The organism is Rhodococcus sp. OK611, assembly GCF_003050885.1.
GTDB lineage: Bacteria > Actinomycetota > Actinomycetes > Mycobacteriales > Mycobacteriaceae > Rhodococcus_G > Rhodococcus_G oryzae.
On record NZ_QAOZ01000022.1, the window covers coordinates 1 to 56,132 of the forward strand.

Annotated in this window: 56 protein-coding genes, 1 tRNA gene and 1 pseudogene (1 of these 58 running past the window's edge); 38 read left to right on the forward strand and 20 right to left on the reverse strand. The window is 69.6% G+C overall.

The genetic code is table 11. From position 1 onward, the window contains the following. Positions 1–209 precede the first annotated feature (209 nt). Genes C8K38_RS23990 through C8K38_RS24000 form a run of 3 tightly spaced genes read left to right on the forward strand, consistent with a single transcriptional unit; the run spans position 210 to position 4,393 of the window. The gene (locus tag C8K38_RS23990) at positions 210–1,541 is read left to right on the forward strand and encodes a cryptochrome/photolyase family protein (RefSeq protein ID WP_097213890.1); all 1,332 of its coding nucleotides are present in this window, start codon (positions 210–212) and stop codon (positions 1,539–1,541) included. 9 nt (positions 1,542–1,550) lie between these two features. Continuing rightward, positions 1,551–2,915, forward strand: a complete 1,365-nt coding sequence (locus C8K38_RS23995; protein WP_097213891.1) for a TIGR01777 family oxidoreductase — start codon at positions 1,551–1,553, stop codon at positions 2,913–2,915. Next, a complete protein-coding gene (locus C8K38_RS24000; protein WP_097213892.1) occupies positions 2,912–4,393 on the forward strand; it encodes an SDR family oxidoreductase in 1,482 nt (493 codons plus the stop codon). The genes C8K38_RS23995 and C8K38_RS24000 overlap by 4 nt, the downstream gene beginning before the upstream one ends. 16 nt (positions 4,394–4,409) lie before the next feature. On the opposite strand, the gene C8K38_RS24005 is transcribed toward C8K38_RS24000, so the two are convergent. Both C8K38_RS24005 and C8K38_RS24010 read right to left on the reverse strand, forming a co-directional pair. Then, entirely contained in the window at positions 4,410–5,000 is a 591-nt protein-coding gene (locus C8K38_RS24005; RefSeq protein ID WP_097213893.1) for a lipocalin family protein, read from the reverse strand. 16 nt (positions 5,001–5,016) lie between these two features. Beyond that, a complete protein-coding gene (locus C8K38_RS24010) occupies positions 5,017–5,676 on the reverse strand; it encodes a fasciclin domain-containing protein (RefSeq protein WP_097213894.1) in 660 nt (219 codons plus the stop codon). 128 nt (positions 5,677–5,804) lie between these two features. Here C8K38_RS24010 and C8K38_RS24015 point away from each other — a divergent pair, with 128 nt between their 5' ends. Genes C8K38_RS24015 through C8K38_RS24030 form a run of 4 tightly spaced genes read left to right on the forward strand, consistent with a single transcriptional unit; the run spans position 5,805 to position 9,935 of the window. Next, positions 5,805–7,133 (forward strand): NAD(P)/FAD-dependent oxidoreductase, encoded by a 1,329-nt coding sequence (locus C8K38_RS24015; RefSeq protein ID WP_097213895.1) that lies wholly within the window; start codon positions 5,805–5,807, stop codon positions 7,131–7,133. Further along, complete coding sequence (locus tag C8K38_RS24020) at positions 7,130–7,867, forward strand: DUF1365 domain-containing protein (protein WP_097213991.1); 738 nt, start codon at positions 7,130–7,132, stop codon at positions 7,865–7,867. Before C8K38_RS24015 ends, C8K38_RS24020 begins: the two co-directional genes overlap by 4 nt. After that, positions 7,864–9,135 (forward strand): class I SAM-dependent methyltransferase, encoded by a 1,272-nt coding sequence (locus tag C8K38_RS24025; RefSeq protein ID WP_097213896.1) that lies wholly within the window; start codon positions 7,864–7,866, stop codon positions 9,133–9,135. The genes C8K38_RS24020 and C8K38_RS24025 overlap by 4 nt, the downstream gene beginning before the upstream one ends. Beyond that, positions 9,132–9,935: a DUF1295 domain-containing protein gene (locus C8K38_RS24030; protein ID WP_097213897.1), complete on the forward strand. Its 804-nt coding sequence runs from the start codon at positions 9,132–9,134 to the stop codon at positions 9,933–9,935. The genes C8K38_RS24025 and C8K38_RS24030 overlap by 4 nt, the downstream gene beginning before the upstream one ends. Here C8K38_RS24030 and C8K38_RS24035 read toward each other — a convergent pair. Then, positions 9,932–11,830 (reverse strand): propionyl-CoA synthetase, encoded by a 1,899-nt coding sequence (locus tag C8K38_RS24035; RefSeq protein WP_097213898.1) that lies wholly within the window; start codon positions 11,828–11,830, stop codon positions 9,932–9,934. The two genes, C8K38_RS24030 and C8K38_RS24035, sit on opposite strands and share 4 nt — an antisense overlap. 36 nt (positions 11,831–11,866) lie before the next feature. Between C8K38_RS24035 and C8K38_RS24040 the strand changes: the two genes are divergently transcribed. Continuing rightward, the gene (locus tag C8K38_RS24040) at positions 11,867–12,544 is read left to right on the forward strand and encodes a GOLPH3/VPS74 family protein (RefSeq protein WP_097213899.1); all 678 of its coding nucleotides are present in this window, start codon (positions 11,867–11,869) and stop codon (positions 12,542–12,544) included. Continuing rightward, positions 12,544–13,443, forward strand: a complete 900-nt coding sequence (locus C8K38_RS24045; RefSeq protein WP_097213900.1) for an SDR family oxidoreductase — start codon at positions 12,544–12,546, stop codon at positions 13,441–13,443. Before C8K38_RS24040 ends, C8K38_RS24045 begins: the two co-directional genes overlap by 1 nt. Positions 13,444–13,447: 4 nt before the next feature. Here the strand turns inward: C8K38_RS24045 and C8K38_RS24050 are convergent, their stop codons facing one another. Genes C8K38_RS24050 through C8K38_RS24070 form a run of 5 tightly spaced genes read right to left on the reverse strand, consistent with a single transcriptional unit; the run spans position 13,448 to position 17,865 of the window. Next, complete coding sequence (locus tag C8K38_RS24050; protein ID WP_097213901.1) at positions 13,448–14,941, reverse strand: carboxyl transferase domain-containing protein; 1,494 nt, start codon at positions 14,939–14,941, stop codon at positions 13,448–13,450. Between the two features lie 9 nt (positions 14,942–14,950). Next, positions 14,951–16,135, reverse strand: a complete 1,185-nt coding sequence (locus C8K38_RS24055) for an ABC transporter permease (protein WP_097213902.1) — start codon at positions 16,133–16,135, stop codon at positions 14,951–14,953. Beyond that, positions 16,132–17,034, reverse strand: coding sequence for an ABC transporter ATP-binding protein (locus C8K38_RS24060; RefSeq protein ID WP_097213903.1), 903 nt, complete (start codon positions 17,032–17,034; stop codon positions 16,132–16,134). Before C8K38_RS24060 ends, C8K38_RS24055 begins: the two co-directional genes overlap by 4 nt. Continuing rightward, positions 17,031–17,585 carry a hypothetical protein gene (locus C8K38_RS24065; RefSeq protein ID WP_097213904.1) on the reverse strand — a complete coding sequence of 185 codons (555 nt, stop codon included), beginning with the start codon at positions 17,583–17,585 and terminating at the stop codon, positions 17,031–17,033. The genes C8K38_RS24060 and C8K38_RS24065 overlap by 4 nt, the downstream gene beginning before the upstream one ends. Next, positions 17,578–17,865: a helix-turn-helix transcriptional regulator gene (locus tag C8K38_RS24070; RefSeq protein WP_097213905.1), complete on the reverse strand. Its 288-nt coding sequence runs from the start codon at positions 17,863–17,865 to the stop codon at positions 17,578–17,580. The genes C8K38_RS24065 and C8K38_RS24070 overlap by 8 nt, the downstream gene beginning before the upstream one ends. Positions 17,866–17,953: 88 nt before the next feature. On the opposite strand from C8K38_RS24070, the gene C8K38_RS24075 reads away from it, so the two are divergent. From C8K38_RS24075 to C8K38_RS24095, 5 genes are all read left to right on the forward strand, one after another. After that, the gene (locus tag C8K38_RS24075; RefSeq protein ID WP_097213906.1) at positions 17,954–18,508 is read left to right on the forward strand and encodes a hypothetical protein; all 555 of its coding nucleotides are present in this window, start codon (positions 17,954–17,956) and stop codon (positions 18,506–18,508) included. 108 nt (positions 18,509–18,616) lie between these two features. Then, positions 18,617–20,020, forward strand: a complete 1,404-nt coding sequence (locus C8K38_RS24080) for a PepSY-associated TM helix domain-containing protein (protein WP_097213907.1) — start codon at positions 18,617–18,619, stop codon at positions 20,018–20,020. Next, complete coding sequence (locus C8K38_RS24085) at positions 20,017–20,589, forward strand: copper resistance CopC family protein (protein ID WP_097213908.1); 573 nt, start codon at positions 20,017–20,019, stop codon at positions 20,587–20,589. Before C8K38_RS24080 ends, C8K38_RS24085 begins: the two co-directional genes overlap by 4 nt. Continuing rightward, entirely contained in the window at positions 20,586–21,110 is a 525-nt protein-coding gene (locus C8K38_RS24090) for a copper chaperone PCu(A)C (RefSeq protein ID WP_097213909.1), read from the forward strand. Before C8K38_RS24085 ends, C8K38_RS24090 begins: the two co-directional genes overlap by 4 nt. Beyond that, positions 21,103–22,314, forward strand: coding sequence for a Dyp-type peroxidase (locus tag C8K38_RS24095; RefSeq protein WP_097213910.1), 1,212 nt, complete (start codon positions 21,103–21,105; stop codon positions 22,312–22,314). The genes C8K38_RS24090 and C8K38_RS24095 overlap by 8 nt, the downstream gene beginning before the upstream one ends. Here the strand turns inward: C8K38_RS24095 and C8K38_RS24100 are convergent, their stop codons facing one another. Next, positions 22,315–23,955: an ABC-F family ATP-binding cassette domain-containing protein gene (locus tag C8K38_RS24100; protein ID WP_097213911.1), complete on the reverse strand. Its 1,641-nt coding sequence runs from the start codon at positions 23,953–23,955 to the stop codon at positions 22,315–22,317. Positions 23,956–24,015: 60 nt separating this feature from the next. On the opposite strand from C8K38_RS24100, the gene C8K38_RS24105 reads away from it, so the two are divergent. Further along, positions 24,016–24,864: an aldo/keto reductase gene (locus C8K38_RS24105; protein ID WP_179800696.1), complete on the forward strand. Its 849-nt coding sequence runs from the start codon at positions 24,016–24,018 to the stop codon at positions 24,862–24,864. Between the two features lie 31 nt (positions 24,865–24,895). Here the strand turns inward: C8K38_RS24105 and yidC are convergent. From yidC to C8K38_RS24120, 3 genes and pseudogenes are all read right to left on the reverse strand, one after another. Next, positions 24,896–25,762: pseudogene (gene yidC, locus C8K38_RS24110) on the reverse strand (membrane protein insertase YidC); the annotation flags it as partial. Between the two features lie 113 nt (positions 25,763–25,875). Next, on the reverse strand, positions 25,876–26,172 hold the full coding sequence (locus tag C8K38_RS27415) for a DUF6412 domain-containing protein (RefSeq protein WP_219912808.1): 297 nt from the start codon (positions 26,170–26,172) through the stop codon (positions 25,876–25,878). 74 nt (positions 26,173–26,246) lie between these two features. Further along, a complete protein-coding gene (locus C8K38_RS24120; protein ID WP_097213914.1) occupies positions 26,247–26,612 on the reverse strand; it encodes a hypothetical protein in 366 nt (121 codons plus the stop codon). A 221-nt stretch (positions 26,613–26,833) separates the two neighbouring features. On the opposite strand from C8K38_RS24120, the gene C8K38_RS24125 reads away from it, so the two are divergent. From C8K38_RS24125 to C8K38_RS24135, 3 genes are all read left to right on the forward strand, one after another. Continuing rightward, the gene (locus C8K38_RS24125; RefSeq protein WP_097213993.1) at positions 26,834–28,570 is read left to right on the forward strand and encodes a hypothetical protein; all 1,737 of its coding nucleotides are present in this window, start codon (positions 26,834–26,836) and stop codon (positions 28,568–28,570) included. Positions 28,571–28,676: 106 nt separating this feature from the next. Further along, complete coding sequence (locus C8K38_RS24130; protein WP_179800697.1) at positions 28,677–29,312, forward strand: relaxase domain-containing protein; 636 nt, start codon at positions 28,677–28,679, stop codon at positions 29,310–29,312. A 174-nt stretch (positions 29,313–29,486) separates the two neighbouring features. Further along, complete coding sequence (locus tag C8K38_RS24135; RefSeq protein ID WP_257017797.1) at positions 29,487–30,365, forward strand: helix-turn-helix domain-containing protein; 879 nt, start codon at positions 29,487–29,489, stop codon at positions 30,363–30,365. 18 nt (positions 30,366–30,383) lie between these two features. Here the strand turns inward: C8K38_RS24135 and C8K38_RS24140 are convergent, their stop codons facing one another. Continuing rightward, on the reverse strand, positions 30,384–31,472 hold the full coding sequence (locus C8K38_RS24140; protein ID WP_097213994.1) for an NAD(P)-binding domain-containing protein: 1,089 nt from the start codon (positions 31,470–31,472) through the stop codon (positions 30,384–30,386). Positions 31,473–31,511: 39 nt separating this feature from the next. Between C8K38_RS24140 and C8K38_RS24145 the strand changes: the two genes are divergently transcribed. The 15 genes from C8K38_RS24145 (at position 31,512) to C8K38_RS24215 (ending at position 46,728) form a co-directional block, all read left to right on the forward strand. Continuing rightward, positions 31,512–32,243, forward strand: coding sequence for an enoyl-CoA hydratase (locus C8K38_RS24145; RefSeq protein WP_097213917.1), 732 nt, complete (start codon positions 31,512–31,514; stop codon positions 32,241–32,243). Next, on the forward strand, positions 32,240–33,358 hold the full coding sequence (locus tag C8K38_RS24150) for an MBL fold metallo-hydrolase (RefSeq protein ID WP_097213918.1): 1,119 nt from the start codon (positions 32,240–32,242) through the stop codon (positions 33,356–33,358). Before C8K38_RS24145 ends, C8K38_RS24150 begins: the two co-directional genes overlap by 4 nt. A gap of 44 nt (positions 33,359–33,402) precedes the next feature. Further along, positions 33,403–35,895, forward strand: coding sequence for an HAD-IC family P-type ATPase (locus C8K38_RS24155; protein ID WP_097213919.1), 2,493 nt, complete (start codon positions 33,403–33,405; stop codon positions 35,893–35,895). Between the two features lie 86 nt (positions 35,896–35,981). Then, positions 35,982–36,170: an antitoxin gene (locus C8K38_RS24160; RefSeq protein ID WP_097213920.1), complete on the forward strand. Its 189-nt coding sequence runs from the start codon at positions 35,982–35,984 to the stop codon at positions 36,168–36,170. Between the two features lie 22 nt (positions 36,171–36,192). Then, entirely contained in the window at positions 36,193–36,576 is a 384-nt protein-coding gene (locus C8K38_RS24165; protein WP_097213921.1) for a thiol-disulfide oxidoreductase DCC family protein, read from the forward strand. 4 nt (positions 36,577–36,580) lie between these two features. Next, positions 36,581–38,170, forward strand: a complete 1,590-nt coding sequence (locus tag C8K38_RS24170) for a Na+/H+ antiporter (protein WP_097213922.1) — start codon at positions 36,581–36,583, stop codon at positions 38,168–38,170. A gap of 32 nt (positions 38,171–38,202) precedes the next feature. Then, positions 38,203–39,423, forward strand: coding sequence for a lipase family protein (locus C8K38_RS24175; protein ID WP_097213995.1), 1,221 nt, complete (start codon positions 38,203–38,205; stop codon positions 39,421–39,423). A 44-nt stretch (positions 39,424–39,467) separates the two neighbouring features. Further along, the gene (locus C8K38_RS24180; RefSeq protein ID WP_077042704.1) at positions 39,468–39,842 is read left to right on the forward strand and encodes an MmcQ/YjbR family DNA-binding protein; all 375 of its coding nucleotides are present in this window, start codon (positions 39,468–39,470) and stop codon (positions 39,840–39,842) included. After that, on the forward strand, positions 39,839–41,041 hold the full coding sequence (locus tag C8K38_RS24185; protein WP_097213923.1) for a sensor histidine kinase: 1,203 nt from the start codon (positions 39,839–39,841) through the stop codon (positions 41,039–41,041). Before C8K38_RS24180 ends, C8K38_RS24185 begins: the two co-directional genes overlap by 4 nt. A 43-nt stretch (positions 41,042–41,084) precedes the next feature. Continuing rightward, positions 41,085–41,903 carry a LytR/AlgR family response regulator transcription factor gene (locus C8K38_RS24190; RefSeq protein WP_097213924.1) on the forward strand — a complete coding sequence of 273 codons (819 nt, stop codon included), beginning with the start codon at positions 41,085–41,087 and terminating at the stop codon, positions 41,901–41,903. Continuing rightward, positions 41,900–42,274: a hypothetical protein gene (locus tag C8K38_RS24195; protein WP_373560293.1), complete on the forward strand. Its 375-nt coding sequence runs from the start codon at positions 41,900–41,902 to the stop codon at positions 42,272–42,274. The genes C8K38_RS24190 and C8K38_RS24195 overlap by 4 nt, the downstream gene beginning before the upstream one ends. Before the next feature lie 18 nt (positions 42,275–42,292). Then, complete coding sequence (locus C8K38_RS24200) at positions 42,293–44,059, forward strand: sodium/solute symporter (protein ID WP_097213997.1); 1,767 nt, start codon at positions 42,293–42,295, stop codon at positions 44,057–44,059. A gap of 203 nt (positions 44,060–44,262) precedes the next feature. Beyond that, entirely contained in the window at positions 44,263–44,625 is a 363-nt protein-coding gene (locus C8K38_RS24205) for a DUF485 domain-containing protein (RefSeq protein ID WP_097213925.1), read from the forward strand. Further along, positions 44,622–46,256 (forward strand): solute symporter family protein, encoded by a 1,635-nt coding sequence (locus C8K38_RS24210; protein WP_097213926.1) that lies wholly within the window; start codon positions 44,622–44,624, stop codon positions 46,254–46,256. Before C8K38_RS24205 ends, C8K38_RS24210 begins: the two co-directional genes overlap by 4 nt. A gap of 31 nt (positions 46,257–46,287) precedes the next feature. Further along, positions 46,288–46,728 carry a type II toxin-antitoxin system Rv0910 family toxin gene (locus C8K38_RS24215; RefSeq protein WP_097213927.1) on the forward strand — a complete coding sequence of 147 codons (441 nt, stop codon included), beginning with the start codon at positions 46,288–46,290 and terminating at the stop codon, positions 46,726–46,728. Here the strand turns inward: C8K38_RS24215 and C8K38_RS24220 are convergent. The 3 genes from C8K38_RS24220 to C8K38_RS27320 all read right to left on the reverse strand — a co-directional run bounded on the left by C8K38_RS24220 (position 46,725) and on the right by C8K38_RS27320 (position 49,096). After that, entirely contained in the window at positions 46,725–47,546 is an 822-nt protein-coding gene (locus C8K38_RS24220) for a tyrosine-protein phosphatase (protein WP_097213928.1), read from the reverse strand. The two genes, C8K38_RS24215 and C8K38_RS24220, sit on opposite strands and share 4 nt — an antisense overlap. 108 nt (positions 47,547–47,654) lie before the next feature. After that, on the reverse strand, positions 47,655–48,551 hold the full coding sequence (locus C8K38_RS24225) for an ABC transporter substrate-binding protein (RefSeq protein ID WP_373560294.1): 897 nt from the start codon (positions 48,549–48,551) through the stop codon (positions 47,655–47,657). A 62-nt stretch (positions 48,552–48,613) separates the two neighbouring features. After that, positions 48,614–49,096: an esterase-like activity of phytase family protein gene (locus C8K38_RS27320; protein ID WP_181320865.1), complete on the reverse strand. Its 483-nt coding sequence runs from the start codon at positions 49,094–49,096 to the stop codon at positions 48,614–48,616. A gap of 67 nt (positions 49,097–49,163) precedes the next feature. Between C8K38_RS27320 and C8K38_RS24235 the strand changes: the two genes are divergently transcribed. Then, complete coding sequence (locus C8K38_RS24235) at positions 49,164–50,303, forward strand: serine hydrolase domain-containing protein (RefSeq protein ID WP_219912806.1); 1,140 nt, start codon at positions 49,164–49,166, stop codon at positions 50,301–50,303. A gap of 19 nt (positions 50,304–50,322) precedes the next feature. On the opposite strand, the gene C8K38_RS24240 is transcribed toward C8K38_RS24235, so the two are convergent. Next, the gene (locus C8K38_RS24240) at positions 50,323–51,471 is read right to left on the reverse strand and encodes a lipase family protein (RefSeq protein WP_373560295.1); all 1,149 of its coding nucleotides are present in this window, start codon (positions 51,469–51,471) and stop codon (positions 50,323–50,325) included. Between the two features lie 187 nt (positions 51,472–51,658). Here C8K38_RS24240 and C8K38_RS24245 point away from each other — a divergent pair, with 187 nt between their 5' ends. Next, positions 51,659–52,642, forward strand: coding sequence for a TIGR03086 family metal-binding protein (locus C8K38_RS24245; RefSeq protein WP_097213930.1), 984 nt, complete (start codon positions 51,659–51,661; stop codon positions 52,640–52,642). Positions 52,643–52,666: 24 nt separating this feature from the next. On the opposite strand, the gene C8K38_RS24250 is transcribed toward C8K38_RS24245, so the two are convergent. Together C8K38_RS24250 and C8K38_RS24255 are read right to left on the reverse strand one after the other, a co-directional pair. Continuing rightward, positions 52,667–52,742, reverse strand: a tRNA-Arg gene (locus C8K38_RS24250). 66 nt (positions 52,743–52,808) lie between these two features. Then, positions 52,809–53,204 carry a DUF6069 family protein gene (locus C8K38_RS24255; RefSeq protein ID WP_257017798.1) on the reverse strand — a complete coding sequence of 132 codons (396 nt, stop codon included), beginning with the start codon at positions 53,202–53,204 and terminating at the stop codon, positions 52,809–52,811. Positions 53,205–53,254: 50 nt separating this feature from the next. Here C8K38_RS24255 and C8K38_RS24260 point away from each other — a divergent pair, with 50 nt between their 5' ends. After that, entirely contained in the window at positions 53,255–54,202 is a 948-nt protein-coding gene (locus tag C8K38_RS24260; protein ID WP_097214001.1) for an NADP-dependent oxidoreductase, read from the forward strand. Here the strand turns inward: C8K38_RS24260 and C8K38_RS24265 are convergent. Next, the gene (locus tag C8K38_RS24265; protein ID WP_097213932.1) at positions 54,186–54,833 is read right to left on the reverse strand and encodes an SDR family NAD(P)-dependent oxidoreductase; all 648 of its coding nucleotides are present in this window, start codon (positions 54,831–54,833) and stop codon (positions 54,186–54,188) included. The genes C8K38_RS24260 and C8K38_RS24265 overlap by 17 nt on opposite strands. A gap of 115 nt (positions 54,834–54,948) precedes the next feature. On the opposite strand from C8K38_RS24265, the gene C8K38_RS24270 reads away from it, so the two are divergent. After that, positions 54,949–55,989, forward strand: coding sequence for an LLM class F420-dependent oxidoreductase (locus tag C8K38_RS24270; protein WP_097213933.1), 1,041 nt, complete (start codon positions 54,949–54,951; stop codon positions 55,987–55,989). A 102-nt stretch (positions 55,990–56,091) separates the two neighbouring features. Then, on the forward strand, positions 56,092–56,132 hold the 5' portion of the coding sequence (locus C8K38_RS24275; protein WP_143548517.1) for a hypothetical protein. Its footprint extends 745 nt past the window's final position; the window shows 41 of its 786 coding nt (coding positions 1–41); the start codon lies at positions 56,092–56,094; its stop codon lies beyond the right edge, outside the window.

Sequence of the window (56,132 nt, forward strand, 5' to 3'; positions counted from 1 at the left end):
ATGCTCTGGACCTCGAGGACCGGCACCACCGCCCTCACCCTCCCCACCGGCGCCCACGGCAGCCACACCATGAAGACACCCGCACCACCTATCTCCGGCCGCCGCGGCCACACCCCACGACCGAGCCCGGCCACGTCACCGGACCCGCCACCGTTCTGAGCTGAGCTTCGCGGCCAATCCTGTCGTGCGAGGGGTGTAGAAATGCAGGCATGGGCCCCGCGATCGTGTGGTTTCGGCGTGACCTGCGCACCGGCGACCTTCCGACGCTATCGGCGGTCGCCGGGGACGAGGTGCTCGGGCTCTTCGTGCTCGACGAGGCGTTGCTGCGACCGTCCGGCGCGCCGCGGCGCGACTTCCTCTACGCCTGCCTGGCAGCGCTCGACGAGGAGCTCGGCGGCAGGCTGTGCGTGGTCCGGGGCGATCCACGGGTCGTCGTGCCGCAGGTGGCCCGGGACATCGGTGCAGGCGCGGTGCACGTCAGCGCCGACTTCGGTCCGTATGGGCGTGCCCGCGACGACGCGGTGGCGAGGGAGGTCGATCTCGTCCGCACCGGTTCGCCCTACGCGGTGGCGCCGGGCCGGGTGACGAAGGCCGACGGCGCGCCCTACCGGGTGTTCACCCCGTACTTCGGGCGCTGGCTCGATCATGGTTGGCGTGCCCCCGCGGACACCTCCGCGCGCACGGCCTCGTGGCTGGATCCGGGGCTGTCGATCCGCGTGCCGATTCCGCGGACGGGCCCCGCGAGCCGAGAGCGGGCGGGGGAGCGGGCGGCGCTCGCGCGGTGGGCGGAGTTCCTGGACGATGACCTGGCGGGCTACGACACCGGCCGGGACCGGCCCGACCTCGACCGCACGAGCCGAATGTCGGTGTACCTCAAGTACGGGTGCATCCACCCGCGCACGATGCTCGCGGATCTCGCCGGTCGGCACGGCACCGGGCCTGCGGCGTTCCGGCGGCAGCTGGCCTGGCGGGATTTCTACGCGGACGTCCTGCACCACCGCCCCGACACCGCGCGGCGCGACTACGACCCGCGTTTCGGCGCGCTGCGGTACGACAGCGGACCCGATGCGGAATCGGCGTGGTCGGCCTGGTGCGCGGGCCGGACCGGGTACCCGATCGTCGATGCAGGCATGCGTCAGCTGCTGGCCGAGGGCTGGATGCACAACCGGGTCCGGATGATCGTCGCGTCCTTTCTGGTGAAGGACCTGCACCTGCCGTGGTGGCGCGGGGCCCGGTACTTCATGAGGAACCTGGTCGACGGTGATCTGGCCTCGAATCAGCACGGCTGGCAGTGGACCGCCGGATCGGGAACCGATGCGGCCCCGTACTTTCGGGTGTTCAACCCCATCAGCCAGGGGCAGAAGTTCGATCCCGACGGCGATTATGTGCGCCGTTGGGTGCCGGAACTGCGCGGCATCGCCGGTGCCCGGGTACACACGTTGGCCGACGGCCGACCCCACGGCTACCCGGACCCGATCGTGGACCACGGCATCGAGCGCCGGGAGGCGCTGGCTCGCTACGGCGAGCTGAAACGGGGCTAGGGTCGAACGATGGGCATCGTGTACTCGAGCGTGGTGGACACGCCCCGGGCCGAGGTCTTCGACTGGTACGGCAGGCCGGGCGCCTTCGCCCGGCTGTCACCGTCGTGGCAGCCGCTGCGGATCGTCTCCGAGGCGGACTCGCTCGCCACCGGACGCGCTGTGCTCGCGTTGCCCGGTGGGCTGCGGTGGGTGGCCCGCCACGACGGCGCCGCGTACGACCCACCCCATCGCTTCGTCGACGAGCTCGCCGCCGACGGGCTTGCATCGATCCCGGTCCGGGCCACCCTGTCCTGGAGGCACATTCACGATTTCACCGAGGTCACCGCGGGATCGACCCGGGTGATCGACCGGGTCGAGACCCCGGTGCCGGAGTTCCTGTTGCGGTCGACGTTCGCCTACCGGCATCGCCAGCTCGCCGGGGACCTGGCCGCACACCGCTGGGCGAGCGAGCGGGGTGTCCGGCCTGCGGTGGTGGCGGTCACGGGCGCCTCCGGTCTCGTCGGGTCGGCGCTGACAGCGTTCCTGAGCACCGGCGGGCACCGGGTGATCCGCCTGGTGCGGCGCGCACCGCGGACGCAGGACGAGCGACGATGGGATCCCGCGGACCCCGCCGCGGACCTGTTGGCGGGTGTCGACGCCGTGGTGCACCTGGCCGGGGCGTCGATCGCCGGGAGATTCACCGCGGCGCACATGCGGGCGATCCGGGACAGCCGTGTCGGGCCGACCCGCCTGCTGGCGGAGCTTGCGGGCCGCACCGACGGCGGTCCGCGGACCTTCGTGTCCGCCTCGGCCATCGGCTACTACGGATTCGATCGCGGCGAGGAACTCCTGTCCGAGGACAGCTCCCGCGGCGACGGGTTCCTCGCCGACGTGGTCGCCGACTGGGAGGCGGCCACCGGGCCCGCGGAGGAGGCCGGGCTGAGGGTCGTCCGGGTGCGCACCGGGGTCGTGCAGTCCGCCAGGGGCGGCACACTCGCGCTGCTCCATCCGCTGTTCGCGGCGGGGCTGGGTGGGCGGATCGGCGACGGCAGCCAGTGGCTGTCGTGGATCGGGCTCGACGACCTGGTGGACGTCTATCACCGGGCCCTGTTCGACGAGTCCCTCCGCGGACCGGTGAACGCGGTGGCACCCGCCCCGGTCCGCAACCTCGACTACACCCGCACCCTCGCGCGGGTCCTGCACCGCCCCGCGGTCCTGCCGGTTCCGAGCCTCGGTCCGCGCCTGCTGCTGGGCGAGCGGGGTGCCCGCGAGCTGGCCGAGGCCGACCAGCACGTGGTCCCGACGAGACTCGCGCTCGCGGGGCACGGGTTCCGGCACCCCGAGGTCGAGGCGGTGCTGCGCCACCAGCTCGGCAAGGCGATCGACTCCCCATGAGCGGCTCGCACGTTCTGGTGCTGGGCGCGACCGGCTACATCGGTGGCCGGTTGACTCCGCGGCTGCTCGCGGCGGGCCACCGCGTCAGGACGCTGGTGCGTTCCCCGGACAAGCTGTACGACGTGCCGTGGGCGACCGAGGTGGATATCGTGCGCGGCGATCTGAACGATCCCGCATCGCTTGCGGGGGCGTTCGCCGACATCGAGGTCGTCTACTACCTCGTCCACTCGATGGGCGGCAGCACCGAGTTCGTCGAGACCGAGCGCCGCGGAGCGCTGAATGTGGTTGCGGCCGCGCGGTCCTCGGGGGTGTCGCGGATCGTCTACCTCGGCGGGTTGCACCCCGCCACGTCCGACCTCTCGGCGCACCTGCGCTCCCGCACACAGGTCGGGCAGATCCTCGTCGGCTCCGGTATCCCGACGATGGTGCTGCAGGCCGGGGTGGTCATCGGGTCCGGATCCGCATCGTTCGAGATGATCCGGCACCTGACGAACCGGCTACCGGTGATGACGACACCGAGGTGGGTGAACAACCGCATCCAGCCGATCGCGGTCCGCGATGTCCTGTACTACCTGATCGCGGCCGCCGAGGCCCCACTGCCGCACAGCCGCAGTTACGACATCGGGGGCCCGGACGTGCTGCGCTATGGCGACATGATGAAGGTCTACGCGCAGGTCGCGGGCCTGGCGAACCGCCGCATCGTGGTGCTCCCGGTGCTGACACCGAGGCTGGCCGGTCTGTGGATCGGGCTGGTGACGCCGATCCCCACCGGCCTGGGCCGGGCCCTGATCGAGTCGCTGCACAACGATGCCGTGATGGTCGAACACGGCATCGACGAGGTCATCCCGCCGCCTGCGGAGGGGCTGACCTCGTACCGCGACGCCGTTGGTCTGGCTCTTCGCCGCATCGAACGCGGCGAGGTGGAGACCACGTGGGCCAATGCGTCCCCGGTGGGGGCACCCTCGGACCCCCTTCCGTCCGACCCGTCTTGGGCAGGCGAGGTGGTCTACACCGACGAGCGCAGCAAGGTGTGCGAGGCGGACCAGCGGACGCTGTGGCAGGTGGTCGAGAGTATCGGCGGGGAGAACGGCTGGTACTCGTTCCCGCTCGCATGGGCGGTCCGTGGCTGGCTGGACCGACTGGTCGGGGGAGTCGGACTGTCCCGCGGCCGCCGCGACGCGCGGCGGCTCCAGACCGGAGACGCGCTGGACTTCTGGCGGGTGGAAAAGATCGAGCGCGGCACCCTGCTGCGACTGCGTGCGGAGATGCGAGCGCCGGGAGGGGCGTGGCTCGAGTGGCGTGTGCATCCCGCCGCCGCGGGCACGTCCCGGCTCGATCAGCGGGCCATCTTCTTCCCCCGCGGCATTGCGGGGCGCGTCTACTGGTACGCGATCCTCCCGTTCCATGGGGTCATCTTCAAGGGCATGGTCAACAACATCACGGGCACCGCGGCCAGGCAGTTTCCCCTCGATTCCTGAACCCGCTCGGCGCCTGTCAGACCGTGCACAGCGGGCGGATGTCTTCGCGCCCTCCGGTCGTCGGCGAGGTGAGCAGCAGGCACGAGTTGTACCCGCGTGATTCGACAACCGAGCGGATCTCCTGCCAGCGTTCGGCGGTCGCCGACGCGGACCGCGACAGCACGAATCCGGAGAATCGGGCCGGGTCCCCGACCAGTGCCCACGAGTAGTCGTCGGCGATGTGGCTCACGACGTAGTTCGTCGGCCCGTCCAGCGAGTCCTGGGTGGACACTCCGGGGAAACTCACATGCAGCTGCGCCATGGTGGCGGGGTCGTTCACCCGCGCATTGCCGGTGACGCCGCTGCTGCCCCTGGTCCACGTGGTGCAGCTGTTCTCGACACGCACGTTCTGCGCGTCGAGGAGCGAGTACGTGGCCCGGGTGTCGCTGGCACAGTTCAGGCTGAACGGTTGTGGTATCGCGGCGAGCTGATGCCAGGTACCCATGTACCGCTGCACGTCAAGCGACGGGACTGGTGCCAGGGGTGCGGCCGCGGCTGGTGCCGCGAGGAGCACGGCGCCTGCGGCTGAGAACAGGCCGACAGCGGTGCGGAGGAGCGGATTCCTCATTTGCCCGTCCCTTCGTCTATTTCGGCATCAGTACAGAGTCGATCAGGTACACGGTGGCGTTCGCGGTCTGGACGCCGCCACAGATGACGCCGGCTTCGTTGACCTTCCAATTGTCGCCGGAACCGGTCACCTCTACCGTGCCACCCTCGACCGTGGTCTGGGTACCCTCGATGTCGCTCGGCGCGATCCGACCGGGCACGACGTGGTAGGTGAGGACCTTTGTCAGCGTTGCAGAGTCGGTTTTGAGACTGTCGATGGTGGCCGGGTCGACCTTCGCGAAGGCCGAGTCGACCGGCGCAAAAACGGTGAATTGTCCGCCGTTGAGGGTGTCGACCAGGTTCACATCTGGATTCAGCTGTCCGGACACCGCCGCGGTCAACGTCGTGAGCATCGGGTTGTTCGACGCGGCCACCGCGACGGGATCCTGAGCCATGCCGTCGACCGAACCCGGCCCGGTGGGTACCTGTTCGGCGTATCCGGCGCAGCCCGGGCCGACCAACGAGGAGGCCATGGCGTCGGAGCCATCCATGGATTCGGAGGTCTCCGTCTGAGGCGCCGCGGCCGATTCCGAGGCGGACGAGGAGTTCGAATCGTTTGACGAACAGGCCCCGAGTCCGAGCACGGCAACCGCACTGACGCCGAACGCCGTCAGGATCTTCCGCTTGCTGGAGTTCATAGCAATCCCTCTCCGAATGCCGACCTCTCGGTTGGAGGTCCGCTCGTACAGTGCTTCGGAGCGGATGGCCGTGCAGATTGGTCCGAATTGCCACCCATCCGAAACCGGACCTGCTCCGAACCACTCGTATGCAGAACCTCCCCGCGGGCCGGAACGTCGCCGTGATCGGTGGCGGCGTCGCCGGTCTGACCGCCGCCCACGTCCTGTCCCGCCGAGATCGCGTCACCCTGTACGAGGCCGACGACCGGCTCGGCGGGCACGCGCACACGCACACGGTGCACCTCGGCACGGGGCAGTCTGTGTCGCTGGACACCGGGTTCATCGTGCACAACGACCGGACCTATCCCACGCTGCTCCGACTCTTCTCGGAGCTCGGCGTCGACACCCAGGAATCGGACATGTCGATGTCGATCCGGTCCGACATCAACGGTCTCGAATACGCGGGCGCGCGGGGTCTGCGTGGGCTGTTCCCGACCGTAGGTTCGCTGCGGCGCACGCGGCACTGGCGCATGCTCGCGGAGGTCACGAGGTTCCACCGGTCCGCCCGCCGCGTCCTCGGCCTGCCTGTCGACGGCCCGGACGCGGACGAGACGCTCGCCGACTTCCTCGCCCGACACCGCTTCAGTCGGTATTTTCTCGACCACTTCGTGACGCCGCTGGTGGCGGCGGTCTGGTCCTGCGACCCCGCGCTGGCCGCGAGCTACCCGGCGCGGTACCTGTTCACCTTCCTCGACCACCACGGCATGCTCACCGTTTTCGGTTCGGTGCCATGGCGGACCGTCACCGGCGGATCGTCGAACTACGTCGAGAAGGTCGCATCCCGGATCGACGAGGTGCTCACCGGCACCGCGGTGACCCGGATCGACCGCCGCGACGGGGTGTGCGTGATCGACGCGACCGGCGAGGTGCGGTACTTCGATGCCGCCGTCGTCGCCGTGCACCCCCACCAGGCCCTGGCGATGCTCGGCGACCGCGCCTCCACACTCGAGAAGTCCGTCCTCGGCGCCATGCCCTACTCGACCAATCACGCTCAGCTGCACACCGATCAGTCCGTCCTGCCGCGGGCGCCGCGGGCCAGGGCCTCCTGGAACTACCTGATCCCCGATGGTGGCGCCGGGCCGCACGGGGTGATCGTCACCTACGACCTGACCCGATTGATGCGCATCGACGCGGTCACCGACCGTCGATTCCTCGTGACGCTGGGCGGATCGCACCTGGTGGACCCGGCGTCTGTGATCGCGGAGATGACTTACGAGCATCCGATCTATACCCCGGAATCCGTCGCGGCCCAGTCCCGTCTGGCGGATCTCGGCTCGGAGACACTCGCGTTCGCCGGTGCCTATCACGGTTGGGGGTTCCACGAGGACGGAGCGCTCTCCGGTCTGCGCGCCGCCGAACGGGTCGGCGGGGTGTGGGACACGGTCGCGGCCGCCGAGGTTCGGCAGGCCGCGCGGTGAACGGGTCCGTCGCCGCCCTCTACCGGACCAGGATCCGGCACGTCCGAACGGAACCCGTTCACAACGCCTTCGAATACCGCAGCTACAGCTGGTTCATCGACCTCGACGCGCTACCGCGACTGCCGTGGTGGCTCCAGCCGTTCGCCGGATTCCGGGCCGAGGACCATCTCGAGCCCGGCGGGGGCCGAACCCTCAGGGAACGGGTCGATGCCGTGCTGGCCGCGCACGGCATCGACCTGCAGGGCGGGCGGGTGACGGCGCTGATGAACGCGCGGGTGCTGGGCTACGTGTTCAACCCGTTGAGCCTGTTCTGGTGTCACGACAGTGCCGGTGACCTGCGCTGCGTGCTCGCCGAGGTGCACAACACCTACGGGGGCAGGCACTGCTACCTGGTCCGCACCGATCGGAACGGCTGCGCTGCGACCGACAAGCGGTTCTACGTCTCACCGTTCAACGAGGTCGAGGGCGTCTACGCGATGCGGCTGGCGGAACCCGCCGAGGGCCTCGATATCCGTGTCGTGCTGCACCGGGACGGGCGAGCCCCCTTCGCCGCGACCATGCGTGGGCGCCGACGACCCGCGACCACCGCGAACGTGGTGCACGCACTACTGGCGGCGCCGCTGGCACCGCTGACGGTCGCGGCGCGAATCAGAGTGCAGGGCATCAGATTGTGGGCGCGTGGGGTACCCATCGCGCCCAGGCCGACCACCGACCAGAAGGAGACGGCACAGTGACCGCGGAGAGTGTGAGGACCGACATCGACGACCGGATCTGGCCGGGCCTAGCGGACGTCCCAGCGGGACCGCGTGCGCGATTCCTCGCGGCAGGGGCCGATCGACTGTTCCGCCGGGCAGCCGCTCGCCTCGCGATCCGCGTCGAGTATCCAGACGGCTCGGTCGTCGGCGCCGGCGACCGCCGAGACATCCTGCCGCGCATGATCATCCGGCGACCGGACGCATTCGCCGCGAGGCTCGCCGACGGCGGGCTGATCGGGTTCGGGGAGGCCTACATGGTGGGTGACTGGACCGCGCCGGACCTGGCCGCGGTCCTGACGGCCTTCGCTGCCGGGGTGGAGACACTGGTCCCACGTCCGCTGCAGCGGCTCCGCAGGCTGTTCGTCGCCGCGCCGCCCGCTTGCGACCTCGGCACCGAACAGAACGCACGGTCGAACGTCGCCCGGCACTACGACCTGTCAAACGACCTGTTCGAGCTCTTCCTCGACGAGACGATGACCTACTCCAGCGCATTGTTCCACGGGGGACCGGTCGGATGGGAGCAGCTGGCAAACGCGCAGCGCCGCAAGATCGATCGACTGCTGGACGCGGCGGGCGTTGGACCGGGCACCCGGCTACTCGAGATCGGCACCGGGTGGGGGGAGCTGTGTATCCGTGCCGCGCAGCGGGGAGCCACCGTCCGCTCGGTCACGTTGTCGGCGGAGCAACAGGCGCTGGCGCGCCGTCGCGTGGCCGAGGCCGGGCACGCCGACTCGGTGCAGGTCGACCTGCTCGACTATCGCGCGGTCGAGGGCGAGTACGACGCGATCGTCTCCGTGGAGATGATCGAGGCGGTGGGTCATCGGTTCTGGGAGACGTACTTCGCCGCGCTGGACCGATTGCTCGCCCCCGAGGGCACGGTGGCGTTGCAGGCGATCACGATGACGCACGACCGGATGCTGGCCACCCGGGACACCTACACCTGGGTGCACAAGTACATCTTCCCTGGCGGTTGCCTGCCGTCGACGGAGGCGATCGAGGCGGTCACCTCTCGGCACACGACACTCCGGGTGCGGGAGCTGACGTCGCTGGGCGGGCACTACGCGGAAACGCTGAGGTTGTGGAAGGACCGGTTCGCCGCGCGCAGCGCCGACGTCGCCGCGCTCGGGTTCGACGAGACCTTCCGGCGCATGTGGCTGTTCTATCTGGCCTACTCCGAGTCGGGGTTCCGTTCGGGCTATCTCGACGTCCAGCAGATCGTCTTCGACCGTGGGATCGGTCCGCGGTGAACGCCACCGGTCCCGCGGGTTTTGCCGCGGTCAGCGTGACCAGCCTGCTGGTGCTGGTGCTGCTGCAGGCGGCCACGTTCGCGATCGGCCGCAGGATCGGGCGCTACAACGTGGTCGATGTGTCCTGGGGCCTCGGCTTCGTCCTGGTAGCGGTGGTGGCGGCGACGGTCGGCGGGGGCGATGTGACGCGCCGGGTTCTGCTGGTGCTTCTGGTCGCAGTGTGGGGGCTGCGCCTGAGCTGGCACATGCACGTCAAGTCCAGGGGGCGCGGCGAGGACCCCCGCTACGAGGAGCTGCTGGCCCGCTCGGCGGGTTCCCGCACCGTGGTGGTGATACGGAAGATCTTCCTCACCCAGGGAGCCGCGCAGTGGTTCGTGTCGCTGCCGCTGCAACTATCCGCGGTGCTCGGCGCCACCCATGGGCCCGGTGTCGCGGTCCTCGGCCTCGGCGCGGCCGTGTGGGTCGTGGGGTTCGTGTTCGAGGCCGTCGGCGACAGCCAACTCGAGCGCTTCAAGGCGGAACCAGCCAACCGCGGCCGCGTCATGGACGTCGGGCTGTGGGCATGGACCCGTCACCCGAACTACTTCGGTGACGCGTGTGTGTGGTGGGGGCTGTGGCTTGTCGCCGCGAGCGTGTGGCCCGGGCCGCTCACCATCGCCTCCCCGGTCCTGATGACCTACTTTCTCGTGTACGCCACCGGTGCCCGGCTGCTCGAGAAGTCGATGTCGCAGCGTCCGGGCTACGCCGAGTATCAGGCGCGCACGGGGTTTTTCGTCCCCCGCCCGCCCCGACCGTCCTAGGCGTCCTGCCCACCCAGCAGTCGCGCCAGCGCGTCGAGCACCGCGGGATCCTCGATGGTCGAGGGCACGGTGTACTCGTCGTGGTCGGCGATCTGCCGCATGGTCTTGCGCAGGATCTTCCCGGAGCGTGTCTTGGGCAGCGCCTGTACGACGGTCACGTCACGGAAGGTCGCGACCGCTCCGATCTGATCGCGCACCATGGCCACCAGCTCGACCCGGAGCTGCTCCGGGTCGATGTCGGCGCCGGCCTTGAGCACGACATATCCGCTCGGCCGCTGTCCCTTGAGCTCGTCCTTGATCCCGATCACCGCGCACTCGGCGACAGCGGCGTGCCCGGCGACGACGGCCTCCATGCTCCCTGTCGAAAGCCGGTGCCCCGCAACGTTGATGACGTCATCGCTGCGGCCGAGCACGAACACGTAGCCGTCGGAGTCGATGTAGCCGGAGTCGCCGGTCAGGTAGTGGCCGGGGAAGGTCGCCAGGTAGGACTTGACGTACCGGTCCTCGTCCCGCCAGAGCCCGGCCAGCGTGCCGGGCGGCATCGGCAACGTGATGACGATGTTGCCCTCGGCGCCTGCGGGTAGCGGCGCGCCCTCCCCGTCCAGGATCTCGACGTGATAGCCGGGCACCGGCACGGTGGGGGAGCCTGCCTTGATGGGCATCGGCTCGAGCCCGCGCAGGTTCGCGCAGATGGCCCAGCCGGTCTCGGTCTGCCACCAGTGGTCGATCACCGGGACGCCGAGCTTCGCGGTGGCCCACTCGTAGGTGTCGGGGTCGAGTCGCTCGCCGGCCGCGAACAGCGTCGCGAGGGAGGAGATGTCGTACTGTGCAAGTTCTTTCGCCTCCGGATCGACCTTGCGGATCGCCCGGATCGCGGTCGGCGCGGTGAACAGCGCGCGCACGCCGTGGTCGCCGATCACGCGCCAGAACGCGCCCGCGTCGGGGGTTCCGACCGGCTTGCCCTCGTAGAGCACCGTCGTCGCGCCGACAAGGAGCGGGCCGTAGACGATGTACGAGTGCCCGACGACCCAGCCGACGTCGGATGCCGTCCACATCACCTGACCAGGGCCGATGTCGTAGAGGTTGCGCATCGACCAGGCCAGGGCGACCGCGTGGCCGCCGTTGTCGCGGACCACGCCCTTCGGCTTTCCGGTGGTGCCGGAGGTGTACAGGATGTAGAGCGGATCGGTCGCGGCGACGGACACGCAGCCGGCCGGTTCGGCGGCGGCGACCGCCGCGTCCCAGTCCAGCCAGCCCGCGACGTCGCCCGCCGATCCCGGGATCTGCCCGCGGTTCTTGACGATCACGGTGCCGGGTGCGTTCGCGGTCAACCCGAGTGCCCGCTCCACGATGGGCAGGTACTCGATGGTCCGGCCCGGTTCGAGTCCGCCGGACGCGGTGATCAGGGCCTTCGGCTCGGCGTCGTCGATGCGGGCGGCCAGTTCCGCGGCCGCGAAACCGCCGAACACCACGGAGTGGATCGCGCCGATGCGTGCACAGGCGAGCATCGCGATCGCGGCCTCCGGGATCATCGGCATGTACACGATCACCCGGTCGCCCGCCGTCACGCCCTGCGCGACCAGAACGCCGGCGAAACGCGATACCTCGTCGAGCATCTCGGCGTAGCTGTAGGTGCGGGCAGTGCCCAGCATCGCGGAGTCGTAGATCAGCGCCGCCTGCTCGCCGCGACCGGCGGCGACGTGGCGGTCGAGCGCGTTGAAGCAGGTGTTCAGCGTGGCGCCGGGAAACCAGCGGTACATCGGGGCATCGGAGTCGTCGAGGGCACTCGTCGGCGCGGTGTCCCAGTCGATGGCCTCCGCGGCCAGGAGCCAGAAGGCGTCCGGGTCGGCGGTGCTCTCGGCGATGGCTGACCTGTACGCGCCCGCGGTGCTCATGGCCCTCACCCTACTGATCCGAAGTACCGTGGATGCATGACTCTTCTCGCCGAAGATCTGCTCCTGCTCCTGCTCGACGACGAATCCGGCAAGCCGCTGATCGACGGCACCGCGCTGCCAAGGGCGTTGGCCGGTGCCGTCCTCCTCGAACTCGCGCTGGGTGGCCTGGTTCGCCCGGCCGGTGAGGGGGAGGAGGTGAAGAAGGGCAGGCTCGTGCTGAGCGAGGACGAGCCGCCCGAGGACCCGATCCTCGCGGGCGCGGTCGCACGGATCCGGGAATCGAAGCCGCTCAAGCCGGAGCGTGCGATCGAGAAGATCGACCAGCGGCTCCGCGAGGCCCTTCTCCAACGGATCGTGGACAGGGGTTGGGTTCGTGAGTCGAAGGGGCGCCTGCTCGGGATCTTCCCGACCACGGTGTGGCCCGCGGTCGACGAGAGCCACGAGCGTGCGGTCCGCGACGAGCTGCGCGCGGCACTGGTGGACGGCGCCGCCCCGACCGAGCGGACTGCCGCGCTGATCTCGCTGCTCTCCGCCGTCGACGCGGCGGCCAAGGTCGTCACGGACGGTGACCGACGCGCAATCAAGAAGCGGGCCAAGGAGATCGCCGACGGTGAGTGGGCGGGGGCGGCCGTCCGCAGGACGGTCGAGGCCGTGAACGCCGCGATCGTGGTGGCGGTGATCATCCCCGCGACCGCGGCGGGCGGAGCTTCTTGATGCGGGGGAAGGTGGCATTGGTCGCGGGCGCGACCAGGGGCGCGGGCCGGGGGATCGCCACCGAGCTCGGTGCGGCGGGCGCAACCGTCTACGTCACCGGCCGCACCAGCGGGTCGCTGCGGTCGGAGATGGACCGGCCGGAGACGATCGAGGAGACCGCGGCCCTGGTGGACGCCGCGGGTGGTCACGGGATCCCGGTCCGGGTGGACCACCTGGTGCCCGAGGAGGTGCGCGCACTGGTGGCGCGGATCCGGGACGAGCAGGGCGCCCTGCACGTGTTGGTCAACGACATCTGGGGAGCCACCGAGATGGAGTGGGACAAGACGGTGTGGGAGTCCTCCCTCGATGTTGGCCTGCGGTACCTGCGGCTCGGCGTAGACACCCACGCCATCACAAGCCATTTCGCGATCCCGCTCCTCCTGGAGACCCCGGGTGGCCTGGTCGTCGAGGTGACCGACGGGACCGACGAGTACAACGCCGCCAACTATCGGGTGTCCTTCTTCTACGACCTGGCCAAGGCCGCGGTGAGCCGGATGGCGTTCGGGCTGGCCCACGAGCTGGGCCCGCGCGGTGCGACCGCGGTCCTGGTCACTCCGGGCTGGTTGCGCTCGGAGATGATGCTCGACAACTTCGGGGTCACCGAAGCGAACTGGCGCGATGCCACCGAGCGGATCCCGCATTTCGCCATCTCGGAGAGCCCCAGCTACGTGGGCCGGGGCGTCGCGGCCCTCGCTCAGGATCCCGATGTCGCGCGCTGGAACGGGAGGTCGCTCTCCAGCGGGCAGCTGGCGCGGGAGTACGGCTTCACCGATCTCGACGGCAGCAGGCCCGATGCGTGGCGATACCTGGTCGAGGTCCAGGATCCCGGAAAACCGGCCGACACCACCGGATATCGCTGACGGTTCAGCGCGGCACGCCCAGGTTCCGATAGCGCGCGATCCGGGCCGCGTACCGATCCGCCGCGGGTTGATCGACCAGGCCGGACAGCTCCCTGGCGATCGCCTCGCCGACCCGCTTGGAGAACCCGATCGGCTCGTCCGCCGCGTCGGGCAACTCCGGGATGATCGCGTCGATGATGCCGTCCCGCAACAGGTCCAGTGAGCGGATGCCCTGAGCGGCGGCCATCTGCGGCGCGTGCGTGGTGTCGCGGTGCACGATGGCGCTCGCGCCCTCCGGGGGAAGCGGTGCGAGCCAACCGTTCTGCGCGGACAACACCCGGTCCGCGGGCAGCAGTGCGAGGGCGCCGCCGCCGGTGCCCTGCCCGAGCAGCACCGAGACGGTGGCCGTGTCGAGGGTGACCAGGTCCGCGAGGCAGCGCGCGATCTCCGGGGCCAGCCCCTTCTCCTCGGCCTCCTTCGACAGCGAGGCGCCGAGCGTGTCTATGACCAGCACCAGCGGGATCCGCAGTTCCTCGGCGAGTTTCATCGCCCGCCTCGCCTCGCGGAGCGCGGCCGGTCCCATCGTGTGTTCCGGGGACTGACCGCTGCGGTCCTGGCCGAACAGCACGCACGGCGCCCCCCGGAATCGCGCAAGCGACACCAGCACGGTCTGGTCGGCCTCGCCCTGCCCGGTGCCGCTGAGCGGGATCTGCTCGGTGGCCGCGTACCGCAGCAGTTGCCGGATGCCGGGACGGTCGGCCCGGCGCGAGAGCATCACCGACTGCCAGGCGGGCACGTCCGGAATGTCGGCGGGCTCGGGATGCGGGTCCTGCCACCGCCCGGTCTCGCCGGTCATCACCCGCAACGCGCGATGAACCAGGTGCCGCAACCACTCCGGTGCCACGACACCGTCGATGACGCCGCTGTTGTAGAGGTTCTCGGCGGTCTGCACGCCCTCGGGGAACTTCTCGCCGTACAGCGCCTGGTAGACCCGAGGGCCCAGGAAACCGATCAGCGCCCCCGGCTCGGCGACCGTGACGTGCCCGAGTGAACCCCAGGACGCGAACACCCCGCCGGTCGTCGGGTTGCGCAGGTACACCAGGTACGGCAGGTGTGCGGCCTTGTGCACTGTGACCGCCGCCGCGATCTTCACCATCTGCACGAAGGCGAGGGTGCCCTCCTGCATCCGGGTGCCGCCCGACGTCGGGGACGCCAGCAGCGGCAGCCGCTCGGCGGTCGCCCGCTCGATCGCGGTGACGATCCGCTCGGCGGCCGCGACGCCGATGGACCCGGCGAGGAATCCGAACTCGCAGGCGATCACCGCGACCCGGCGACCCCGAACCGTCCCGACCCCGGTGATCACGGACTCGTCCAAGCCGGTCTTGGCGGCGGCCGCGTCGAGGTCGGCGCGGTAGGAGGCGTTCGCTTCGACCGGCACGGGCGGCCGGTCCCAGGATTCGAAGCTCCCGGAATCGAGTACCAGGTCCAGGATCTGCTGGGCCGACAGGCGCACGGTCATGGCCCGACCCTATCGGCCGAACGCCTCCCGCCAGGACACCGTCTTGCCGACCCGCAGGATCGAGCGCTGGTAGATCTTCGCGGCGACGAGCGAGAGCGCCACGGTGACCACGGTCATCAGCGCGATGGTGCCGATCACCTGCACCGGGCCGGTCACCCCGGCCGCCATCCGCAGCGGCATCAGGATCGCCGAGAACGGCGGGATCCAGCTCAGCACGTTGCTCAGGGTGCCGTCCGGGTTGCCGACCGCGGAGAAGGCGGAGAAGAACATCGCCATGATCAGCAGCATCAGGGGCATCGTGGTGGAGTTCACGTCCTCCTGGCGCGAGACCATCGAGCCGGCCGCGGCGTAGAGCACCGCGAAGAACGTGAAGCCGAGGACAAACCAGCCGAGGGTGCCCGCGAACACGCCGAGCGCGGTGCCGGTGACGGTCAGGACGCCGGTCGCGAGTCCGGCGCCGACTCCCGCGACACCGTACGCCGCCAGCTGCACCAGCCCGACCGCGCCGATGCCGATGACCTTGCCCCACAACAGTTGCAGCGGGCGCAGGGTGGACAGCAGCAGCTCGACCACCCGGCTGGACTTCTCCTCCACGACGCCCATCGCGACATACATGCCGAAGCCGAGGATCTGCATGTACAGCAGGGTCACCGCGGCGATGGACATCGCGATGCGCTGGCCCTCCTCGGGATCGGGCGGATCGATCGTCTCCACCGTGACCACGGCCGCGCCCATGTCCGCGCTCAACTGCTCGACGTCGACGCCTTGGGCCGTCAGCGCCCGCTGCTGTGCCTGGCCGGTGACCGCGATGTCGACGACGGTGCGCAGCCCGGCGTCGATCTCGGATTCGGTGACCGCGGTGGCGGATCCGTCCGGGTTCGGGATCAGAGCCACGTCCAGGTCGCCGCTGCCGACGCGGTCCCGGGCGGTCTGTTCGTCGGGGATCTCGGACACCTCAACCGACGTGCCCACCTGCTCTCCGGCGGCCACCAGGGCAGGGGACAGCGACTGGTCCCCGACCAGTCCGATGGCGGCGCGGTCGGCGTCGTCGCCGCCCGAGAAGATCGAGTACCCGACGATGCCGCCGACGATGGCGATCAGGATGACCACGTTGCTGATCAGGAAGCTCTTCTTGCGGACCTGGGTGAGGAACTCGCGCCTGGCGACCAGGCGTACTGCGCGGGCGGTGTTCATGCCGCGACCACCTCTCGGAACAGTTCGGTGAGGGACGGGCGGTGCAACGAGAACTCGTGCACCGGTCCGGTCTTCATGGCGGCGGCGAGGATCTCCTGGTCGTCGGCTCCTGGGTCGAGCGTCAGCACGGTGCGACCGTCGGAGTGGCTCACGGTGCTCACCCCCGCCAGATGCCGTGCCCAGTCCGCGGTCGCGCCGGGGGCGTGCACGACGAGCTGGGCGCTCTCGCCGCCACGCAGTTCGTCGACGGTGCCGATCGCGCGCATCTTGCCGTGCTTGATGATGCCGACGCGGTCGCACAGTCGCTGTACCAGGTCGAGCTGGTGGCTGGAGAAGATCACCGGCACCCCGGTCCTCGCCTTCTCGATCAGCACGTCGCTCATCACGTCCACCGCGACCGGGTCGAGACCGGAGAACGGCTCGTCCAGGACCAGCACCGCCGGGTCGTGCACCAGCGCCGCGGCCAACTGGACCCGCTGCTGGTTGCCCAGGCTCAGCGAGTCGACGGTGTCACCGACGCGTTCGGCGATCCCGAGCCGCTCGGTCCAGCGGGTCACCGCCGATCTCGCCTCGGCGCGCGAGAGTCCGTGCAGTTCGGCGAGGTACGAGAGCTGGGCGCCGACCTTCATCTTCGGGTAGAGGCCGCGCTCCTCGGGCATGTACCCGATGGTGCGACGCACGTCCAGGTCGACGGGTCGGCCGCCGAGCCGCACCTCGCCGGAATCGGCGGACAGCACCCCGAGCGCGATCCGCATCGTGGTGGTCTTGCCCGCGCCGTTGCTGCCGACGAAACCGAAGATCTCGCCCTGGCGCACCTCGAAGCTGAGGTCGTCGAGCGCGACCACGTCGCCGTAGCGCTTGGAGATGCGGTCGATGGTGAGGGTGTGGCTGTCGGTCACGCTGCCTCCATGGGGAATTCATCGGACTCGGGATCGGGGTCGGGGCGGCTCCAGGCCAGGATCATCGCGGGCAGGCAACCGCCGATCATCAGCATGGTGAGGGTGAGCAGCCCGCCCGTGTAGGCCATGGTCGTGTGGGTGCCGCCGGTGACGGCACTGCCGTAGGTCAGGTAGATCACGGGGATCATCACCAGCCACTGGGTGATGCTCAGGGAGATCGAACGGGCGCTGTTCTGCTGCTGGACCTCCCACTCGTCCAGGGCTCCGGCGGGCGCGTCGCCCTGACGGCCCGAGACGATGGCCAGCGACGGCCAGACTAGGAAGAACAGCAGGCAGGCGGGCAGCCACAGCAGCGGGGCCTGCTCGAAGAAGTGGCACAGCACCCCGACCACGAGCATGAAGGCGAAGGTCACGGCGAGCGCGACCACGAGGATGCGGCGTCGGCGCTGGGTCCGCCAGCCGGGCAGTAGGTGCCGCCACTTGTCGGAGTTCGCGAGGAACCGGCGCACTCGGTGCGCCTGATAACGCTCGACGAGGTTCATCTCAGGCATCTCGGTTCACTCCTGACTCGCGTGATCGGTAGAGCTCGGTGGACAGCGGCGTGAACTCGTTCCGCGAGAACACCGCCTCGATCGGCAGGCCGAACACCTCGCAGATCCGCATCGCCAGGTCGAGGCTCGGGTAGTGGTCGCCGCGTTCGAGCGCACCCACGGTCTGCGGGTTCACCTCGATCAGTTCGGCCAGCCGGACCCGACTCAGCGAGCGCTCGGCCCGCAGCACCGCGATGCGGTTGAAGATGTGGCGCGATTCGCCGCGCCGTACCGGGCTCATGCATCAGATTGTTGGGAAAACACAACAGTCTGTCAAGTAGTCCCCATGGCCGTCGAATGAGTCCTACTCGATGTAGTACCGTTCGCCCATGCGTGTCGGCCCAGGTGAGAAGCTCTCTCGCCGTGTGCGCTGTGCGTCCGTCGGCTCGACCACCGCGGCCGTGGCCGTCGCCGCGCACGGCGTGGGCGGCGGCGGACTGCCCGCCGGGTCCACCCTCATGCTTCTCGTCGGATTCTCCGCGGTGCTGGTCGCCGTGATGGCCGCCGTCCCCGTGCTTCGCCGCGGTGGCCCGGCGCTGGTCCCGATCTTGGCGGTCGGGCAGCTCGGCGCCCACACCACGCTGGCGTTCGGCGGCGGCGGTCACCACGCGGACATGGCCTCGGGTCCGATCGGCGGCATGAGCCCGCAGATGCTCGCCGCGCACGCCGTCGCGATCGGTGTCTGCGCCGCGCTCATCGCGGCGGCCGAACGGATCGGCCCGCGCACGGAGGCCGCGCTGCGCGCGGTCGTCGCCGCACTCGTCGTCGCCCTCCCCGTCCTCGAACGACCCCGCAGCTGGCGACCCGTCGTCGAGGTGCACCCGCTCGTGTCCGCGCTCTGCCGCGTGTCGGTATCGCGGCGCGGCCCACCGCTTTTCGTCTGATCACATCTCACCCCACCGCGTAACCACGGCCGCCTCGGCCCGGGCGCGGTCTCTCGCGGTTCCCATGGGGTCCCGCGCACCCACAGTCTGATCGACGAAAGCGATGTCATGACCATCACCACCGAACCCGGCGTGCCCAAATCCACGCCGCCGGGCACCGAATCCCAGGCGCTGCGCAAGCTCCTGCTGCGACTGCACTTCTATGCGGGCGTGTTCGTCGGCCCGTTCCTCCTGGTCGCGGCCCTGACGGGATTCATCTACGCGTTCGCGCCGACGCTGGAGAAGCTCGCCTACGGGAACTACCTCGAGGCGCCCGCCACGGATAGTCCGCTGCCCGCGTCCGAGCAACTCCAAGCCGCTCTCGACGGCCGCGACCCGTCCACGCTGCTGTCGCTGCAGACCGCCGAGGCAGGAGGGTCGACCCGGGTGGCGTTCGCCGACCCGAGCGTCGGCTCGGGGGAGACCACCGTCTTCGTCGACCCGGACAGCGGCAAGGTGCTCGGCGCACTGGCGACGGACTCCGGTGACCTGCCGCTGCGTGCCTGGCTGTCGGCGTTGCACAAGAACCTGCACCTGGGCGAGGTCGGCAACCTCTACAGCGAGTTGGCCGCATCCTGGCTCGGCGTGATCGTGCTTGCCGGTCTGTACCTGTGGTGGACCAAGCACCGCCGCGATCGCGCGAACGGCGACCGGGGCCGGTTGCTGACGGTGGACCGGTCGGTGACCGGGCGGCGGAGCACGCTGAACTGGCACGGTGTCGTCGGTGCCTGCGCGGCCCTCGGCCTGGTCTTCCTCTCGATCACCGGACTGACCTGGTCGGACCATGCCGGCAAGAACGTGAAGACGGTCCGCACCGAGATGAGCTGGACCACCCCGAAGCTGGACATCACGCTCGGGTCCGTCCAGGCTGCGCCCGCGGGCGAGCACGCGGGGCACGGCGCACCGGCCGTCCCGGTCGCCGACGGCGCTCCCACGGACCCGTCGGCCGTGGACGGCGTGCTGGCGGTGGCTCGCGATCAGGGGATGACCGGATCGCTGTCCGCGACGATCCCGGCCAGCGCCTCAAAGGCCTGGACGGTGAAGGAGACCGCGACCGGCGGCGATTCGATCGCGGTCGACGCCGCGACGATGCAGGTCACCGACGAGCAGCGGTTCGCGGACTGGCCGCTGGCGGCCAAGCTGAGCCAGTGGGGGATCGCCGGCCACATGGGCACGCTGTTCGGCTTCGCCAACCAGCTGCTGCTCGGGGCGCTCGCGCTGTCGCTGATCACGCTGATCGTGACCGGCTACCGGATGTGGTGGCAGCGGCGTCCCCGCCGGTCGGAGGGCTTCGCGCTCGGCACCGTGCCGCGCCGCGGCGCCCTGCGGCGGCTGCCCTGGCCCGCCATCGGTGGCATCGCGGTGATCGCGGTTGCCGTCGGCATCTTCGTGCCGCTGCTCGGCCTCTCGCTGCTCGGCTTCCTGATCGTGGACGTGCTGCTGGGGCTGCGTTCGAGGCGGCAACCGGCATGAGGCGGGCGGCGATCGCCCTGCTGCTGGCACTGGGCGCGGTCGTGCTGACCGCACCGGTGGCGTCGGCGCACTCAGAGCTGCTGTCCACGTCTCCCGCGCGGGACGGCGTGCTGGCGGCGGCGCCCACCGAGGTGGTGTTGACCTTCTCCACGGCGGTACAGAAGACGGGCGCCGCGATCGTGGTCACCACCGCGGACGGGACCCGGCTCGACGACGGCCCGGTCACGCGCGACGGCGCCAGGATGATCCAGCGGGTGAAGGCCGGCTCCGGGTCCGTCAACGTCCGCTGGCGGGCGGTGTCCGACGACGGGCACCCGCTCACCGGGACGTTCGGCTACCAGGTGGGCGCGCCCTCCGGGGATGCGGGCGCCGCGACGACGCCGGCGCCGGTCTCCGCTGCGCAGGCGCCCGCCGAGCGGCCGCCTACCGCGGAATCATCGCCGCTGTACCGCCGCCTGCTCGGGCCGGTCGCCCTGGTGATCGCCGGGCTCGCGCTCGGGATCGCCGCGTGGCGCTCCGGAAAACACTCCAAGACAAACGAACTCGTATCGAAGGAACATCAATCATGAGCAACAACATCTTCTCTCGCCGGCGGATGCTGGCCGCAGGCGCCGCTCTGTCCATGGGACTCGCAATCGCGGGCTGCTCGTCGGACTCCGACAACTCTGCCGACGAAGCGCGTCCGGCCGCCGAATCGGTGACCCTGACCGAGTCCTGGGTGAAGGCGGCCGACAGCGGGATGACCGCGGCCTTCGGCACCCTCGTCAACGGATCCGGGACCGACGCGACCCTGGTCGCGGTGAGCAGCCCGATCTCGCCTGCCGTCGAGGTGCACGAGATGGCGATGGGCCCCGACGGGACCATGGTGATGCAGAAGAAGGAGGGCGGGGTGACCATCCCCGCCTCGGGCACGCACAAGCTCGAGCCCGGTGCGGATCACATCATGTTCCTCCGCCTGCCCGCCCCCGTGAAGGCGGGCACCGACGTGCCGCTGACCCTCACCTTCGGCGACGGGTCCACCGCCGAGACCACCGTCCAGGTACGGGATTTCACCGGAGCCAACGAGAGCTACGAAGGGAATCATGGCTGAGCTGAGCCGGCGCCGCCTGCTCAGCGCCGGTGCCGTCGTTCTCGGCGGCACCGGCCTGGCCTGGGGCGCACGCGAGGTCACGCTCGACCAGGAGCCGCAGTCGGCGGGGCCTCCGGTGCCCACCGTGTCGGAGGTCGAGCCGTTCTACGGCACGCATCAGGCGGGCATCGCCACGGCGCCGCAGGCGCACTCGACGTTCGTCGCGCTCGATCTCCGACCGGAGGTGGACCGGGCCGCGCTGATCCGGTTGCTGAAGGTGTGGACCGAGGACGCGGCCCGGCTCACCGAGGGCCGGGCGGCGCTGGCGGACACCGAACCGGACCTGGCCACCGAGCCGACCCGGCTCACGGTGACGGTCGGTTTCGGTCCGGGCGTCTTCCGGCTCGGGAACGCCGAGCACCTGCGCCCTGCGTGGCTGCGGCCGCTGCCCCCGTTCGCGGTGGACCGGCTCGAGGACCGGTGGAGCGGTGGGGATCTTCTGCTCCAGGTTGGCGCGGAGGACCCGGTCACCGTGGCGCACGCGCTGCGGGTGCTGCTCAAGGGGTCCGCGGGTGTCGGCTCGGTGCGCTGGACCCAGCGCGGTTTCCGCCGGGCCCGCGGCACGCAGGCCCCCGGCACCACGATGCGGAACCTGTTCGGTCAGGTGGACGGCACGGTGAACCCGTCGCCCGGTACCGCGGATTTCGCGGACCTGGTCTGGGACACCGGATCCGGACAGGCCTGGATGGCAGGCGGAACCTCGGTGGTGATCCGGCGCACCCACCTCGACCTCGACGAGTGGGACAAGGTCGACCGGCCGGGACGCGAGCAATCGGTGGGGCGCAGGCTGTCGGACGGGGCTCCGCTGACCGGCGACTCGGAACACGACGAGCCCGATTTCGCCGCGGTGGGCGCGACCGGGTTTCCGGTGATCCCGGAGTTCTCGCACATCGCCAGGGCCAGGTCGGCGGACCCGCGGCAGCGGATCCACCGGCGCGGGTACAACTACGACGAGGCGCCGGCCGGGGGCGAGATCTCGGACTCGGGTCTGATCTTCGTCTGCTACCAGGCCGACGTCGATGCCCAGTTCGTGCCCATCCAGCAACGACTTTCGGAGCTGGACATGCTGAACCAGTGGACGACGCCGATCGGGTCCGCGGTGTTCGCGATCCCGCCCGGCTGTGCCAAGGGTGGCTACATCGGCCAGCAGCTCTTCGGTAGCTGATCAGGCCTCCGTGAGTTGACCGCCATCCATCCGCCACCGGCGGGTGCTGCGCATCGTGTCCAGCATCCGCCGGTCGTGGGTGACGAGGAGCAGAGTGCCCTCGTACTCGTCCATCGCGCGCTCGAGTTGCTCGATGGCGGGCAGATCCAGGTGGTTGGTCGGCTCGTCGAGGACGAGCAGGTTCACCCCGCGGGCCTGGAGCAGAGCCAGTGCGGCCCTGGTGCGTTCGCCGGGGGAGAGCGAGCTCGCCGACCGCAGCACGTGCGCGCCGCGCAGGCCGAACTTGGCCAGCAGGGTGCGTACCTCGGCGTCGGGCCAGTCGGGGACCTGGGCGCCGAACGCCGCCGCCAGCGCCTCGTCGCCCTCGAACAGTCCGCGGGCCTGGTCGACCTCACCGACCGCGACGCCGGACCCGAGCGCCGTGGTGCCCTCGTCGGGAACGAGCTTGCCGAGGAGCAGCCGAAGCAGTGTCGTCTTGCCAGAACCGTTCGGCCCGGTGATGAGAACCCGGTCGCCCCATTCGATCTGGGCGCTGATCGGTCCGAGCCGGAATGTTTCACGCTGAACAACCGCGCCACTGACGGTGGCCACCACGGTGCCGCTTCGCGGGGCGTCCGCGATCTGCATCCGAAGCTCCCACTCCTTGCGGGGCTCCTCGACGACCTCGAGCCGCTCGATGCGGCGCTGCGTCTGCCTGGCCTTCGCGGCCTGCTTCTCGGTGGACTCGGAGCGGGCCTTGCGTCCCATCTTGTCGGAGTCGGCGCCCTTGGCCTTCCGTCGGGCGTTGCGGACACCGTGCTCGAGCCAATTGCGCTGCATCTGAGCGCGATCCTCGAGACCGGACTTGGTGTCGGCGTAGTCCTCGTAGCGTTCCCGCGCGTGCTGGCGGGCGATGGCCCGCTCCGCGAGGTAGGCCTCGTAGCCGCCGTCGTAGACCGCGATCTGCTGCTGGGCGAGATCGAGCTCGACGATTCCGGTCACGGTCCGCGCCAGGAACTCTCGATCGTGGCTGACCACCACGATGCCGGTGCGGGCCTCCTCGACGAACCGTTCGAGCCGCTCGAGGCCGTCGAGATCCAGGTCGTTGGTCGGTTCGTCGAGCAGAAGCACGTCGTATCGGGAGAGCAGTAGCGAGGCCAGGCCGGCACGCGCGGCCTGGCCGCCGGACAGTGCGGTCATCTCCGCGTCGAGCCCGACGTCCAGGCCGAGGTCGCTCAGCACCTTCTCGGCGCGCTCGGACAGGTCGGCCCCGCCGAGGCCGAGCCACCGTTCGAGCGCGTGTGAGTACCGGTCGTCGCCGCCGTCCTCCGCGAGCGCCTCCGCGGCCGCGTTCATCTCCTCCTCCGCCCCGGTGACGCCCGTGCGCCTGCCGAGGAATCCCTCGACACTCTCGCCTGCGAGGCGTTCGGGTTCCTGAGTGAGATAGCCCACGGTGGAGTGCGGCGGGCTGAGCGTCACCGCGCCCTCGATGTCGGCGGTGGTGTGTCCGGACAGGATGGAGAGCAGGGTCGACTTGCCCGCGCCGTTGGCGCCTACCAGCCCGATCACGTCGCCGGGGGCCACGACGAGGTCGAGCCCGGAGAAGAGGGTGCGCTCGCCGCGGGATGCGGACAGCCCGTCGGCGTGCAGTGTTGCGGTCATGGCGACGATTGTCTCAGTCGCGCGGGGAACAAGGCTCCGACGGCCGGAGTTGTGGGTTGCATGACCTCTCTGAGCCCTGTCCCGAATGTGACGTTGAACGACGGCAACACCATCCCGCAGCTCGGCTTCGGCGTGTGGCAGGTGCCCGACGACGAGAGCTATTCGGCCGTCATCAGCGCGTTGAGCATCGGTTACCGGAGCATCGACACCGCGGCCATCTATCGCAACGAGGTGGGCACCGGCCGGGCGATCGCGGACTCCGGGGTGGCTCGGGACGAGTTGTTCATCACCACCAAGCTGTGGAACGGCGCGGGGGAGACCTGGACGGCGGACTCGGTTCGCCGCGAGTTCGACGCCTCCCTCGAGCGGCTCGGCCTCGACTACCTCGACCTGTACCTGATCCACTGGCCTCGCGCGGCGCGCGAGGACTACATCGCGATCTGGCGTGCCTTCGCCGAGCTGAAGGCGGAGGGGCGGGTGCGCTCCATCGGGGTCTCCAACTTCCAGCCCGCTCAGCTGAGCCGCATCATCGACGAAACGTCCGTGATCCCTGCCGTCAACCAGATCGAGCTGCATCCCGACTTCGCGCAGCCGGAGCTGCGCGCGTTCCATGCCGAACACGGCATCGTCACCGAGGCATGGTCGCCCCTCGGCCAGGGCGGTGCGCTGCTCGACGACCCGGTGCTGGCCCGGATCGCCGAGAAGCATCAGCGGTCCACCGCGCAGGTGGTGCTGCGGTGGCACCTGCAGATCGGCAACGTCGTCATCCCGAAGTCCGTGACGCCGTACCGGATTCGGCAGAACATCGACGTCTTCGAATTCGCGCTCGACGCGGATGACCTCGTCGCGATCGCCGGCCTGGACGCCGGCAACCGGCTGGGACCGGACCCGGACGAGTTCGACATGTGAGTCACCCCGAGGCGGCCCGGCGTCAGCGACGGCGTTTGGGCCGCCCTGCGTCTTGCTTGGCATTCTCCTCGGCGTCGATCCGGCGGAAGATGAGATGCTGCTGCCCGTAGGTCCAGAGGTTGTTGCTCACCCAATAGATCAGGATCGCGATGGGTAGGAATGGCCCGCCGACGAGGACGCCGAGCGGAAAAACCCAGAGCATCAATCTGTTCATGATCGCGGCCTGCGGGTTCTCCTGTGCCGCCTGGCTCTGTCGCCGAATCGAGGCGCGGGCATTCGCATGGGTGGCGATGCCTGCAGCGACCATCAGCGGGATCGCCACTGCCGCGATGCTCGCGACCGATGGGATCCCGCCGAACGGAGCGAACGCCTCGAGAGCTTCTCTCGGCTGGGTGATCCATGCCGAGATCGGGGCCCCGAACACGCGTGCCGAGAGGAACGACTGAACCTCGTCGACGCTGAAGAAATAGTTCGGGGTGCTCGCATTGGCCTCGGGCGACATACCGAGTTGCCCGAATCCGTCGCCGGTCCGATTGAACGACCGGAGGACGTGGAGAAGGCCGATGAAGACCGGTGCCTGCACCAGGATCGGCAGGCAACCCATGAGTGGGTTGAACCCGTGTTCTTTCTGTAGCTTCTGGATTTCGAGGGCTTGCCGCTGGCGATCACCCTGATACTTCTTCTGCAGGGCCTTGATCTGCGGCTGTAATTCCTGCATTTGCCGCGCGGTGCGTATTTGTCTGACCGCGGGCGCGTACAGCAGTGCGCGCAGGGTGAAGACGAGAAACGTGACGGCAAGGACCCAGGTGAGTCCGCTGTCCGGGCCGAAAGCGAACCCGAAGACGGCGTGCCAGATCCACAGGATTCCCGACACCGGGTAGTAGATGAAATCGAGCATGAGTGAACACCTCACTGCGAGGCGCGCTCTACGAGTGCAGGTGGGAATTGCGGCGCTTGGCCGTCGATTGCTCAACGCTGCACTGGAGCGCGCAGGGAAAGGGCAAGAAAGAGCTACGCGAGTGAGAGGTGAGTTCCGGGAGCCCGGGGCTGCGGCTTCCCCGGTGTATCGGGGCTGCTCTGGCGGCGGAATGAGCCACGCCGGCGTTGTTCATCGCGCGCGGGCCCTGTCGAGGGCGCGAAAAGGAGGCAAAGCGGTTCGATCGCGCTGCGACCGGCAATCGCGAGAAGGGCGAGAACCGTCACTGTCGCGCCGATTGCGGTCGCGGGGCCGTTCGGGGCGAAGGCCGGGGCGATCAGCATCGCAATGGTGGAAATGAGGAGCAGGTGCCGGAGATGCAGCGACCGCATCGGCCCGACCTCATTCCACGTCACCCGCCCGACGATACCCGGCGGTCAGAAGGGTGGGGGTTGGTGCCGGACGGTCAGTAGTTCATTGTCAGGTTGTGTCGACCGGATTTCACCCAGCCGGTGACGACGGCCCGCTCCGCCTGCTCGGCTGTTCCCCCGCACCCGACGACGAGTCGGAATCGCTCGGCGTCATAGGCCGTGTACGAATACTCGCGCACCGATCCGCGGGCGCCGACTGGGTTGTCGAGTTCCGCCCACCCGGATTCGCCCTTCTCGGCGACCACCCACACCGCCACCGGTGGCGAACTCCGCGGACCCTGTTTGCAGGTCACCGTCCCGAAGACGGTCCGAGGGGTCAGGGCCTGTGCGGCTGGTGCCGCGAGGGCGGCGGGCACGGCGATGAGTGCGGCGGCAGTGGCGGCAAGCTTGAGGAAACGCATTCGGGTCCTCTCGGTCGCACGGGACTCTCGGCAACACCGAACACTGATCCTAGCCAGCGTCCGCACGAATGCGGGCTCAATCGACTCGAGCCACTAGGGTCGGTGCAACCATGCGCGCAGAAATGCTCGTCCCCGCGGACCCGGCGTCCGCCTCGGGGTCGGCCACCGACGGGCGGCCGGCCAGGGCGCCTCGCTGGTGGCAACTGTGCGGCCGTCGCGTCATGCAGATCGCGCTGGCGCTGATCGCGCTGCAGCTGGTGGTGCGGGGCCTGGTCCTGAGTCGCGGCTACTTCTACTGGGACGACCTGATCCTGACCGGCCGGTCCGGATCGATGTCGCTGCTGTCGTCGCAGTTTCTGTTCTACGACCACGACGGTCACTTCATGCCTGCGGCATTCCTCGTCGCCGGGATCGCGACGAGGCTGGCGCCGTACAACTGGCCGGTGGCGGCGCTGATGCTGCTGGTGCTCCAGGCGCTGGCCTCGTTGGCCGTACTGCGGCTGCTCCGTCTGATCCTCGGTCGCCGCCCGGCCATCCTGATCCCGTTGGTGTTCTACCTCTTCTCGCCGCTGACCCTGCCCGCCTTCGCCTGGTGGGCCGCTGGGCTCAATGCGTTGCCGCTGCAGATCGGCCTCGCCTGGGTGGCGGGGGACGCGATTCGGTTGTGCCGCACCGGCAGTGCGCGCTACGCGATCTCCGGGTTCCTGGTGTTCGCGGTGTCGCTGCAGTTCTTCGAGAAGGCGGTGCTGGTGCCGCTGGTGGCCTTCGCCGCGGTCGCACTGATCTACCGGGTCGACGGTCGGGCGCAACCGATTCGCGCCGCGACCGCCAGGGGGGCGCTCCTCTGGGCGCCCACGCTGCTCCTGGCGGTCGTGTGGTCGCTCATCTACCGACTCACCGTCACCGTGGATTTCGCGGAATACGACGGTGCGTCGGCGGTCGAGATGGTCAAGCACGCGACGTCGAAAGGGCTGCTGCCGACGCTCTTCGGCGGGCCTTGGACCTGGGACCGCTGGCCACCGAGTCCGCCGTGGGCGGAGCCACCCGGGGTGCTCATCGCCGCGAGCGGGGTCCTCGCCGCCGCGGTGGTCGTCGCCACGATTGTCTGGAAGCGGCGGGTCGCGTGGGTGTGGATCGCGGTGGGGGCCTATGTGTTCGCCTCGGTCGCGGCGATGGTCGTCACCAGATCGGGCGCGGAGACGACCTTCGAGCTCGGGCAGACGCTGCGTTACCTGACCGACAGCGCCGTCATCATCGCCATCGCGCTTGCCGTCATCCTGCGTGCCCCCGCCCGAACCGCGGGGGCGGGTTCCGTGCGCGGACCGGCGGTGGCGGTGGCACTGATGTCCGCGTTCGTCGCGGGCAGTCTCGTCTCGACCGCGACCTTTGCCGACAGCTGGCGGGACGACACGACACGTGACTACCTGGCCAACGCGCGGTCGGCGCTCGCGGCGCATCCCGATGTGCCGCTGTTGGAGCAGCCGGCGTCGATCTGGGTGCTGCTGCCGGTCGCTCACCCCCACAACCTGGTCAGTCACGTCCTAGGGCCGCTGCCGGATCGCCCGGAGTTCGCGGCGTCCACCCCGGAGCTGCGCATGCTCGACGATGACGGCCGACTTGTCGACGCGCAGGTGACATGGGTTCGGGCCATCGATCCGGGCCCGGAGCCGGGCTGCGGGCACCGCATCGGAACGGACGTCTCCGAGCTGCCGCTCGACGGACCGCTGGCCGGCTGGGAGTGGACCGTTCGGCTGAACTATCTGGCCTCGGCTGACGGCGAGATCACGGTGTCGCTCCAGCAAGGGGAGCCGGTGACGGTTCCGGTTCGGCGCGGCGCGAACAGTGTTTTCGTGCGCCTGACGGGTGGCGGTGGGTTGCTCGAGGTGCGCGCGGTCGAACCGGACCTCACGCTGTGCGTGGGATCAGGACCCGTCGGCGTGGTGGTGCCGAGTCCGTGACCGGACTGGGTGATCCGCGCATGGGGATTCGACGATTCGCGCATCAGGGTCACAATTGGGTATTCGGTCCAGTCTGAACAGTTGTCCGGATGTCATCATGCCCGCTATGACGTGGGTTATCGCACACGCGGATTCGGTTCCGCCGCTCCAGTGTCCCGACATCTCCCGGCTGCGTTGGGTCGGGTCCTCCACCGCTGGACCGGAGTTCGCGCACCCGCCCGAGATGCGCGTCGCCGAGTGGCTGTTCGGGGACGGTTGTGGTGTGCGGCGCGAGAGCGCATCGGTGTCGGCGCTCGAGGTGACCTTCACCCCGCCGCGATCGGTTCTGCGTGCGGCATTCGGGGGAAGGCTGCGGGACCGCCTGGACGCGGTGCTGTCGGCCCACGAGCATGCGGTCGAGGAGACGTTGGCGACCTGGGAGCGGCATGCGACGGCCGTCAGGTTCGACACCTGTGCGGGCGTCGAGTGGTGTCCCGCGGTGGGTCTGGCCGGGCTGTCGGAAACCGAGATCTGCGCCGAGCGACAGCTGATCTGCACCCGTTTGCACGTGTCCACCGTTGCGCTGACCCTGGACGATGCACAGTGGCGCACGCTCGTGGTCGAGCGGTTCCTGGACTGGCAGTCGCAGGCCTGGTCCCAGTATCAGCGGCTGCTCACCTTGGGCGTGCGGCGGTCGCTCGGTTGGGGATTCGAGTTCGCTCCGCTGACGCAGACGCGCCAGGTGGTCGCCGACGCGGGCTGACCGACTGACCACGGCGTCCGTTGCGTTGCGTTACAGTGCGTTCTGAAACTCATGTCGGGGGGCACGGGCGACACTGGGGGCGAATTGAACGCTGGCACGGCAACTCTGCAGACCGCTGGTCTGACGCAACGGTTCCTCGGCGGTCTCCACATGCGCGGGGCCGATGGGATCGACATGATCTCCGGGATCTGCCGATTCAGGGCCGAACAACCGTCGCAGTTCAGGGCGACGATGGGATCCACGGACTTCGGGACGATCCGCGTGAATCGGATGAAGTCGACCGCCGTCACGGCGGTTCGCACCCGCACCATGCTGGACGATGAGATGGGTGACTACGTCTCCGTGGCGACCATCCGGTCGGGCACCGTTGGCGTGGAACAGGATCGGTCCTCGGGTCGGGGCGCGGCCGGCGACATCACGTTCGTCGATTTCGGGCGCGAGTTCGAACTCGATGTCGCAGCAGGCAGCGAGGTCGTCTTCGTCTACCTCCCCCGCCGGCTGCTCGCGGAGAGGTCGATCGACACCCGAAAGCTCACCGGCGCCGTCATTCCGGGATCGCCCGTCGGGAGCGCGCTGGCGGGAATGCTGGAGCCGCTCACCCGCCACCACCCGAACACCCTCGCGGAACAGTCGCTGATCGAGCACGCGATCGTGGATCTGGCGCTTGCCGTGATCCAGTCGTCGGCCGACGAGGCGCCCACGCCGGAGGAGATGGCCGTCGGCAACCGGGCCCGGGTGTACGACTTCATCGAACGCAACTTCACGGACCCGACCCTCAATGTCGATCGCGTCGCCGCGGGGATCAACGTCAGCCCCCGCTACCTCCACAAACTCATGGAGGGCGACGGCCATTCGGTCTACGGCATGATCCGCAGGCGACGGGTCAGGCATGGCATCGACCTGCTCTCGGATCCGGGCGCCGCGCACTTGTCGGTCGGCCAGATCGCGAGCCGGAGCGGTTTCACCGGGTTGAGCCAGTTCGGTCGCGCCGTCAGGGACCTCGCCGGTGAGTCCCCGCGGCAGATCCGGCAACGGGCAGCGGCCTCGGTCTGACGGGCCGGGTGCGGTCCGCTACCGAGCGGTCGCGCCCAGATGCTCGATCAGCTCCGCCGCGGCCGCTCGTCCACCCCGGTTTGCGCCGATCGTGCTCGCGGACGGGCCGTATCCGAGCAGGTGGATCCGCGGGTCGGACGCAACCTGCGTGGCCAGCCGCCCGGTCATGGCGATTCCGCCGCCTGGCCCGCGCAGCCGGAGCGGGGCCAGATGATCGAGCGAGCTACGGAAGCCGGTGCACCACAGGATCACGTCGGCGCGACGGTGCGTGCCGTCCGCCCAGCGCACCCCGTCCGCGGTGATCTCGCTGAACATCGGCAGTCGCGCGAGGGCGCCGCGGGCCCGGGCTGCCCGGATCGCCTGGGTGACCGGGAGCCCGGTCACCGACACCACCGAACCGGGCGGCAGGCCGCGCCGCACCCGGTCCTCGACCACCGCGACCGCGGCCCTGCCCTCCTCCGCGGTGAACGGTTCGTCCCGGAACTGCGGGACGCTGCGGGTCACCCAGGTGGTGGAGGTGACCAGGGAGATCTCGTCGAGCAGTTGCACGGCGGAGATGCCGCCACCCACGACGACGACGTGACGGCCCTCGAACTCGGCGGCGCTCTGGTAGTCCCTGGTGTGCAGCTGACGCCCCAGGAACAGCTCGGCGCCGGGGTAGCGCGGGATGAACGGGCGCTCCCAGGTGCCGGTGGCGTTGATGATCCCGCGGGCGGTGACCGCTCCGGAGTCGGTCTCCAGGGTGAGCAGGCCGTCGCCCGCCTGATCACACACCACCCGGGTGTGCACCGGCCGGTGCACCGGCAGGTCGAAGCGGCGCTCGTACTCGGCGAAGTAGCGCGGTACCGCCTCGGCGGCGTGCACCTCGGCGGGCGCGGTGTCGTCCAGGACATCGGTGAACGGCATGCCGGGTAGGTCGTGCACGCGATTGACGGTGCTCAATGTCAGTGAGGGCCAACGGAACTGCCAAGCGCCTCCCGCGCCGGGGGAGTGGTCGAGGATCACGAATCCCGCACCGGGCTCGAGCCCGAACCGGCGCAGGTAGTAGCCCGCGGACAGGCCTGCCTGCCCGGCGCCGATGACCACGACGTCCGACCGTGTCTGCATGGTGGCAACCTCCCGGGTGTGAACGGTACGGTCATTCACATGATCGGGACCAGCCGCGACGGTGATGTGGTGACCATCGAGCTCCAGCGAGAGGAGCGGCGGAACGCTCTGAACACCGAGCAATGCGTACTCCTGCGCGATGCCGTCGACGAGGCCGTTGGCCTGGGTGCGCGGGCGATCGTGCTGACCGGGCAGGGCTCCGCGTTCTGCGCGGGCGCCGACCTGTCCGGTGACGTGTACGCCGACGGCTTCACCGACACCCTGCTCGAGATGCTGCACACCATCGACTCGACGCCGATCCCGGTGATCGCGGCGGTGAACGGCCCGGCGGTCGGTGCGGGCACCCAGTTGGCCCTGGCCTCGGACCTGCGCGTCGTCGCCCCCGACGCCCATTTCGCGATCCCCGCCGCCAAGCTCGGCATCTCCGTCGACACCTGGACCGTGAAGCGGTTGGTGTCCCTCGCGGGCGGCGGACCGGCCCGCACCATGCTGCTCGGAGCGGAGTCGTTGACCGCCGACGAGGCGCTGACCGCGGGCCTGGCGAACAAGATCGGCGACCTCGCGGCCGCGCAGGACTGGGCCAAGCGCATCGCGGCGCTGGCCCCGCTGTCGCTGCGGCACCTCAAGATGGTGTTCAACGACGACGGCACCCAGGACGACCCGACCCCCGAACAGCTCAGCGCGCTGCAGGCGGCCTGGCGCAGCGAGGACATGGACGAGGCCCGCCAGGCGCGGTGGGAGAAGCGGCAGCCGGAGTTCAAGGGCCGATGAGACTCGGGATCAAGGGCGCCATCGCGGCCGCGGCCGGCCTTGCAGGGGTCGCGGCGCTGGTGCGGGTCGGCACGGACCTGTCCTCGGCGATGGGCGCCTCGACCACGGCGATCGTGCCGCACGCGAAGGGTTCCGCCCGGTATCGCGGCAAGCGGTTCCACAACACCGAACCCAGCAGCCAGTTCGTGACCACGCGCTCGAGCATCGTGACGTCGCTGCTCACCCGCGGTCGGCTGGGACGCCCGCGGAGCCCGATCCCGCTCGCCACCCCGCTCGCACCCGCGCAGCCCGCGGAACTCGCCGTCACCTGGTACGGACACTCCAGCGCGCTGATCGAGATCGACGGGCACCGGGTGCTCACCGACCCCGTCTGGAGCCATCGGGTCTCGCCCTCCCGGCTGGTGGGGCCCGCCCGGCTGCACCCGACCCCGGTCGGGATCGACGCGCTGCCGCAGATCGATGCCGTCGTCGTCTCGCACGACCACTACGACCACCTCGACAAGGCCACTGTCATGGCACTGGTGCGCACCCAGCGCGCCCCGTTCGTGGTGCCGAAGGGCATCGGCGCGCACCTGCGGCACTGGGGGGTGCCGGACGATCGGATCATCGAGCTCGACTGGGACGAGCAGACGACGGTCGGCGCCCTGACCCTCACCTGCACCGAGGCGCGGCACTTCTCCGGCCGCGGGCTGGTACGCAACCCGACGCTCTGGTCGTCCTGGGTGATCGCCGGACCGCAGCGCACGGTGTTCTTCGGTGGTGACACTGGTTACACCCCGAGGTTCGCGGAGATCGGCAGGCGGCACGGCCCGTTCGACCTGACGCTGCTGCCGGTCGGCGCCTACGACGAGCACTGGCCGGACATCCACATGAACCCGGAGGAGGCGGTCCGGATGCACGCCGATCTCAACCAGGGCGAGTCAGGGTCCGGCGTGCTGGTCCCGGTGCACTGGGCAACCTTCAATCTTGCGTTCCATCCGTGGGCGGAGCCGGTGACACGGCTGTTGGCTGCGGCGGGCGAGGTGGACACGAAGGTGAGCGTGCCGATGCCGGGACAGCGGATCGACGTGCTGCGCCCGGCCTCGCAGCGGCAGTGGTGGCTGCGGCTCGCGTGAGCGCGAGGCGGCGGGTGTCCCCGGGTCTGGCATAGCCTGGCGGCATGGCCCCCGAGGAGAATTCCGGCGACGGTGTGACGGTCGCGACACTGACGGCAAGCGAGGTCGACGTCTCGACCGGATTGACCGCGGCGCAGGTCTCGCGCCGGGTTGCGGACGGGCAGACCAATGACGTGCCCGGTCGCGCGAGCCGGTCGGTCAAGGAGATCGTCCGCGCCAACGTGTTCACCCGGATCAACGCGATCCTCGGCGTGCTGCTGATCATCGTGCTGGCCACGGGTTCGGTGATCGACGGCATGTTCGGCCTGCTGATCATCGCGAACAGCGCGATCGGCATCATCCAGGAGGTCAGGGCCAAGCAGACCCTCGACAAGCTGGCGATCGTCAGCCAGGCCAAGCCCCAGGTCCGACGCGACGGCGTAGCGGTGTCGGTGGCGCCGAACGAGGTGGTTCTCGACGAGATCATCGAACTGGGCGCGGGCGACCAGATCGTGGTCGACGGCGCCGTGGTCGAGGGCGAGGTCCTCGAGGTCGACGAATCGCTGCTGACCGGCGAGGCCGACCCCGTTCACAAGCGGCCGGGCGAGCAGGTGCTCTCGGGTAGTTTCGTGGTGTCCGGCAGCGGTGCCTACCAGGCCACGAAGGTCGGCAAGGATGCCTACGCGGCGAAGTTGGCGGCGGAGGCGAGCAAGTTCACACTGGTGCACTCCGAGCTGCGCAGCGGCGTCGACAAGATCCTCAAGTTCATCACGTACCTGATGATCCCGGCGGGCCTGCTGATCATCTACAACCAGCTGTTCGTCAGTGAGCAGGATCTGCCCGCGGCGCTCAACGGCATGGTCGCGGCACTGGTCCCGATGGTGCCGGAGGGCCTGGTGCTGATGACCTCACTGGCCTTCGCGGTTGGCGTGGTCCGGCTCGGGCGCAGGCAGTGCCTGGTGCAGGAACTGCCCGCGATCGAGGGGCTCGCCCGCGTCGACGTGGTGTGCGCGGACAAGACCGGCACGCTCACCGAGAACGGCATGCGGCTGTCGGAGTTGCGTTCCCTCGACGGGGACGAGGCCTCGGCCCGCGATGCGCTGGCGGCGATGGCGGGCAGCGACCCCCGTCCGAACGCGAGCATGCTGGCGATCGCGGAATCCTGTGACGGCGATCCCGGCTGGACCAGCACGGGCATCGCACCGTTCACCTCCGCCAAGAAATGGAGCGGTATCTCCTACGGCGACAACGGGAACTGGGTGCTCGGCGCACCCGACGTGCTGCTCGACCCGGAGACCGACACCGCCCGTGAGGCCGAGGAGCTCGGTTCGAAGGGCCTGCGAGTGCTCATGCTCGGCAGCAGTGACCTGCCGGTGGACGACTCCGCTGCACCGGGTCGGGTGACACCTGCGGCGCTGGTGGTGCTCGAGCAGCGGGTGCGGCCCGACGCCAGGGAGACCCTCGAGTACTTCGCGGATCAGCGCGTGGCGGTCAAGGTGATCTCCGGGGACAATGCGGTTTCCGTTGGCGCGGTTGCCGATTCGCTCGGGTTGCCCGGCGGTGACCGTCCGATCGACGCGAGGGAGCTGCCGACCGATCGGGAGGCGCTGGCCGACACCCTGGACACGGCCACCACCTTCGGCCGGGTGCGGCCGGACCAGAAGCGCGAGATGGTCGGGGCGCTGCAGTCACGTGGTCACACGGTGGCCATGACCGGCGACGGCGTCAACGACGTGCTTGCGCTCAAGGACGCCGACATCGGGGTGTCGATGGGCTCGGGCAGCCCCGCGACCAGGGCGGTCGCCCAGATCGTGCTGCTGGACAACAAGTTCGCCACCCTGCCGTACGTGGTCGCCGAGGGACGCCGGGTGATCGGCAACATCGAGCGCGTCTCGAACCTGTTCCTCACCAAGACCGTGTACTCGGTGTTGCTGGCGCTGCTCGTCGGGCTGTCGGGGGTGCTCTCGGAGTTCTTCGACTTCGAGCCGATGCCCTACCCGTTCCTGCCGCGGCACGTCACGATCGCGGCCTGGTTCACGATCGGTATCCCGGCGTTCATCCTGTCGCTGGCGCCCAACAACGAGCGGGCGCGCAGCGGATTCGTCCCGCGGGTCATGCGGCTCGCGGTGCCGTCCGGCCTGGTCATCGGCGTCGCCACGTTTGTCGCGTATGCCCTGGTGTACGCGGGGCCGGAGGCCACCGAGGCGCAGCGGGTGCAGGCTGGGACCACCGCCCTGATCACCCTGATCATGATCGCGCTCTGGGTGCTGGCCATCGTGGCGCGGCCGTACACGTGGTGGAAGGTGCTGCTGATCGCCGGGTCGGTGGGCGGATATCTCGTCCTGTTCGCGCTGCCCTTCACCCGCGAGTTCTTCAAACTCGATCCATCGAACGTGGCGGCCACCACCACCGCGCTCGTCTGCGGCGCGGTGGGCATCGTGCTGGTGGAGGTGGCGTGGTGGGTCTCCGGTGCGATCCACGGCGAGAAGCGGCGGCTGTTCGCAGCACCGGATGTCGGCGGCGTCACCGGCCAGACCAGCCCAGAATCGGTGGCGTGACCACGGGATCTCTGTGAGACTGGGGTCGAAGCGGGGGAACTCCCGGCGACCCAAGGTGCCTGGTCGGCACCGGAAGAGGAGACGCTATGAGCTTCATGGACACCCTCAAGGGACTGTTCGGCAAGGGCAAGGAGGCTGCCGCCCAGCACTCCGACAAGATCGAGGACGCCGTCGACAAGGCGGGCGATTTCATCGACGAGAAGACCGGCGGCAAGTACGCCCAGCACGTCGACAAGGCCCAGGACGCGGCCAAGAAGATCATCCCGAACGAATAGCCGATCCCGAACAGGAGCCGCAATGCCCGGTCATTCCCCGTACACGGTGGAGCTGTTGTTCGATCGGGATTGCGGCTTCTGTGTACGTAGCGCGAAATTCCTCGACCGCATCGACCGCCGCGGTCGGGTCAGCACCGTTGCGCTGCAGCAGCGCGGCGCGCCGGAGAGATTCGGGGTGGACACCGAGGCCGCGCTCGAGCAGGCCTGGGCGGTGGACTCGCGCGGTGACCGATACGCGGGTGCGGGTGCCATCAACGCCGCGCTCTCGGGCGTGCTCGGCACCCGAATCCCCTTGTTCGTCTACAGGATCTGGGGCATTCGCCAACTCCAGGACCTCCTGTACCGCTGGGTGGCGGCCAACAGACATCGGCTGCCGGGTAAGGGCGGAAGCTGCGCGGTGAACTAGGCCGATGACGGTCACCTGGCTGTTCCTCGTCGTGATCGTCGCGATGGCCGTGACGGGGTTCGCCAAGCGGTTCGATCTCCAGGTCCCCCTGGTGCTCGTCGCCATCGGAGGCGCCGTCTCGTTCATCCCCGGACTTCCTCGTCTCGAGCTCTCGCCGGAGCTGATGCTCGGCGTCGTCCTCCCGCCACTGCTCTACTCGGCGGCACTCGACTTCTCGTTCAGTACCTTTCGTCGCAATCTCGCACCCATCCTGCGGCTCGGCATCGGCATGGTCGTCGTCACCACCTTCGCTGTCGGATGGTTCGCCAACTGGCTGGTGCCGGAGCTGACCCTGGGAGCCGCGCTCGTTCTCGGTGCCGTGGTGGCGCCGCCCGACGCCGTGGCCGCGGTCGCGGTGGGCCGGAAGCTGGGGCTGCCTCGCCGCATGATGGCGATCCTCAAGGGCGAGTCGCTGGTCAATGATGCTGCGGCGCTGACCCTGTTCGCCCTGGCGACCGCGGCGGTCACCGGCAGGAAGATCGCTATCGGCTCGCCGGTGTTGTACTTCCTCTACGAGGTCGTGGGTGGAGTCGTTGTCGGGCTTGTCCTTTCGTTCGCGGTCCGGTTCGTCCGCGCGCGGATCGCGGACCCGCCGATGGAGACCGTGCTGGGGTTGTTGCTGCCGTTCGCCGCGTACTTCGCGGCTGAGGAGATCCACGCCTCCGGGGTCCTCGCCGTTGTCACGGCGGGATTCGTCCTCGGGCGCGATGTAGGGGACGAGTCCGTCTCCACCCGCCTCCAGGAGAGCGCCGTGTGGCCGACGATCGACCTGGTGATGGAGACCTTCGTCTTCGCCTACATGGGATTGCAGTTGCGGTTCGTCATCGAGGACGTGCGGGACGAGGGGCTCCCCGTCCACCACATCTTCGCCTACGGGTTGGCGATCCTCGCCCTGGTGATCCTGATCCGCCCCATGTGGATCTTCGCCACCCAGGCCAGGAGTGAGGGCTGGCGCCAGAACCTGGTGATCTCCTGGGCTGGGATGCGCGGCGTCGTCACCCTCGCGGCCGCGTCCGGTGTGCCGCTGACGACCCTGGCGGGCGATCCGTTCCCCGGACGAGGCGTCATCGTGGCGGTCGCCTTCACCGTGGCGGTGGGGACGCTGCTGATCCAGGGCCTGACGCTGCCACTGCTGATCCGGCGCCTCGACGTGGCCGATCCGGATGAGGACCGGCGACAGGGCGAGCAGATGATGCTCGCGCGGCGGATCTCTCACGACGCGGCCGCGCAGTTCCTCGAGGAGGCGCTGCGGGATCCGCCCGCCGGGATGCCGACCGCGGAGCTGTCGGCGCTGGTGCAGCGGGTGCAGCGGGTGTCCGAGGCAAGGGCGAACGTGGATCGGGCGGAGGAGGTCAGCGATCACGAGGCCAAGACACTACGGGCGAGCGCGGTGTTCAACCGGCTGCGTCGCGGGGTTCTCCAGGACCAGCGGGCGGCGCTGATCGCGGCCAGGAACGCGGGCGAACTCGACGACGAGGTGCTGAGGTACGTGCTCGACGGGCTCGACATCGAAGAGGTCGCGGCCGAGTCGAGGGTGCGGCGGTCACGGTGGTGAGCGCCCGGGCGCAGCTCGGGCACAATCGGATCGTGAACCGGACCAAGGCGATCCTCGCCGCGATCGCGTGTGTGGCGCTCGCCGCCGGCTGCTCCGATGCCCCCGCCGAGTCCGTGCGCGACGCCACGACCTCGGCCGCGGATGCCGCGATCGCGTCGGCCCCTGCGCCCGTCGGCGACGAGCGAGGGGCGCTGATCGAGGACCAGCCGCTCGCCGAGACCGCGGCGGCGAGTCCGCACGGCCCGGTCACCGCCCGCAAGCTGGTCTACCGCTCCACCTCGGGCCTGGACGGCAGCGGAACCGAGGTGTCCGGCATGGTCTTCGTCCCGCCGGGTGCCGCGCCGGAGGGCGGGTGGCCGATCGTCACCGTCGGGCACGGCACCACCGGCGTCACCGACGAGTGTGCGCCCTCGCAGTACCCCGACCTGCTCGGGGCCGTCGGTATGGTCACCGCGCTGCTCGAGAGGGGCTATGTCGTCGTCGCCTCGGACTACCAGGGGCTCGGCACACCGGGACCGCACCCCTACCTGGAGCCGAAGTCCGCCGCCTACAACCTGATCGACGGGGTCCGGGCGGCTCGGGCGGCGGTGCCGAGCACCTCGAACCGGTGGGCGGCGCTCGGCCTCTCGCAGGGTGGTCAGGCGTCGTGGTCCGCGGCCGAACACGCGGCCGGATACGGCGACGGGCTCGAGTTCGTCGGCGCGGCAAACCTGTCCCCGGCAGCGGACCTGTCGCACATCGCCGACGACCTCGGCGGAATCTCGCTGACGCTGCCGCAACAGATCTTCCTGCCGATGCTGCTCGCGGGCAGCGAGGCGCAGCACAGCGGCCTCGATCCGGCGAACTACATCCGGGGCGCGCTGGCGGACAGTCGAGAGGTCTTCATGTCGTGCGTCGGGCCTGCGGCCGAGCGGAAATGGGATGCGGCGGTGCAGATCACCCGGGCCGACAGCCTCCCGCTGACCACCGCCGACACCGATCGGATGCGGGCGTGGCTGGAGCGGATCGCGCTGCCTCAGCAACGTACCGAGGCGCCGATGCTGGTGGTGGTCGGGGACACCGACGATCTGATCCCTGCGGACTGGACAAGGGCGGCAGTGACGAAGGCCTGTGCCCTCGGCGACGTGATCGCGCTGGAGTCGCGGCCGGGTGAGGGGCATGCCGATCCGCGGGCCACCCCGGGGGCGGTGGCCTGGATCGCGGACCGGTTCGCCGGGGTGCCCGCGCCGAACAGCTGTCCGGGCACCCCGTGAGCGTCTCGCGGTCGGCGACCGCCCGGCTGTCGTAGCGTTTACCCATGACCGCGACCAGCCCGCTCGACCGGCTCCGCGAGCTGTGCCTGCGGATGCCCGAGGCGACGGAGCGGATCAGCCACGGCGAACCGGCCTGGTTCGTCCGCAAGGCCCCGCAGTTCGCGACCCTGTCCGACCACCATCACGACGACCGGCTGGCCTTCTGGGCGGCGGCGCCCGCCGGGGCGCAGTCGGACTGGGTGGCCCGTGACCCGGAGCGCTTCTTCGTGCCGCCCTACGTGGGCGGGCGCGGCTGGATCGGCGTGTACCTCGACCGTCCGCAGGAGTGGGACGACATCGCGGACATCGTCGAGGACGCGTACCGCACGGTCGCCCCGCGGAAGCTGCTCGCCCTGCTCGACGAGAGCCGGGACCGGTGACCGGCACCACCGCCGCGGTTCTGCTGGTCATCGTCGCCGCGGCCCTCGCACTCGGCGCGTGGTGGCTGCGCGGCCGCAGAACACTCACCACGCCTGCGGAGCGAGCCGTGCACGCCACCCTGCACACGGCCGCCCTCGCCGCGAAACCGCTGCGCCGCGGCCTCGACGCCACGTCCGCCACCGAGGCCGCCCCTCACCTGCAGGCACTGACCGGTGCGGATGCGGTGGCGCTGGCCTCCGCGGACGGGGCGCTGCTGGCCTGGCACGGACCACACGCGGGCCTGGCCGAGCGGTTCCGGGAGGCCGGGCTCCGGGCCGTCGCCGGTGAGCGACGGGTACTGGTCGAATCGGCCGAACTCGGCAAGCCCGAGGTCGGGGCGTTGATCGCCCAACCGCTGCTCATCGAGGATTCCGGGGTGGTCGGGGTGATGGGCGTGGTGACCGCGGGTGCGCCCGGCCCCGGCCTGCTGGGTGCGATCACGGAGGTTGCCCGATACGCGTGCAGCCAGATCGAGCTGGCCGAGCTCGACACGTCCAGGGCGCGGTTGGACCGGGCCGAGGTGCGCGCCCTGCGCGCGCAGATCAGCCCACACTTCATCTACAACGCGCTCAACACGGTGGCGTCCTTCGTCCGCACCGATCCGGACCGGGCGAGGGAGCTGATCCTCGAGTTCGCCGACTTCACCCGGTATTCGTTCCGGTCCGCGGGCGAGTACACCCTGCTGGCCGACGAACTGCGCAATATCGACAGGTATCTGACCCTCGAGCGGGCCCGGTTCGGCAAGGCCCTCGAGGTACGCCTGCAGGTCGCCCCGGAGGTGCTCGGCGTCGTGCTGCCGTTCCTTGCATTGCAACCCCTGGTGGAAAACGCCGTGCGGCACGGGATCTCGAGTAAGCCTCAGGGTGGAACCGTGAGCATCGTCGCGGCGGACGAGGGCACCGACTGCGTCATCAGCGTGGAGGACGACGGCGTCGGCATGGATCCCGAGCTGTTGCGCTCGGGCTCGCTGGACGCGATCGAGTCCGGCGGCGACCGGCCGAGCGCCAGGGAATCGGCGCACGTCGGCCTGGCGAACGTGGACGACCGACTGCGCGCCGCGTTCGGGAACGACTACGGGCTGGTGGTGGAGACGGCGCCGGGCGCAGGTACCAAGGTGAGCATGCGGGTGCCGAAGTTCCGTCCGGGAATCCGGGCCTGAGTGTGACGGCGGGGAGATTCACCCATGGCACGATGGTTCCGTTGTGACGCAGAACTCCGATGGGCCGACGATCGCCCCGCTGACCGTGCTTGCCGTCGACGATGAGCGCCCCGCCCTCGACGAGCTGGCCTATTTGCTGCGCGCCCAGGAGGCGGTCGGCGACATCCTCACCGCGAGCGACGCCACCACCGCGCTGCGAGTGATCAAGGATCGTCTCGGCAGGTCAGCGGCCATCGACGCGGTGTTCCTCGACATCAACATGCCCGGCCTCGACGGGCTGGAGCTGGCCGGGGTGCTCGCCGCGTTCGCCGACCCGCCGTCGGTGGTGTTCGTGACCGCGCACGACGATCGCGCGGTCGCGGCGTTCGACCTCGGGGCCGTCGACTACCTGCTCAAGCCGTTGCGTGAGGAACGGCTGGCGGAATCGGTCCGCAGGATCGTCGCGCTCAAACAGCAGCACGAGCGTGCGGGCGCGGGCAGGCTCGAACCGGATGCGGATGAGGTGATCCCGGTCGAACTGGGCGGCGTCACGACCCTGGTTCCCCGGTCCGCGGTGGCCTGGGTGGAGGCCGACGGCGACTACGCCAGGCTGCACACGGCGACCGGGTCGCATCTGGTGCGGATCCCGATCTCGGCCCTGGAGAGCCGCTGGGAACAGGCCGGATTCCTGCGGGTGCACCGCTCGTACCTGGTGTCGCTGCAACTGGTCACGGGGATCCGCAGCGTCGGTAACGGCACGGTGGTGTGTCTGCGGGCCGTCGGCGACGGACCGGCCGTCGAGCTGCCGGTGAGCAGGCGGCACACCAGGGAGCTCAAGGATCGGTTGGTGCGCGCGCCGCGGCAGAGCTGGACCGCCCGGTGACCGCGCCAGGGGGAGCGCCGAGGGCGAGGGAGCGGGTGGTGCTGGCCAAAAGGCACGGCGCCAGGATCGTGCGCACCCGGGTGGAGGTCCAGGAGCAGACCGAGGTCGGCGACGCGATGATCCGCGGGCTGGTCCGCGCCCAGCTGGGGCTGGCCCTGCGGCTCGCCCTGCTCGCCGCCGGGCTGCTGTCCGCGGTGCCGCTGCTGATCATCGCGTTCCCCGGGCTCGCGGAGGCGGAGGTGCTCGGGATCCGGTTGCCCTGGCTGGTCCTCGGGGTCCTGGTGTACCCGGTGCTGCTGATCGTCGGCAAGCTCTACATCGGGCGCGCGGAGCGCAACGAGCAAGAGTTCGTCGACCTGGCCGACGACTGAGCGCGGTTGGTGGCCACGGTGTCCGGAGAGCCCATCCCGGTGGCAACGGTGCTCGGCCTGCTGGCCGCGGCGGTGGTGACGGTGGCCATCGGCATCTACGGGGTCCGGCTGGCGCGCACCACCTCGGACTTCCTGGTCGCCTCCCGCAGCGTCGGTCCACGCTGGAACGCCGCCGCGATCTCCGGTGAATACCTTTCGGCGGCATCCTTTCTGGGTGTCGCCGGGTTGATCGCCAAGTACGGTGCGGACGCCCTCTGGTATCCGGTCGGTTTCACGGCGGGCTACCTGGGGTTGCTGCTGTTCGTGGCCGCGCCCCTGCGCAGATCCGGCGCCTACACGGTCCCCGACTTCGCCGAGTTCCGTTTGGGCTCAACGCGACTGCGCAAACTCGCCATGGTGGTCGTGGCGGTGATCTGCATCCTGTACATGGTCCCGCAGTTCCAGGGCGCGGGCCTGACGGTCGGCATCCTGCTGGGCATTCCCACCTGGGTCGGCGCGGTCGCGGTCGCGCTGATCGTCATCGCCAACGTGGTCGGCGGCGGGATGCGCTCGATCACCTTCGTGCAGGCATTCCAGTACTGGCTCAAGCTCACGGCGGTCGCGGTGCCCGCCCTGGTGCTCGCGGTGCACTTCCTCGGTGAGGAGCACGATCTCGGTGCACCCGCGCCGCCCACCGTGGGGGAGCGCACCACGGTGGAGATCACCACCGATGTCGTCGTCCAGGTGTCGGGGCCGATCGCCGCAGGCGTCGACGGAACCCTCGACGGCGCGGACGTGGACGGCATCGTCACCCTGGGGTCGGGTGAACACGAACTGGGCGCGGGCACCGCGCTGGTCCTCGAGGCGGGCTCGCCGGTGCCGGTGGTCGCGGGTGCCCCCGCCACGGACGCCGACTGGCTCGAGCCCGGTTCGGGGCTCGGCGGCGAGCACCCGCTCTTCCAGGTGTATTCGCTGATGATCGGGATCTTCCTCGGCACGGTGGGGCTGCCGCACGTGCTGGTCCGCTTCTACACCAACCCGGACGGCCGGACGGCCAGGAGGACCTCGCTGGCGGTGATCGGGCTGCTCGGCGTGTTCTACCTGTTCCCGACCCTGCTCGGGGTGTTCGCGAGGTTGTGGGTGCCGCAGCTGCTCATCACCGGCACCTCGGATGCGGCGGTGTTGTTGCTGCCCGGGTCGGTCTTGTCCGGTCCCGGCGGCCAGTTGCTGGCCGCACTCGTCGCGGCCGGGGCGATCGCCGCGTTCCTGTCGACCTCCTCGGGGCTGCTGGTCAGCGTCGCGGGCGTGCTGAGCACCGATGTGTTGCGCGGCCGGGTCCGCGACTTCCGGGTGGCGGCGGTGCTGGCGGGCGTCGTGCCGCTGTTGCTCGCGCTCGGCATGGTGTCCGTCGACCTGTCCCGGACCGTCGGGCTGGTGTTCGCCGTCGCGGCGTCCACCCTGTGCCCGCTGCTGGTGCTGGGCATCTGGTGGCGTGGGCTGACGGCGGTCGGGGCGGCGGCAGGCATGGTCACCGGTGGCCTGGTGGCCGGGGCCGCCGCCCTGCTGACCGCGGTCGGAGGGGCGCCGGGCGGCTGGGCGGACTGGACGCATACCGGTTGGCCCGGTGCTGTTGTCGGCTATCCGGCGGCGGTGAGCGTGCCGCTGGCGTTCCTGGTCATGGTGCTCGTCAGCCGGGTCACCCGCGGCCGGGTGCCCCAGGACGTCGGCCGGACCTTCGCCCGCATGCACGCGCCGGAACGGCTCGGCGTCGGCAGGGACCGGGAAGGGGACCTCCGGTCCCTGTGAGCGGTTGACGAGTCTCTGGACTCGTCAACTGCGCACGGGCGGCGCAGCCGCCGTTCGTCGTGTGGTGACGACCGTCCGGCGCGAGATCCGACGGTTCGGCGTGTGACCGTCGCCACAGGCTGTCTCTGTGACCTGTGTCTCATTAACGTCTGTGACCTGCCGGTCCTCACGGGATCTGGCCACCACTGACCGAGGAGTCCGCAGTGACCACAGCCGACCTGATCCCGGAGAGGTCGCCCGAGCGGCCGACCCCGGACGCGCAGGCCTTCATCGACATGCAGGCCAGTCCCGAGTTCCAGGAGTTGCGGAGCAGGCTGCGGCGCTTCGTCTTCCCGATGACCGCGTTCTTCCTGACCTGGTACGCGACCTACGTGCTGCTGGCCACCTACGCGACCGACTTTATGGCAACCAAGGTGATCGGCAACGTCAATCTCGGTGTCATCCTCGGGCTCGGCCAGTTCGTGTCGACCTTCGTCATCACCGCGCTCTATGTGAGGTTCGCGAACCGCGAGCTCGATCCCCGCGCCACCGCGATCCGCGAAGAGCTGGAAGGACCGGCCAAGTGACCACTCTGGCAGCGGGTACGGCCTCGGTCGGCAACCCGGCACTGAACATCGCGATCTTCGTGGCGTTCGTCGTGATCACCATGACCATCGTGATCCGCGCGAGCCGCACCACCAAGAAGGCGTCCGACTTCTACACCGGCGGCGCCCAGTTCTCCGGCCCGCAGAACGGCTTCGCCATCGCGGGCGACTACCTGTCCGCCGCCTCCTTCCTCGGTATCGCGGGGGCCATCGCCGTCTACGGCTACGACGGGTTCCTCTACTCGGTGGGATTCCTGGTCGCCTGGCTGGTGGCACTGCTGCTGGTCGCCGAATTGCTCCGCAACACCGGCAGATTCACGATGGCCGACGTGCTCAGCTTCCGGCTGCGGGAGCGCCCGGTCCGGATGGCCGCCGCGCTGTCCACGCTGGTGGTCTCGCTGTTCTACCTGCTCGCCCAGATGGCGGGCGCGGGCGGACTCGTGGCCCTGCTGCTGAACATCAACGGCAAGGTCGGCCAGGCCGTCGTCGTGGCGGTGGTCGGGGTGCTGATGATCGTCTACGTGCTCATCGGTGGCATGAAGGGCACCACCTACGTGCAGATGGTCAAGGCCGTGCTGCTCATCCTGGGCGCCGGGATCATGTTCGTGCTGGTGCTCTTCGCGGTGAAGGGCAACTTCTCGCAGCTGCTCGCGGACGCGCAGACGATGGTCAACGGCTCCGCCAACGAGGCGGTCGCGGGCCGCGACATCCTGGCGCCCGGCGCGAAGTACGGCATCAGCTCCATGTCGCGGCTGGACTTCATCTCCCTCGGCATCGCGCTGGTGCTCGGCACCGCAGGACTGCCGCATGTGCTGATGCGCTTCTACACCGTGCCCACCTCGAAGGAGGCCCGTCGGTCGGTGACCTGGGCGATCGGCCTGATCGGGGCGTTCTACCTGTTCACCCTGGTGCTCGGATACGGCGCCGCCCGGATGGTCGGGCCCGACAAGATCCTCGCGGCGCCGGGCAAGGAGAACTCCGCCGCGCCGCTGCTCGCGTTCGAACTCGGCGGCACCATCTTCCTCGCGGTCATCTCGGCGGTGGCCTTCGCGACCATCCTCGCCGTCGTGGCCGGCCTGGCGATCACCGCCTCGGCCTCCTTCGCCCACGACATCTACGCCAGTGTCATCAAGCGGGGCAAGGCTTCCGAGGAGCAGCAGGTCCGGGTCTCGAGGATCACCGTGGTGGTCATCGGAATGGTCTCGATCGTCCTCGGCATCCTCGCCATGGGGCAGAACATCGCCTTCTTGGTCGCGCTCGCCTTCGCCGTCGCGGCCTCCGCGAACTTGCCGACGCTGCTGTACTCGCTGTTCTGGAAGAAGTTCAACACCACCGGTGCACTGTGGAGCATCTACGGCGGCCTGATCAGCTGCCTCGTGCTGATCGTGTTCTCGCCCGCGGTGTCCGGCAAGGCCTCGTCGATGTTCCCGAGCGCCGACTTCGACTTCTTCCCGCTGGCGAACCCCGGCATCGTCTCCATCCCGCTCGCCTTCGTGCTCGGCATCGTCGGCACCCACGTCGGCCGGGCCAAGCAGGAGAACGCGGCCAAGCAGGCCGAGATGGAGGTCCGCTCCCTGACCGGGGTGGGCGTCGAGAAGGCCGTCGCCCACTAGCAGACCGTTGACTGTTCGCTACGATTCGTCAATGGCGAAGCTGAAGGTGTCGATCGATGTGCCGTTGTCCCCGCAGGAAGCGTGGGAGAAGGCAAGCGCTCTGGAGGAATTCGAGAAGTGGCTCTCGATTCACGACGGGTGGCGCTCGGAGATCCCCGAGCAGCTGACGGCCGGGACCACCGCCGAGTCGGTGGTCTCGGTCAAGGGGATGCGGAATCGGATCAAGTGGGTCATCAAGGAGTACAACCCGCCCAAGACCCTGCTCCTGAAGGGCGACGGCAAGGGCGGCGTCAAGGTGAACCTCACGCTCTCGGTGACGCCAAAGGGTGACGGCGCCGAGGTCGGTCTGAACATCGACCTCGGCGGGGCGCCGCTGTTCGGCCCGATCGGGTCCGGCGTCGCCCGCGCCCTCAAGGGCGACATCGAGGGCTCGCTGCGCACGTTCGTCACCCTCTACGCCCAGGTCGACTAGACCAGGAGCTTGGCCCGCAACGTGTTCACCGTGTGCTGATCCAGTCGGAGCCCGTCGCGCACGTAGCGGTCGAAGCTGCCGTACAGCCGGTTGACCTGATCGAACGCGGCGTCGAGCCAGGACTGCTCGACGGCGTCGCTGCGGCCGAGGAAGGTGTTGCTGGCCAGGAAGTCCGCGTTCACCGTCGCGCGGGGGACGCCGAGGATGGTCAGCAGGACGGCGGTCGCCCATCCGGTACGGTCCTTGCCCGCGCTGCAGTGGTAGACGACCGCGCCGCTCTGTTGCTGCGCGATCGCGGTGAGAAGGTCGCGGAACGCGACGTCGGAGCCCTGGAAGCTGACCATGAACGGGTAGCCGATGCTCTGGCCGATATCGGAGGAACCCTTGACGGCCGCGTCGATGATGGCCCGCCCCAGGGTGATCGGCACGAATTCGTGGAACCCGAGCCCGTTGTTCAGGCTCACCACATCCGCGACCTTGTACTCGACGCCTGCGGGCAGCCGGTCCGGTTCGTCCTTGCGCTCCACGGCGTTGCGCAGGTCCACGTCGAGGGTGACGTTCGCCGCGGTGAGCTTCGCCTGGTCGGAGTCGGTGAGCTTGCTCAGCCTGTTCGACCGGTACACCAGGTCCTCGCGCACCCGGCGGCCGTCGGCGGTCAGGTAGCCGCCGATGTCCCGGAAGTTCTTGGCGCCCTCGAGCTGGACGTCGGGGGCGGCGGGCTGGGCCGAGGCGGCCGCCGGGACCAGCAGGCCGGGCGTGAGCGCGACCGTCGCCGCCAGCAGTGAACCGATCAACCGTGCCCGAACTCCGCGTGTCATCGCCGTTCGCCCCCTCGTGATTGTGCACCCGGTCGTCCCGCCGGGATCCGAGGGGAGGCTACGACAGATCGACGACCGGCACCGGCGTTCGATCGGAATCCGCCTGCGTCAGCTCAGGACCGGGACCCCGGCCGTGTCGGTCAGCCAGGTCTGGGCGAGCCGGTCGAGCGTGCCGTCGGCGTAGAGCGCGTCGACCGCCGCGGAGGCGCATGCCGTCATCGGGCTGTTCTTCTCGAGCACCAGGCCGAAGAACTCGGTGACCGTGTTCGGCCGCGGGAACTGGCCGATCAGTGTGCTGTTCGGCAGGTCGGTTGCGGTGATCTGGAATCCGGTCGAGATGTCGACGACCAGGGCGTCGATCGTGCCGGCCGCCAGTGCGGCCTTCGCCTCGTCGTTGGTGGCGAACTCGACGGGCGGCTGGGACGGCCGGATCGTCCCGGTGATCGAGGCCAGGCTGGTGGAGCCGCTCTGTGCGCCGAGCCGGAAGGGGGCGAGCCCGTCGAGGGAATCGATCGCCGCGGCCGGGGTGCCCCCCATCGCGACGATGGACTGTGCCACCGCGTAGTACGGCGACGAGAAGTCGACGGCGTCGCGCCGGTCGCCCACGATGGTGACCTGGTTGATGTCGAAATCGAAGTTCTTCTCACCGGGCGCGATCGCGTCGCCCCATGGCACCCGGATGAACTCGACCTGATCCGGTCGGTACCCGAGCTTCTCGGACACCGAGCGGGCCACCGCGCCCTCGAAGCCCTTGCCGTTCGACGGGTCGTTGCCGACGATCCAGGGCTCGTAGGCCGGTGAATCGGTGGCGATGGTGAGGGCGCCGTCGGTCACGGTGGCACCGCTGCCCGGGCCGCAGTTGCCGACCGCCGTGGTGGTGGGCAGCTTGGTGTACGCCTCGGGAATCGACGTCGGCCCCGACTCGGACTCGGCCCCGGCGGAACACCCGCCGAGGATCAGCGCGGACACCGCGGCGAGTGCGACGAGGACGGGGCGATGGCCGATTCTGGACACCCGGTCATAGTGCCCAGGATCAGGGACCAAGAGCAATAGGAACGGTCGGTATGTCAGCGGCCGACGGTCAGCAGGTGGAACGTGGTCTTTCCCGCGATGCCGAAGTTGTCGTCGGCCACGTGACGTTCTCGGGCACCGTGGATGCTGGTCCGATACAGCTTCCCCGAGAATCCACCTGCCGCCGAGACGTTGTGCTCCACGGTGAGATAGTCGGAGTCGTCAATCGCCAGGATCTCGCCGATCCCGTTCGCCGACGACACGGGAGTGAACGCCTCGCCGGGCGCGAGGCGTACCGGGTCGACCTCGTAGACGAACTCGCCGAGGTCGGCGCCGGTGGCCGGGTCCAGGCGCAGGACGCGGGACGCGCTGCCCACCTGATCCGAGATGGCCGGGCCGTCCTGGGCCAGGGCGTTCTCGCTCGCAGCGGTGACGGTGGTGCCCGCGCGGTCGACGGTCATGGCCTCGAAGCCGGGCAGGCCGATGCGAGCGGATTGCGGATCCGAAGTCGGAAACGGCGCTCGCGGTAGTGCCAGCACCACCCGAGATTCGGGTGGTGGCTGCCTGATCACAGACGGCCATTCTTCGTAGCTTGATGGTGTGAAGGTGAAACTTGCGGTGCTGGTGGCGGCGATGGTGACGGCGACGTCCTGCGGTGTGGACGATGCGCCCGAAGTGCGGGAAGTGGGGAAGGAGCAGGTCACGGCGGCTCTGAATGATGCCGTCCAGCTGGGATATCCGGGTGCGGAGGCGGTGATCGACGACAGGGGGCACAGTTGGCGGGTCACCGCGGGTGTCGGCGATCTGGCTACCGGTGAGCCGTTCGCTGACAATGCCCGGGTCCGGATCGGCAGCAACACAAAGACATTCGTGTCGACGGTCATGTTGCAGTTGGTGGCCGAGGACAAGGCCGAACTGGACGCCCCGGTTGAGCGATATCTGCCAGGAGTGGTGCATGGGCCGGGTATCGACGGGAACCGGATCACGATCCGAAATCTGCTGCAGCACACCAGCGGGCTCCCCGAATATGCGGCGGAGTTCGGAGCGACGCCGATGCCTTGGCAAATGGAGATCCTCAGCGAACAGGCGCGGTGGCAGACCGCGGATATGGCCGCGGTCCTGCGCACCGCGCTGACCGGTCCCGCCGCATTCGAGCCCGGCGCGAAGTGGGAATACTCCAACACGAACTACGCCATCGTCGGGATGGTGATCGAGAGGATCACCGGCACTTCTGTTGGCGCGGAGATCACCCGTCGCATCCTCGAGCCACTCGGCCTCCATGACACCTACTACCCGGCATCGGACGAAACCGATATGCGCGGCCCGCATCCCATCGGCTACACCGAGGTCGGCGGCAGGCGAACCGACTACACCAGCCAGAACGTGTCCGCGGCCGGTGCGGCGGGCGCGATGGTCGCCAGCGGCGCGGACCTCAACCGCTTCTTCGCCGCCCTCCTGGACGGCAAACTGCTTCCGCCAGCCCAATTGGCCGAGATGCAAGATGTCCGGTCCATCAGCGAAAGCGGCACGATGGCATACGGTCTCGGGTTGATGCGCCTATCGATGCCCTGCGGACAGTTCTTCTGGGGCCACAGCGGAGGCATCTCCGGGTCGATCACCTATGCCGGTGTGGTTCCGGCGACCGGGCGGGCCGTAACCATCTCGCTGAACCAGGATTTCACCGATGGAGCGCGGTCTCCCGCCGCCAGTCGCGCACTCACTGCCGCGGTGTGCCCGGCGCCGTGAGCATCGCGTGCGGACCACCTCAGCAGCGCGTGGGAGCCGGCTCCCCGCGGAAGCGTGCCTCGACGTAGTTCCAGGCGTCGCCGAAGCCGGCCGCAGCGGTGGTCATGTGCTCGGCGATGTCGTACGGCACGAAGGTCAGGGGTGCTCCGGCCGCGCAATACCGGTGCGCGACATCGGCTACCGCGTCATAGGGGGTGAGCCCGTCGTACATGCCGTGCCAGATGTAGATGGGCACGGTCGGGATCGTCGGGTAGTAGCGGAGGCTGTTCTCCCGCAGGACGCCGAGTGCCTCCGGACTTCCCAACAGGCTGGTCGACGCGGCGAGCTGCTCCGCGTTGCGGAACACGCCGTGGAAGAGCAGGAATCGCCTGCACTCGTTGGTCACCCAGTCGCGGAACCACAGGCCAGTCGGGTTCAGCTGCGCCGAGACCGGCAGCCGGTCGGGATACTCGCGCTCGAGTCCCATAGCCGCGGCGAAGGCGAGGCCGAAGCCCGGATGCGGGTTGAGGCCGAGGCCCTGCACTATTTCCCAGAGGTCCGCCGGGATCCCGCCCGCGGCCACCCCGGCGAGCTTCAGCTCGGGTGCGTAAGTCGGTTGCAGCGCCGCCGCCCATGCACTCGCCATGCCGCCGCCGGAGTACCCGGCCAGCGCGACCGGGCTGTTCGCGAGACCGAGCTCGGCCACTTTCTGCACGGCACGGACGCTGTCGAGCGTGATCAGGCCGCCGAGCTTGGCGGCACCGTAGGCGCCGGTCGGCCCGATGTGGTCGGGCACCGACACCGCCCAACCGCGGTTGATCGGCAGATACATGCCGGGGGCATCGTTCAGCTCGCCGTTGAACAGCGCCCGCGAGGGGTTGCACTTGGTGCCCAGAGAATTGATGATCGCCTGGTAGGACACGAGCGGCGGATTCTTGATGCCGCGGGGCAGGAACACCGTGGTCATGCCAAGGATGGGCTTGCCGGTGGAGTTCGTCGAGCGGAACGCCACCTGCCAGCCGTCGCTGTTCGCGTACAGCGAGGCGTCGATGGGGCGGACCCGGACCACATCGCCCGGACGCAGATTCGCGAGGTCGGGAGGGGCCAGATAGAACGGGTCCGGATCGGGCGTGGGGTAGAGGGGTCCCGCCGGTGTGGCGGTCGCGGGCAGGGCCAGTCCCGCAAGCAGGTTTCCCGGGTAGACGCGTAACACGCTAACCCAAGGAGCCCGTGTGGGCAGCGCGTAGCGGCGAAAAAACCCGCCCTGATCACCTTGTCTGCCGTCCAGGTGGTAACCAGTCGGGTGGTCGGTTTCGGGGTCGATCCGGGCGCATCGGCGATATATTCATAGATGGGGGTCGCCTGGAAGGAGACCCGTGACGCAATTCGACAGGACCGTCGAGGTTGCGCTCGAGCCCGACGCGGCGTTCGAGCTGATCAGCCGTCCGGAACGGCTGCGACGATGGTTGACCGTGGCCGCGAGGGTCGATCTGCGCCAGGGCGGGCGGTACCGATGGACGGTGGTGCCCGGCCACTCCGCTTCCGGCACGTTCGAAGAGGTCGTGCCCGGTCAGCGACTCAAGCTCCGGTGGTGGTGGGAGGACAGCGACGACCTGCCGCCGGGTGGCTCGACGGTCGCGATGACCCTGACCCCACATGACGGTTCGACCGAGATCCGGTGGGTCCACGACGGCCTGACCGACGCGCAGGCGCCGAGCCATGCCGAGGTGTGGAATCACTACCTCGACCGGCTGGCCGTCGCCGCCCGCAGCGGCGACGCGGGACCAGACGACTGGGCGGTCGCCCTCGAACCGACGGACGAACTCACCTGCGCCGAAGCCACGCTCGTGGTGTTGCAGGAAGTGCTGCGCGGTCTCACCGCCGACGACATGCACCGTCGGACCCCGTGCCGCGACTTCACGGTCGCCGCGCTGGCCGAGCACCTGCTCGGGTCGATCGCGAGCCTCGGGTCGGCGGGGGGTGCGACGATGCCGGTCGCTGACGAGAACGATGATGTGGAGGTGCGGGTGGCCGACGCCGCCGCGGCGGCTACGGAAGGTTGGCACCGCCGTGGTCTCCACGGCACCGTGTCGCCTGGCTCGACCCCGATGGCCGCGACAACGGCCGTGAGCATCCTGTCGATCGAATTCCTGGTCCACGCATGGGATTTCGCGGTGGCGACGGGGCAGGGGATCGAGGTGCCCGACCAGCTCGCGAGCTATGTGCTGGGACTGGCGAACACGGCCATCGGGCCGCCGCAGCGCGAGAGTGGGGACTTCGGGGACCCGGTGCCGGTCGAGGAAGGTGCGGGGCCGCTCGAGCAGCTCATCGCGTTCACGGGTCGGCGGCAGCCGGCCTGATCGAGCGTCGCTGTCGGTCCGCTGTGGTGCCCTCGGCAGGATTCGAACCTGCGACCTACCCTTTAGGAGAGGGTTGCTCTATCCCCTGAGCTACGAGGGCATCCAACCCGCAGAGCACCTGCGGGCCGTATTGCACGGTAGGAGTGTAGCGGGTACGGGTTGATTCCTAGCCGTTCGCCCGGCCGACGACTCGGCGGTGGAGCAGTTCGAGGCTCGCCACGATCACCGCCGCCATCAGCACGTGCATCAGGATCAGGGCGGTCTTCGTGACGCCGTCGGTGTCGGCCATCGCGGCGAGCGCGATGGTGAGCAGGGGCAGCGCCGCGCCGACCACCTGGCCGAGCCTGACCACGGCGGGCCACCGCAGTGACAGCAGTGCGACCGGTCCCATGCCGATCGCGGTCGGCACCGCCGAGATCATCACGATGCTGCCTGAGGGGATCGGGTTGACGGTCCCCTTGTCGAGGACCTCCAGTGACCCGCCTGCGATCACTGCGACCAGGTAGATCGCCAGATTGCCCACCACAGCCGCCGCCGTCGCGGCGAGGACCGAATTGTTCAGGTCAAGCGGGTGTCGGGAATCACTCGCCGCGGCCGATGGTTACCGTGATCATGACCACCACCGAGTCCGTAGTTGCGAACGCGTTCGGAGGACCCGAGGTCCTCACGGTGATCGAGGAGGCGCTGCCCGATCCAGGCCCGGGGCAGGTGCTTCTCGAGTTGCGCGCGGTGGGCGTGAATCCCATCGACCACAAGCTCTACAGCGGCGCCTTCGGCGCCGACGCATCCAGGTTGCCGATCCGGCCGGGAATCGAGGCCTCGGGGGTGGTGCTCGCGGTCAGTCCGGGTGCGGCCGGCCCCACCGGCCCGGTCGCTGTCGGCGACGAGGTGATCACCTATGCGGGCGAGGGCGCCTACACCCGGCGGCTCGTGGTCGGGGCCGAGTCCGTGTACCCGCGGCCGCAGGCTCTGACCTGGGAGCAGTCCGCGGGGCTGCTGGTGACGGGCGGCACCGCGTCCGAAGCGATCGTCGTGACCGGGGTAGTGGAGGGCGAGACCCTGCTGATCCACGGGGCGGCGGGCGGCGTCGGCTCGCTGGCCGTGCAGCTGGCGGTGGCCAAGGGCGTCACGGTGATCGGAACCGCGGCGGCGGACAATCACGAATACCTGCGTGGCCTCGGGGCGATCCCGGTGACCTACGGGGACGGGCTGGAAGCACGGGTCCGCGAGCTGGCCCCGAACGGGGTCGACGCTGCCTTCGACACCGCCGGGACCGATGAGGCGGTGGACGTCTCGCTCGCGTTGGTCGTCGACCGCAAGCGCATCGTCACCATCGTCGCGTTCGGACGGGCACAGGGGGAGGGCTTCGTCGCGATCGGCGGAGGAAATCCCGACAGCGCCGGGATCCGGGAGGCCGCCTGGCCCCGGCTGATCGAGACGGCCGCGCGCGGTGACCTCGATGTCGTTGTCGCCAAGACCTTTCCGCTCACGGAGGCGGCTCGCGCGCACGCCGAGCTCCAGCGGCCGCATCCACGCGGCAAGTTCATCCTGATTCCCTAGCCCTCCGGATCGTGCGGGCCAGGATCGGGCGCGGTATGGGCTCTGCGATCCCGCCTGCCCGCACGAGCACCCGGGTGAGCGGGTCGATCGCGCCCGACACGGCCGCGGTCTCCGGGGGTTTGCGGGTGTTCTCCGCCGCGAAACCGGGGGTGTCGGTGTCCGGGGGATACAACACGGCGACCGTGACGCCCGCGGGCTCGACCTCGTAGCGCAGACAGTGCGCGAGCTGGTGCACCGCGGCCTTGGTCGGCCCGTAGCCGGAATATCCGACGACTCCGACCACCCCCGCCGTGGAACTGGTCAGCACGAGGTGGCCGCGCCCACGGGACACCATCCCGGGCAGGACCGCGCGCGCGGCGTGCACCGCGCCCAGGTAGTTCAGCCGCATCTGCGACTCGAATTCGTCGATCGGTACGTCGAGGAATCGCCCCGGCAATGCGGTCCCGGCGCAGGCCCAGGCCGCGCCGATCGGCTCGGCGGTGGCCAGGAGCTGCTCCTCGCCGCGGGCGATGACCGATACCGCCGCGCCCCTGGCCCTCGCGGCGCGGGCGACCGCGGCACCGATGCCCTGCGAGCCGCCGGTCACGATGACGTGCGAGCGCTGCCAGTCGAACCGGGATCTCTTCACCACCGCGCGATCGTAGAACTTCGGTCACAAATGCCGGTCGGTTCTGTCATTCGGTTTCGCGGCGGTACTGCGTAGGGTGCGAGGTGATATTCACATCGAATCGATTAGAGGTGTCCGGGTGCGAGTCGGAATGCAGATCACCTACAGCGGCGGGTTCGCCGAGACCGTCGCGGAGGTCGCCGACCTCGAGCGCGCCGGCCTCGACATCGCGTTCATCGCGGAGGCGTACTCCTACGACGCGGTCAGCCAGCTCGGCTTCCTCGCTGCGAGGACCTCGACGATCGAGCTGGCGTCGGGCATCTTCCAGATCTACACCCGGACGCCGTCGCTGATGGCGATGACCGCGGCCGGACTCGACTTCGTCTCCGACGGCCGGTTCGTGCTCGGTCTCGGCGCCTCCGGACCTCAGGTCATCGAGGGCTTCCACGGCGTGCCGTACACCGCCCCGCTCGGCCGGACCCGCGAGATCGTCGACATCTGCCGTCAGGTCTGGCGGCGCGAGAAGGTCCAGTACGACGGCAAGTACTACCAGATCCCGCTGCCCGCGGAGAAGGGCACCGGACTCGGCAAGCCGCTCAAGCTGATCAACCACCCCGTGCGCGATCGCATCCCGATCGTCATCGCCGCGCTCGGCCCGAAGAACGTCGCGCTGACCGCCGAGATCGCCGAGGGCTGGCAGCCGATCTTCTTCGATCCCGAGCGCGCGAACGACGTGTGGGGCGAGTCCCTCGCGCAGGGCAAGGCCAAGCGCGACCCCAGCCTTGGCGAGCTGCAGATCTACGCGGGCCCCGCGCTGGCGATCGGCGACGACGTCGACCACCTGCTGGAGTGGGTCAAGCCGAGCCTGGCGCTGTACATCGGCGGCATGGGCGCCAAGGGCAAGAACTTCTACAACGACCTGGCCTGCCGGTACGGCTACGAGGCCGAGGCCGCCACGATCCAGGAGCTGTACCTGTCCGGCAAGAAGGCGGAGGCCGTCGCGGCCGTTCCGGACGAGCTCGTGCGCGCGATCTCCCTCATCGGCCCCGCCGGCTACGTCAAGGAGCGGGTCGCGGCGTTCGCCGAGGCGGGCGTCACCACGCTGACCGTGAGCCCGCTGGCGGGCGATTCCGCCGGCCGCGTCGCGCTGATCGACCAGTTCCGCAAGCTCGTCGACTGACCGCCGAGTGTGCAGCTCCCGTCGCGGCCACTCGGGCGACGCGACGGGAGCTGCACACTCGACGCGCCTGCACGGCCGGCCGCGGGTGCCTATTGTCGGGGGATGCGCCCCTTGATGGTCGCGACCGTTCGTTCGGAGTGGGT

Coding starts and splice junctions, on each gene's coding strand:
- C8K38_RS23990 (WP_097213890.1), top strand. CDS start 210: ATGGGCCCCGCGATCGTGTGGTTTCGGCGTGACCTGCGCACCGGCGAC.
- C8K38_RS23995 (WP_097213891.1), top strand. CDS start 1,551: ATGGGCATCGTGTACTCGAGCGTGGTGGACACGCCCCGGGCCGAGGTC.
- C8K38_RS24000 (WP_097213892.1), top strand. CDS start 2,912: ATGAGCGGCTCGCACGTTCTGGTGCTGGGCGCGACCGGCTACATCGGT.
- C8K38_RS24005 (WP_097213893.1), bottom strand. CDS start 5,000: ATGAGGAATCCGCTCCTCCGCACCGCTGTCGGCCTGTTCTCAGCCGCA.
- C8K38_RS24010 (WP_097213894.1), bottom strand. CDS start 5,676: ATGAACTCCAGCAAGCGGAAGATCCTGACGGCGTTCGGCGTCAGTGCG.
- C8K38_RS24015 (WP_097213895.1), top strand. CDS start 5,805: ATGCAGAACCTCCCCGCGGGCCGGAACGTCGCCGTGATCGGTGGCGGC.
- C8K38_RS24035 (WP_097213898.1), bottom strand. CDS start 11,830: ATGAGCACCGCGGGCGCGTACAGGTCAGCCATCGCCGAGAGCACCGCC.
- C8K38_RS24040 (WP_097213899.1), top strand. CDS start 11,867: ATGACTCTTCTCGCCGAAGATCTGCTCCTGCTCCTGCTCGACGACGAA.
- C8K38_RS24045 (WP_097213900.1), top strand. CDS start 12,544: ATGCGGGGGAAGGTGGCATTGGTCGCGGGCGCGACCAGGGGCGCGGGC.
- C8K38_RS24050 (WP_097213901.1), bottom strand. CDS start 14,941: ATGACCGTGCGCCTGTCGGCCCAGCAGATCCTGGACCTGGTACTCGAT.
- C8K38_RS24055 (WP_097213902.1), bottom strand. CDS start 16,135: ATGAACACCGCCCGCGCAGTACGCCTGGTCGCCAGGCGCGAGTTCCTC.
- C8K38_RS24065 (WP_097213904.1), bottom strand. CDS start 17,585: ATGCCTGAGATGAACCTCGTCGAGCGTTATCAGGCGCACCGAGTGCGC.
- C8K38_RS24070 (WP_097213905.1), bottom strand. CDS start 17,865: ATGAGCCCGGTACGGCGCGGCGAATCGCGCCACATCTTCAACCGCATC.
- C8K38_RS24075 (WP_097213906.1), top strand. CDS start 17,954: ATGCGTGTCGGCCCAGGTGAGAAGCTCTCTCGCCGTGTGCGCTGTGCG.
- C8K38_RS24080 (WP_097213907.1), top strand. CDS start 18,617: ATGACCATCACCACCGAACCCGGCGTGCCCAAATCCACGCCGCCGGGC.
- C8K38_RS24085 (WP_097213908.1), top strand. CDS start 20,017: ATGAGGCGGGCGGCGATCGCCCTGCTGCTGGCACTGGGCGCGGTCGTG.
- C8K38_RS24090 (WP_097213909.1), top strand. CDS start 20,586: ATGAGCAACAACATCTTCTCTCGCCGGCGGATGCTGGCCGCAGGCGCC.
- C8K38_RS24095 (WP_097213910.1), top strand. CDS start 21,103: ATGGCTGAGCTGAGCCGGCGCCGCCTGCTCAGCGCCGGTGCCGTCGTT.
- C8K38_RS24100 (WP_097213911.1), bottom strand. CDS start 23,955: ATGACCGCAACACTGCACGCCGACGGGCTGTCCGCATCCCGCGGCGAG.
- C8K38_RS24105 (WP_179800696.1), top strand. CDS start 24,016: ATGACCTCTCTGAGCCCTGTCCCGAATGTGACGTTGAACGACGGCAAC.
- C8K38_RS27415 (WP_219912808.1), bottom strand. CDS start 26,172: ATGCGGTCGCTGCATCTCCGGCACCTGCTCCTCATTTCCACCATTGCG.
- C8K38_RS24120 (WP_097213914.1), bottom strand. CDS start 26,612: ATGCGTTTCCTCAAGCTTGCCGCCACTGCCGCCGCACTCATCGCCGTG.
- C8K38_RS24125 (WP_097213993.1), top strand. CDS start 26,834: ATGCAGATCGCGCTGGCGCTGATCGCGCTGCAGCTGGTGGTGCGGGGC.
- C8K38_RS24130 (WP_179800697.1), top strand. CDS start 28,677: ATGACGTGGGTTATCGCACACGCGGATTCGGTTCCGCCGCTCCAGTGT.
- C8K38_RS24135 (WP_257017797.1), top strand. CDS start 29,487: ATGATCTCCGGGATCTGCCGATTCAGGGCCGAACAACCGTCGCAGTTC.
- C8K38_RS24140 (WP_097213994.1), bottom strand. CDS start 31,472: ATGCAGACACGGTCGGACGTCGTGGTCATCGGCGCCGGGCAGGCAGGC.
- C8K38_RS24145 (WP_097213917.1), top strand. CDS start 31,512: ATGATCGGGACCAGCCGCGACGGTGATGTGGTGACCATCGAGCTCCAG.
- C8K38_RS24150 (WP_097213918.1), top strand. CDS start 32,240: ATGAGACTCGGGATCAAGGGCGCCATCGCGGCCGCGGCCGGCCTTGCA.
- C8K38_RS24155 (WP_097213919.1), top strand. CDS start 33,403: ATGGCCCCCGAGGAGAATTCCGGCGACGGTGTGACGGTCGCGACACTG.
- C8K38_RS24160 (WP_097213920.1), top strand. CDS start 35,982: ATGAGCTTCATGGACACCCTCAAGGGACTGTTCGGCAAGGGCAAGGAG.
- C8K38_RS24165 (WP_097213921.1), top strand. CDS start 36,193: ATGCCCGGTCATTCCCCGTACACGGTGGAGCTGTTGTTCGATCGGGAT.
- C8K38_RS24170 (WP_097213922.1), top strand. CDS start 36,581: ATGACGGTCACCTGGCTGTTCCTCGTCGTGATCGTCGCGATGGCCGTG.
- C8K38_RS24180 (WP_077042704.1), top strand. CDS start 39,468: ATGACCGCGACCAGCCCGCTCGACCGGCTCCGCGAGCTGTGCCTGCGG.
- C8K38_RS24215 (WP_097213927.1), top strand. CDS start 46,288: ATGGCGAAGCTGAAGGTGTCGATCGATGTGCCGTTGTCCCCGCAGGAA.
- C8K38_RS24220 (WP_097213928.1), bottom strand. CDS start 47,546: ATGACACGCGGAGTTCGGGCACGGTTGATCGGTTCACTGCTGGCGGCG.
- C8K38_RS24260 (WP_097214001.1), top strand. CDS start 53,255: ATGACCACCACCGAGTCCGTAGTTGCGAACGCGTTCGGAGGACCCGAG.